We start from the raw sequence: 57,671 nt of genomic DNA on the forward strand, positions 1-57,671 counted from the left end.
GCCCTGGGTACGCTGACGAACTCGTCGGCTGGTGCAAGCACGCTGGTTCTGGCCAACAACGGCACCAGCTCCGGCCTGTACCAGGTGGTCGACACCAACGGCGACGGCCAGGTGGCCGCCACCGAGGTCCGGCTGCTCGGCGTGTACAACGGCACGGTCCTCTCGCTCTCCGACATCAACCTCGGTTGATGACGGGGGCGCAAGCCCAAGCACGGTAAAGGGAGGGGGCGTCCGCAAGGGCGCCCCTTTCTCTTTGTGCGGTCCTATTCCGGTAAGCGGTGTTTTGGCTCCCGATGGCCTCGATCCAAGATGTCTTTACCCATGCCCAGCAGCGTCATGCCGCCGGGCATTTCGCCGAGGCGGCGGCGCTCGCGCGGGAGGTGCTGCGGCTGGCGCCCGATCATGCCGTCACCCGGCACATGCTCGGCACCGCCTTGTGCGCATCCGGCCATGGCGGGGAGGGGCTGGCCCATATTGGCACGGCCATGCTTCTTGATCCGGGCCAGCCGGTCTATGCGGTGAACCTGGCCATCCTGCTCCATTCCTTTGGTCTCAAAGCCGATGCGGCCTTCCATCGCGCCTTGCGGCTGCGGCCGGGCGATGCCCGGTTGCTCGACGGGTTGGGAAGCTCCATGAGCGAGCAGGGCGATAACCCGCAAGCGCTCATTCCCTTGAGGCATCGGCTGGCGCTGGAACCCAACGTGGCAGAGGCCTACCGCAAGGTTGCCATCGTTGCCCAGCGTGCCGGCCAACTGGAGGAGGCGCGGCGGGCTTACCGCCGGGCTTGGCGGCTTGGCGGAGGAGACGGGCTTTTGGTGCGCGAGGCGCTGACCTTGCCGGCCATTCCCTGCTCAGCGACCGAGATCGAGGAAAGCCGCGCCCATTGCGCCGCGGTGCTGCGACAGGCGCGCGAGCACGGCCTGCGCATCGACGACCCGCTGCGCGAGGTCGGCGTCACGTCCTTTTTCCTGTCCTATCATGGGCTCGACAATCGTGCCTTGAACGGCGAGCTGGCTGCCTTGTACCAGGAGGCTTGCCCCTCCTTGCTCTACACCGCTGCGCATTGCCGGGAGTCCGGATCGCCCGGCGCGGCGGAGGACAGGGCCGGTCGGCGGCTCCGTGTCGGCTTCATCTCCGACTATTTCCACAACCACACCATCGGCATGCTGAACGAGGGGCTGATCGAGCGGCTGTCGCGCGAACGCTTCGAGGTGGTGCTGTTCCTCACGCCAGGGCCGGACGACGACCTGCGGCGCCACCTGCGCACTGTGGCGGACTGCGCGGTCGACATTCCGCGCGATCTCGATGCCGCACGGCATATCATCGCCGAGGAGCGCCTGGATGTCCTGTACTATACCGACATCGGCATGTCGCCCTTCACCTACTTCCTCGCCTTTGCCCGGCTGGCGCCGCGGCAATGCCTGAGCTGGGGGCATCCGGACACCACCGGCATTCCCACCCTGGACGTCTTCTTGAGCTGCGATGTGATGGAGCCGGAGGATGGCGAGGCTCATTACAGCGAACGCCTGATCCGCTTGCCCGGCCCGACCGTCTGCTACCGGCGCCCGCGGCTGGCCGAACCGCGCAAGACCCGCATCGACTTCGGTTTGGCCGCCGAAAGCCGGCTCTACGTCTGCCCGCAGAGCTTGTTCAAGATTCATCCCGTCTATGACGACGCCCTGATCGCCATTCTGCGACGGGACCGTGACGGCATTCTCGTCTTTGTCGATCCGCGCGGCCAAGGCGCCGCCCTGACGCGGCGGCTGGGCGCCAAGGGACCCGATGTGGCCGGCCGTATCCACCTGCTGCCGGGGCTGGGGACCGCGGATTTCATCGCACTGACCGCCGACGCCGATGTCATGCTCGACCCGTTCCATTACAGCGGTGGCAAGACAAGCTTGGAGGCTCTGGCCTTCGGCACGCCGGTGGTGACCTGGCCCGGCGCCTTCATGCGCGGACGCCATACCCTGGGTTTCTACACGCTGATGGGGCTTGACGACTGCGTGGCGAGCGATCCGGCCGATTATGTTGACCGGGCGGTCCGGCTCGGCACCGATCAGCGGCTGCGCGCCCAAGTCCGGCAGCGCATTCTTGAGCGAAGCGCCGTCCTGTTCGACGACGGGGCGTCGATCCGGGCGATCGAACGCTTTCTTCAGGAGACGTCCTGACTGGAGCGCGGCCAAGCCGTTTGAAGGGGATCAGTGCGCGGGCAAGGCCGACAGGCGGTCGGCCATCCGTAGGACGCCCTGGGCCAGCCGGACGATGGCGGGGGAGCCGATGAACAGCTCGCGCAGGGCCGCCCCTTCGCCGAAACGCAGGACAAAGCCGTTCGGGTTGAAGACCACAGCGACCTTGGCCGTCTCCGACAGGACATGCTGGGTGCGGCCCTGGAACACGGCGTCCAGGATCGACCGGGCCAGTTCGCGGGCGTCCTCGACGTCCAGGGAGGCTATCTCCGGCCCCAGCCGGCTCTCGTTGAACAGGAAGACGCCCTCCAACCGCAAGGCGCCTTCGTCGCCGTCCGCCGCTTCGCCTTCATGCAAGGCGATGTGGGACAGGAACTTGCCGTCCGGGAACAGGACGGTGCGGTCGTCCACCTCGATGTTGATGACGAGCTTGCTCCTGGCCGACATGGGACGGGCTTTCCTCGGAAGGCTGTTCCGGACGGGTGAGGGTCCCGGAAAGCGAATTGGGACGGGGGCTCAGGCGACCGACCGGCGTGCCATTTCGGCATCCGCCAGTCCGGTGACCACCTGGGCCATGCGGCGTTCGGCACGCCATCCCAGCATCCGTTCCGCCTTGGCGGAGTTGCCCACGCTGAAGGCGATGTCCGAGGGGCGGAGCAGGTCCGGATTGCCGCCGACATGACGGCGCCAGTCCAGGCCGAAATAGGAGAAGGCCTGGGCGACGAACTCCTCCAGCCGGTTCGCCTCGCCGGTGGCGATCACGAAATCATGGGGGTCGTCCAGAGCCAGCATGCGGGCCATGGCGTCGACATATTCAGGGGCCCAGCCCCAGTCGCGGGCGATCGACAGCGTTCCCAGTTCCAGGACGTCGGTCTTTCCCTCGGCGATGTCGGCAGCCCCGCGGATGATCTTCTGCGTGACGTAACGGGTGGGCCGCAACGGCGATTCATGATTGAACAGGATGCCGGAGCAGGCGAACAGGCCGTAGGCCTCGCGGTAGTTGGCGACCGCCCAGAAGGCGGCGGCCTTGCCGACGCCGTAGGGACTGCGCGGATGGAAGGGGGTGGATTCGTCCGCCGGCGCCTCGGTGTTGCCGAAACATTCGCTGGAGCAGGCGCTGTAGAAGCGGGTGTCCAGCTTGAGGAAGCGGATCGCTTCCAGAATGTTGATGGTGCTGGAGATGGTGCTGTTCAGCGTCTCGACCGGCTGGTCGAAGGACAGCCCAACCGAAGCCTGGCTGGCGAGATTGTAGATCTCGGCCGGCCGGACACGGGCGATGACCTCGACCACGCTGCGGAAGTCGGTCAGCACGGAGGAGTGGAGGATCACCCGGCCGAAGATGCCGAGCCGCCGCAGGTTGGCGAAGCCCGCCATCTCCCGGTCGCGCGAGGTGCCGTGGACCGCATAGCCCTTGTCCAGCAGAAGCTGGGAGAGATAGGCGCCATCCTGGCCCGAAACGCCGAAGATCAGTGCGGTCTTCGACTCGCTTCGGGTCACTCCACCAATGGTCATGGGGCGGCGCCTACATCGGTTGCTGGGCGGTCACTGAGCGGTCGCGGGTGGCTTGTGTCAGCGGTGATCGTCGCCGCCGGCGAGAAGACGCATGTCGGACTCGACCATCTCCCGGACCAGATCGCGGAAGGCGGTGGTGTGGGTCCAGCCCAGCTTCTCGCGCGCCTTGCTGGGGTCGCCCAGCAGCAGGTCGACCTCGGTCGGGCGGAAATAGCGCGGGTCGATGCGGACTACCACCTTGCCGGTCTTCTGGCAGATGCCTTCCTCGTCCACGCCTTCGCCGCGCCATTCGATCCCGCGGCCGATGTGGCCGAAGGCCAGCTCGACGAACTCGCGCACGCTGTGGGTCTCGCCGGTGGCCAGCACGTAGTCGTCGGCCTCGTCCTGCTGCAGGATGCGCCACATGCCCTCGACATAGTCGCGTGCATGGCCCCAGTCGCGCTTGGCGTCCAGGTTGCCGAGATACAGGCAGTCCTGGCGGCCCTGCTCGATGCTGGCCACCGCGCGGGTGATCTTGCGGGTGACAAAGGTCTCGCCGCGGGTCGGGCCTTCATGGTTGAACAGGATGCCGTTGCTGGCGTGCATCCCATAGGCCTCGCGGTAGTTCACCGTGATCCAGTAGGCGTACAGCTTGGCCGCGGCATAGGGGCTACGCGGGTAGAAGGGCGTGGTCTCCCGCTGCGGCGTCTCCTGCACCTTGCCGTACAGCTCCGAGGTGGAAGCCTGGTAGAAGCGCGCGGTCTTCTCCAGGCCCAGGATGCGGATCGCCTCCAGAAGACGCAGCGTGCCGATGCCGTCGGCGTTGGCGGTATATTCCGGCGTCTCGAAGCTCACATGCACGTGGCTCTGGGCCGCCAGATTGTAAATCTCGGTCGGCTGCACCTGCTGGACCAGGCGGATCAGGTTGGTGCTGTCCGTCAGGTCGCCGTAATGCATGAAGAAGCTGACGTCCTCCTCATGCGGATCCCGGTAGAGATGCTCCACCCGCCCCGTGTTGAAGGACGACGACCGGCGCTTGATGCCGTGGACGATATAGCCCTTCCCCAGCAGAAGCTCGGCAAGATACGCGCCATCCTGGCCGGTGGCGCCGGTGATGAGGGCAACTTTGCGCAAAGGACCGACCCTTGATCTGTACGGCGTTAATGATCGGGCACTATCCTCAAAGGATCCTGGCAAGGCAAGGGGCGTTGCGCCCGATCCCAGATAAGGCACGGGCATTGTGCCGCATTATCGGCTTTCCGGCAGGGCGGTGGAGAAGCCGGGGGCGGCACGAACGGAGTTGAAGCGCCTACCGCGGAACGATAGGGTGCGCGCCGAACGGGCCGGCCATCCCCGGCGGCCCCGGTCGGGTACAGCCGTGGAGCCGGGGCCGGAGGCCGCACAGAACGGGTTGTCATGGCTACCGTCGCCGAAGCATTGCAGATCGCCGTGGGACTTCAGCGTGCCGACCGCCTGGACGAGGCGCGCGCGGTCTATCTGCGCATTCTGGAGGTCGATCCACGCAATGCCCATGCCCTGCATCTGCTGGGGCTGATCGAGCGGCGCCAGAACCGCCGGGACAAGGCGCTGGAGTTGATTCGCGCCGCTCTCGGCATCGCGCCGGAGATGGCGGACGCCGCCTGCAACCTTGGCAGCACCCTGTCCGAACTTGGCCAGATCGATGCCGCCGCTGCGGCGTATCGCCGGGCGATCCAGTTGGATCCGTCGCTGGAAGGGGCGCATCAGGCGCTTGCCTCGCTGCTGGGCGGGCGCGGCGGGCCGCGTGACTGGGCGACGGCCGCTGTGGCCTATCGCCGCGCATTGCGGCTGAACCCCTACCGTTCCGAAAGTTATCACGACCTCGGCATCGCGCTGCGGCAGGACGGGGCGGTGGAGGAGGCGCAGGCAAGCCAGCGAAACGCGCTCGTCCTGCATCCGGGATTTGCCGGCGCCCACATGAACCTGGGCAACCTGCTGGTCGAGGTCGGTGGTCTCAACGAGGCGCTGACCTGTTTCCGCCGCGCGCTGCTGATTCAGCCGGGGCATGGCAGCGTGCTCTACAACCAGGGCAATGCCCAGCATGCCGCCGGACTGGCCGATGCGGCGGTCGACAGCTATGCCGGTGCGGCACGTGCCGGCCTCAATATGGCGCTGACCCGGCTGGCGGACGTGCTGACCGGCCTTGACCGGCTGGCCGAGGCGGAGCAGGTGCTGCGGCTGGCGCTGACCCAGCCGGGCAGCGACGTGCCCGGCGCCATCGACATGCTGTCGGCCCTGCTGGCGCGCCAGGGGCGGCATGAGGAAGCCCGGCGCTTCTTCGCCGACTACCGCTATCCGCATGCCGCCGATCCCGCCATGTTCCGCATCGAATGCCTGACCGCGGTCGCCGAGAACTGGCTGGCTGCCGGCGAGACCGACCGTGCGGTGGAGGTGCTGGCCGGGGTTCATGGCCATGGCAGCCGCTTCTTCACCGTCAAGTCGATCGCCGGGCTGCAGCAGTCCCTGGCCCGGCAGGGCCGTCGGCTGGAGCGTCCGGCCAACCCCGACCCGTCCCTGCCGCGCATCTGTTCGTCCACGCTGGCGACCCATGGCCGTTTCGCCCACAACGTCCTGGAATATGTGCTGCTGCGGCTCTACGCCGAGAAATTCGGCTACCGGCTGGAGACGCCGGACTGGGTCGGCGGCCATTACTTCGACCTCGACGATCCCAGGCCCGGCGGCGGGCTGAAGCCGATGCATTTCGGCCGGCGCATCCTGAACGATCTGGTGACCGGGCGGTGCTGCGACCCGCGCCCCGGCGTCGACATCCTCTCGCCGCTGTTCCTGTTCGACTACCGCGATGAGTGGCGCGAGCGGGTGCAGTCCTGGCTGCGGCCGCGGCCCGACTGGCTGCCTTATGTCGATCCGGTGATGCAGGCGTTGAAGGCGCGCGGCAACACGGTGGTGGCCCTGCACATCCGCCGCGGCGACTTCGTCTGGTTCCGCTACACCATCACCGAGACCTCCTGGTACGTCGACTGGCTGAAGGCGCTGTGGCCGACTTTGGACCGGCCGGTGCTGTACATCGCCACCGACGACCCGGCGACCATCGGCGACTTCGCGGAGTTCGCGCCGGTTTCGCTCGACGATCTGGCGAAGGACGGGGCGGTGGAGCCGTGGAAGGGGCTGGAGTTCCTGCAGGATTTCCACGTGCTGATGAACGCCGACGTGCTGGGCGTCAGCGCCCAGAGCGGCTACAGCCAGCTGGCGGCCCTGCTGAACCGCAACGCCCGCCTGTTCGTCGAACCGGATGCGGCGGCGCAGCGGATCAGGCCCTATTCCCCCTGGACGAGTTCGTCCGGCACCCCTTAAGACCACCACCATCACGATCAACGCGACGCCCTCACAAGGGCGGGAGGGCAGCCCCATGGATCTCGCGACCAAGGAATTCTACGACGACTTCTGGCCCCGTTTCGTGCCCATCTACGACGAGACCAAGAAGTACATGCTGGAGACGCTGACCGAGCGGCAGATCGGCCGGGCGCTGGATGCCGGCTGCGGTCACGGCATCTGCTCGGTCATCCTGTCGGAAATGGCGGAGCAGGTGGTGTCGGTCGACGTCTCGTCGGACAGCCTCGCCACCGCCCGCCAGCAGGCCCAGCGCTTCGGCCGCGACAACATCGACTTCCACCACCAGGACCTTCAGGAACTTGACACCGACCTCGGTCCGTTCGATCTGGTCTGGTGCTGGGGCGTGGCGATGATGGCGCCCGACCCGATGAAGGTCATGCGCAACCTGATGGCCGTCACCAAGCCGGGCGGCACCGTCTATCTCGGCCTCTACCTGAAGACCTGGCTGTCGCCGGTGCATGAGGGCGTGCGCCATTTCTGCCGCGCCTACATGGACACGCCGGCCCGGCGCAAGCTGGTCGGCGGCTTCTTCACCGGCCTGACCAAGGTCGCCTGCGCGCTGAAGGGGCAGGAGATCAACCGCCGCGCCGACAACGTGTCGATCCAGGCCCAGGTCGAGGACTGGTACTATCCGCCTTACAAGACCTTCTATTCGATCGAGGAGATCGTGGCGCTGTTCGAGCGCAACGGTTTCAAGGCCGAATGCATCCAGGACCGTCTGGGCCGGATGAAGAGCGCCACGATCTTCGTGATCCGGGCGACGAAGAATGGCTGAGACGGCGGCGGGTCGGCAGGACCGGACGGCTCCCCCCGACTGGGAGGAACTGGGCCGGCTGCTGTCCCGCGGCTACATCGACAGCGGTTTCATCGGCGGCGTCACCCGCGTGCCGGTGAAGGACGTCGTGCGCGACATGCTGTCGGAGAGGCGTGCCGACGAACAGGTGGCGGAACTGCGGCGCACGGCCGCGGCCGCCGGCGTCGATGCCGACAAGGCCCGCATCCTGGAGGTCGGGTCCGGCTGCGGCATGACCGTGGTGCGCGGGCGCACGGCGCACGGGCTGGACATCCACGGCATCGAGCCCAGCATGGGCGAATACAGCTCCACGCTCGACGTCTGCCGCCGGCTGATCGACCATTACGGCCTGCCGGCCGACGCGGTGCGCGACGCCACCGGCGAGGCGATCCCCTTTCCGGACGCCAGCTTCGACATCGTCTATTCCTCCAACGTGCTGGAGCATGTCGGCGATCCGGCGGCGGTGCTCGACGAGGCGCTGCGCGTGCTGAAGCCGGGCGGGCTGCTGCTGATCGTCGTGCCGAATTACGGCTCCTGGTGGGAGGGGCATTACGGCATCCTGTGGCTGCCGCGGATGCCGGCCGGGCTGGCGAAGCTCTATGTCCGGCTCTTCGGCCGCGACCCATCCTATGTCGATACCCTCAACCTGATCGACCGTCCGTGGTTCGACCGCTGGCTCGGCCGCCATCCCGGCAGGCTGGAGGTGCTGGACTGGGGCTGGAGCGTCTTCGAGCAGCGCCTGCGCACGCTGGGCTTCGGCGACTGGGCGGCGCTGTCGGTCGCCAAGCGCATCGTCACCTTCGTCCACCGCTCTGGCCTGCTGGAGCCGGCGATCTGGCTCGCCCGGCGCCTGCATTGGGAAACGCCGATCATATTCGTGGCGCGCAAGAGGTAAGAACCACGCAGGCATCTGCCCATGATGCCGTTTGCCTTGTGACTGATCCGAAACCTTCACTTCTTCTGAAATTCTCGGATATTCAAATCATGTACATGAAGTTTAACCATAAATGTACAGATCAGGATAGCGGCTACGGTTTCAACGTGAATGGGAGCCATTGCATGGTTTCTGTTGGGTCGTTCACGTACTTTTCCGATCCCCTTGAACTCGTTACGTATGGAGAGCCGGGAAAGATCGAGATCGGGAGATTTTGCTCGATCGCAGATGGCGTGCGTATTTATTTTGGCGGCATGCATGCCATGGATGGTGTCTCGACCTATCCGGCAGAAATGCTGGCGGAGTGGATGCCCGAACTTGCCGGCCCGAACAGCACGTCGAGCAAAGGTCCCGTCGTCATCGGCAACGACGTATGGATCGGAGAAGGAGCATCCATACTCTCTGGCGTCACGGTGGGCGATGGAGCCATCATCGGTGCGCGCGCCGTCGTGTCCCGGAACGTCCCGCCTTACGGCGTGGCGGTCGGGAACCCGGCAAGGGTCGTCCGCAAACGGTTGCCGGACGCCGATGCCGACTTCCTCCTGTCGATACGCTGGTGGTCCTGGCCCAGCGACAAAATCCGCAGATTCGCCCGCCATATATTCAGCGGCGATGTGGAGGCATTTCGCCTTGCCTTAAGCCACGAACCCGATGCCCTTCGGGACTGACCAAGGTCCCCCGTTCCGTCGACCCGAACGCGGCCCGGTCAGAACCCCGTCCGGTACAGGGCGATCAGCGACTTCCATTCCAGGGCCCGGTTCTCCCAGCGGTAATTGGCGCCGATTGCCTGCCGCTGGTGCCGGAGCGACGCCTGGAGGTCCGTTCCGTCGCCATCGCCCCACTGCCCGATCTTGGCGGCCAGGGCGTCGGTGAAGGCCTTTTCGAAGTCTTCCCCGCCCTCTGCATAGGGGACCATGGTGGCGAAACCGGCCGCGCTTTCCGGCAGCGCGCCGCGGTCCGTGCAGACGAGGCTGCAGCCGGCGGCGAGCGCCTCGATGGGGGCGATGCCGGAGGTCTCCTCGAAGGCGGTGGGGTAGGCGACGACGGCGGTGTCCAGCAGCCGCTCGGTCAGGCGGGCATGGGAAAGCGGGCCGCGATAGTCGACGCCTTCCATCGTCATGCCGCTGAGCAGGCGGTGGATCGGGTCGTCGGCCTGCGCGACGCCGTAGATCGACTGCCCGGAATAGACGGCCAGCGTTGCGGCCGGGCATTCCGCCCGCACCGCCGGCCACAGCTTCAGCAGGGTTTCCAGACCGCGCGTCGGCGCCGAGACATAGGCCACCTCCAGCGCCGCCCGCTTGGCCGCGAACAGCCCCGCCTCGTCGTCACGCCGCCGCAGGACGAAGGGGTTGCAGGCGTTGCGGATCACATGGCACCGCTCCGCCGGAATGGTGTCCTTGAACTTCTCCAGGAAGACCCGCTTCTGCCATTCGCTGACGAACACGATGCCGTCGGCCGAGCGCGCGTGGTCGGTGTCCAGATAGTGGGCCAGGCATTTCAGGTCGTGGAACCACACGTCGTGCTGGATGTGGACCCACAGGAAGACGGGCACGGAGGGGAGAAAGCGCTTCACCGCCGTCACGTTGTCGGCGTTGTTGCTGACGATGACCGCGTCGGTCCCGGTCAGGTCCCCGGCGGTGATCTTGGTGCAGTCGACGATCCTGACCCCGCTGCGGCGCGCATCCTGGCCGCCGCCAATGGCAAGCACGACCTCATGCCCCTCGGCGGCGAGGCAGTCGGACAGGTAGATCAGCGACGAGGCGATCCCACCCATTCCTTCCGTTTCGCTGTAGGCATCGCTCGCCTTCGTCAGGCGGGAGTCGATGAGGAGGAGCTTCATGGGTCGAAAAGCCTTTTTCGGAAGGGCGACAGGCTGCACGGGGCCGATGGGGCGGGGCCGGTGGGCGATACCGGAGTTATAGGCCGCCTGCCCGCCGGTTTCATAGCGTCTGCATCCGCCGGACGGCGGGTGCCGGACGATAAGCGCTTCATGTTGAAAAGGCGGACGGACTGTCCGAGATTGGCCGCCTCTCAGCCTCATCCTCCGCCGTGACGGGCGGGGGAGACAACCTTCGAATGGTCAGCCGATCGATGCGTCAGCGCCTTCAGTTCACCGCCCCGGGCCAGTTCGAGACCCTGCTGCGGCAATGCGTCCACCGCCTGTCCGTCGATCCGGCCGATGCCAACCAGTGGTTCGTCCTGGCCCAGGGGCTGGAGGGCGTCAGGCGGGACGGGCAGGCGCTTCGCCTTGCGCGCCGGGCGATGGCCCTGCTTCCCGGCCAGCCCGTGCTGCTGCGTTTCGTCGGGGCGCTGTCCAAGCGCCTGAACCGGCTGGACGAGGCGAAGGACTGCTATGGCGAGATTTCCCGTCTTCTGCCCGGCGACGAGGAGGCCCTGGCCGAACTGGCCGACATCGACAGCCGTCAGCGCATCCTGAGCGCCCCCCTGCGCGTCCGGGCGGAGCCGAAGGGGGCGCCGTCCGCTCCGATCGGCGTCAACCTGCTGTACAAATGGTGGGACCAGCCCTGGCTGCGGCAAACCCCCGGCGGCACCGGGCGCTGGGGAAACCACCAGTTCGTCGCCAACCAGCAGGGCGGGCAGTCGGACTGGGTTGTGGTCTACGAGGATCTGGACGTGCCCAGGACGGTCACCTGCCGGCAGGGGAACCTCGTCCTGGCGACCGGGGAGCCGCCGTCCCTGTCCCGCTACAGCCGCGGATACCTGGACCAGTTCGATCTGGTCGTCACCTCCCACGAGGATCTGGAGCATCCCCGCGTCCTGCTCTCGCAGGTTCCGCTGCCCTGGCACATCGGGCTGTCCGGTGTGGAAGCGTGGCCCGGCTCCGGACCCATCGGCTACGATCTGCTGTCCGGCGTGACGGGTCTGGACAAGGCCTTCGCCGTCTCCGCCATCGTGTCCGACAAGGTGCTCACCGAGGGGCATGTCGTCCGCGGGGAGTTCCTGCGGCGGCTGAAGGCCCTCATGGGTGACAAGTTTCACCTGTACGGCCGGGGATATTGCGAGGTCGCCAACAAATGGGCGGCGATCGCTCCGTACAAATTCCATCTGTGCATCGAGAATTACCAGAGCAGCCATTACTGGACGGAGAAGCTTTCCGACGCCTATCTCGGCTGGTCGATCCCGATCTATCATGGCTTCACCAAGGTCAGGGAGGCGTTCGACCCCTCGACCTTCTGCGAGATCGACATCCGCGATCCGGAAGCGACATACCGGCGGATCATGGATTTCATGGAACGGCACAGGGACACCGACGTGTCCGCCCTGCTGGCCCGGCAGCGTGCCGCCGTCCTGAACGGCCACAACATGTTCAACCGTCTGGCCGAAATCTGCGCCGATGCCTCGGGGACCGCGTGGCGTCAGGTGACCATTCATCCCGAGGTCTCCTTCCAGAAAGGCCGCTGACGGTCCACCCTCCGGGGATGGGGCCGCCGGGTTCATTTGACCGGCCAAATTGGCCTGTGCTATGCCGCCGGAAGGGCCGGGGATCGGGCGGGGTGCCGTTTTCCTCGCCCAGGTTCCTCACCCGAGTTCTGCGCCCAAGCGTCTGCTTTCCCCTGTTCTTCCCCGGTCAAGGCCACGCCATGGGACATGTCACCGATCGCGCCATCGAACTCTATAAGGCCGGGCGCCGGGACGAGGCGCTGTCCCTGGTCGAGCAGGTGCTGCGCGAGGATCCCGTCGACCGTGACGCCTTGAGCCTGGCGGGCGTCATCCTCTACCAGTCGGACCGGCTGGACGAGGCGGAGCGGATGCTGCATCGGCTGATTGCCGGCCATCCGCTGTTCGCGCAGGGGCGCATCAATCTGGCGACGGCGATGCTGGCGCGCGGAGCCAAGCGGGAGGCCCTTGGCCATCTGCGCGTCGCCTGCCTGCTGACGCCCGGCGATCCCGATGCGCACGGCCGTCTCGGCAACCTGCTGCACGGGGCCGGCGATTACGTGGCGGCCACGCGCCACATGACCCATGCCGCCCGGCTGTGCCCCACCGATCCCGACCGGCAGGTCCTGCTGGCGGTGGCCCTGCTGTCGCATTGCGACCATGCCGGGGCGGTGGAGGTGCTGACCCCCGTCCTGGCCCGGCATCCCGGCCATACCGATGCCCGCACCCATCTGGCCGCGGCCTGGCTGTCGCTCGGCCGTCCGGATCTGGCGGAAGAAACCCTGCTGGCTGCGGGAGGCGCCCCGTCCGGCGACACCCCCCCATCGGGTGGCAAACCGCCGACCGCCCAGGGCGATCCCATACTGTCGCGCGCCCGACTCTACCGCCAAATCGCCGCCGACGCCCAGCGGCCCCACACGCCGGAGGGGCTGCTGGTCCGCGCCCCCTTCTCCGTGCTGTCCGGCTATGGCGACTTCGCCCAGCATTTCGTGCGCAGCCTGATGGAATGCGGGACGACCCTGCGGCTGGCCGGGCTGATGGGGGAGGAAAGCTGGCGCCCGGCCTTCACCGACCCGATCCTGCAGGCGGCCGCCCGGCGCCTCGGCGATCCGGTGCGGGCGCGGCTGGCGCTCAGCGTGCTGACCCCGCCATTGGTGGAGCCGGTCCCCGGCCTGCCGACGGTCAACTACACCATGTTCGAGGGGCCGCGCATCCCGGACTCCTGGGCCGTCTGCAACCGGGCCCACGAGATGGTCGTCGTGCCGACCGACTCCTCGCGCCTGGCCTGGATCGCCGCCGGCCATCCCGAAGACCGCATCCGCGTCTGCCCGCCCGGCATCGCCCCCCATCCGGCCGATGCGGCGGCGCAGCCGCTGCCCATCGTCGGTCCGGGCGGACGCAGCGTGATGGATTACCGGGTACGGGTTCTCAACATCTCCGACTTCGTCGCGCGCAAGAATCTCGCCGGGCTGCTGCGGGTCTGGCTGCGCGGCACCCGTGCCGACGACGATGCGATCCTGATCCTGAAGGTGGGAAAGGGCGGGTCGTCCCTCATGGGCGAGATGCGCCGTCTGGTCGAGGAGGGCATGCGTGCCACCGGCCGGCGGCTGGATGAGGCGGCTCCCGTCGCCCTGCTGACCGACCGCTACGACGATGCGGGAATTGCCGGCCTCTATGCCGTGGCCACCCACTATCTCAGCCTGTCGCATGGCGAGGGCTGGGACCTGCCGATCACCCGCGCCGGCTGCCTGGGGGCCGGGCTGATTGCGCCCCGGCACAGCGCCTACACCGCCTATCTGAACGACCGGGTCGCCCACCTGATCCCCTGCACCACCGGGCCAGCGCTGATGCCGTACAGCAGCGCCTATTATCAGCCCTTCCATGGGCTGGACTGGTGGCATCCGGACGAGGATGCCGCGGCCGACATCCTGTCCCGCGTCATCCGCGACCCCGAGGGGGGGCGCCGCGACGCCGCCCGTCATCTGATGGACAATTTCACCTGGGACGCCGCCGCCCGCCGTCTGCTCGACGCCCTCGACGGGGTGTAGAGTGCGATCGGTTCAAGCGGAATCGCTTGAAGCGTGAATCACACGGAAAACCAAAAGCTTAGAGTTTGTCTGGTGCTTCAATAAGCATCAGACAAACTCTAATCCTCCAGCACGAAGCGGCGGCCATGCAGGGCGATGCGGGGGCGGAGCCCCTCCTGCTCGACGCTGCGCAAGGCCCGGATGCGGCGTTCCATCTCTTCCGCACCGATGTCGGAGGGCAGGGTGCGGAGGTCGTCCAGCGCCTTGGCCGTGCAGCGGCGGCTGTGGTCCCAGGCAAGCTCGGTGCGGGGCAGAGGCCGGTCGGTCGCCGCCAGCTGGGGTGCCAGTATCACGAACAGATGGACCAGCGCGGTATGGGCCTGGTCGATCAGCCAGACCGGGTCGGGATCGGCGGGCAGGGCGAAGTTGAGCGCGCCGACGATCGGGCCGGCATCCACCCGTTCCACCATTTCGTGGGCGGTGACCCCATACTGCGCCACCCCGTCATAGAGTGCGAAGGCGAAGGGGTAGCGGCCGGGATAGGCGGGCGGGGCCGGGTGGAAATTGTAGGAGGGGCCCGAAACCCGCCGCAGCAGTTCCGCCGGCACCACGCAGTTGGTCCGGAAGGCGACGAGGCGGTCGATTTGCCCACGATCTGCCATCGCGGCTTCCAGCTGGGGGCGGTCGGCGACCGTCACGACGGTCAGGTCGTGGTTGGCTCCGGCGAGGATGGCGGCAAGATGGCGCGCATCCCCCGGTTGGGCCAACAGGACCAGGGTGGCGGGCATGACCGGACCTCCTCCCTCGAAAAGGCTGGCGAAAGCCCCGGCTTCACTGCGTGGCGTCGACGAACGCCTCGGCGAAGGCGCGCCAGCTGCGCTCGGTGCGGATGAAGGCCTTGGCGCGCGCGGCGCGCGCCTTGGCTGCGGCACGGTCGGCGTAGAGCCGCTCCAGCGCCTCCACTAGCTCATCGACCGAGGATTCGCCCCAGCCGAAACGGCTGCCGTCGCGGTCGGCGACCGGAACCTGACGGTCCAGCGTCAGGCACAGGTCGTCGCCCTGGGTCGGGCTCTTCAGCAGGTCGCGGTGGCCGGTGTTGTTGGACAGAACCACCGGAACGCCGCAGGCCATCGCCTCCATGGCGACGAGGTTGGTCGCCCCCTCGCAGCGGTTGGGGAAGACGGCGGCGTGGCAGTCGGCGAGGATCCCGGCGATCTGGTGGCGGCCGAGGAAGCCCAGATCGACGAAGCCCTCCTCGTCGGCGCCGTTCTCCATCGCCCAGCTCTTCACGTCGATCATGTTGTTGGGCAGGACCCGCGGCGGCTTCGGCGCCAGCGGCGATTCCGCCATCGTCATGCCGACCTCCGGCCAGGCGTTCTGCCAGGCGGTGACCAGCAGCGCGTCGGGATGGCGCTGACGGAAGGCGCGGAAGGCGGCCAGCACGATGTCCTGGCCCTTGCGGAACTCCAGCTTGCCGCCGGAAAAGACGACGAAGCGGTCGCCGAAGCGGCCGCTTGGGTGAGCCTCCACCATCTCGGTCGGGTCGATGCCCTGAAAGGCGAGGCCGACATTGTCGAAGCCCCAGATCTCCAGAAGCTGCTTGTTGTAGGTGGAATGCACGACGATGCGGTCGTACTGGCGGGCGCGGGCCATCACCTCGGGCGTGAAGCGGGTCTCCTCATAGGCGATGACGCCGATGTTGCGCCGGCCGCGGAAGCGCGTCGACGGACCGCCTGCGGTGAAGCCGTTGCCCAGCGCGTGCAGGACGTCGAACTCCTTCAGCAGCAGCATGTGGCCCTTGGCGTTGTCGGCCATGGCGGCGATCTGCTGGTAGGGGGCTTCCAGCGGCTGCAGCTTTTCGCGGTTTTCCGGGCGCAGGGTGCCCATCAGCGGCTTTTCCAGCAGCAGCGGCGGCCGCCCGGCGTCGGCGAGGTAGAGGGCGGTGTGGACACCCACCAGTCCCCAACCGTGGACCTCCGTGAGCTGCCAGGTGAAAGCCAAGTTCGGAATCATGATGGAAACCCCAATTCTGGGTGCAGGTCCGCCAGCCCAGGCGGGCGCCGGGTGGGCGCCGGGCGGCGGGAAGATCCCGCGCCGGGGCGGCGCTTGTCAAGCCGAGCGGAGCGGACTGGATTCCCTGCCTGCCCGATGCTACGACAGCGGCGGCTTTCCATAGCGGGATGGTGCTCAAGGTGCGGACGGAATCGCTTTTCTCCCTGGAGGGCAAACGGGTCTGGGTGGCCGGGCATCGCGGCATGGCGGGCGCCGCCGTCGTCCGCCGGCTGGAGCGCGAACCCTGCGACCTGCTCACCGTCGGGCGCGACCGCGTCGACCTGCGCCGCCAGGAGCAAGTCGAGGACTGGATGGCCGAAGCGAAGCCGGACGTGGTCTTCGTCGCCGCCGCCACCGTCGGCGGCATCCTCGCCAACTCCACCCGGCCGGCCGAGTTCCTCTACGACAATCTGGCGATCGAGACCAACATCATCCACGGCGCCTACCGGACGGCCGTGAAGAAGCTGGTCTTCCTGGGTTCCTCCTGCATCTACCCGCGGCTGGCCGAGCAGCCGATGCGCGAGGACGCCCTGCTGACCGGCCCGCTGGAGCCGACCAACGAGTGGTATGCCATCGCCAAGATCGCCGGCATCAAGATGTGTCAGGCCTACCGGCGCCAGTATGGCTGCGACTTCATCTCGGCGATGCCGACCAACCTCTACGGCCTGAACGACAATTTCGACCTGCAGGGGGGGCATGTCGCCGCAGCATTGCTGGCCAAGATCCACCGGGCCAAGGTGGAGGGGCTGCCCTTCGTCGAGCTGTGGGGCACCGGGGCGCCCAGGCGCGAATTCCTGTTTGCCGACGATCTGGCCGATGGCTTGGTCTTCCTGGCCCGGCATTATTCGGGCGAGCCGCACGTCAATGTCGGCACCGGAAGCGAGGTATCGATCCGCGAGCTGGCCGAGCTGATCCGCGACGTCGTCGGCTATGAGGGCGAGTTCCGCTACGACACTTCCAAGCCGGACGGCAGCCCGCGCAAGCTGATGGACGTCAGCCGGATGAGCGGGATGGGCTGGACCGCGCCCACGTCCTTGCGCGACGGCTTCGCCACCACCTACCGCTGGTTCCTGGAGACTGTCGACCGCGGCGGCCTGCGGGGGATATGACCCCCGGGCGGTGAAGCCTGCCGGGAGCGGGCGCGGCGCCGACGGAGCCGCGCCGTCCCCTCCTTCATACCCTCGGGCGGCGTTCCCTCAGGCGGCGCTGCGGGCCACCCAGTCGCGCCACATGGCGCGGTAGGCCGCCTCGACCCCGCGGGCGAAGCCCTTGTAGTCGGTCAGCGGGGCGGCGTTCAGCCGGCTGCGCATCGTCCGGCGCAACCGGTCCAGCCGGCCCGGGTCGCCGGCGAGCGCCACTGCGGTGGCGATGTAGCCCTCCATGTCGGAGGCCACCAGCTCCGTCAGGCCGCAATGGGTCAGCAGGCTGGCGCCGACGCGGGCGACATGGTTGGCGCCCGTCAGCGTCACCACCGGCACACCCATCCACAAGGCCTCGCAGGTGGTGGTGGTGCCGTTGTAGGGGAAGGGGTCGAGCCCGATGTCGATGCGGTCGTAGGCGCGCAGGTGCCCGTTGGCCGCGTCGATGCGGGCCAGAAGCTCGATCCGGCCGGCGTCGATCCCGCACTGGACGAAGGTGTTCAGATAGCGCCGGCGCGTCTCCTCGTCGCCCATCTGGGCGCTCTTGACGATCAGGCGCGAGCCCGGCACCCGCTTCAGGATCTCCGACCAGACACGCACCACCTCCCCCGTCACCTTGGAGGTGTTGTTGAAGGAGCCGAAGGTGACGTGGCCGTTGGCGTGGAACGGCGGTTCGGCCGGCGGGGCGACGTCCAACGGCGGGCGGTAGCTGTGGAAACCCTGCGGCAGCCTGACGATGCGTTCCGCGCTCAGCCGGTCGGCCTCGCCCGGCGGCTCGGCGATGGCGTCGCTGAAGCGCCAGTCGATGGCGCGCATGCCGGTGGTGTCGGGATAGCCCAGCCACGTCGCCTGCACCGGCGCCGGCTTGCGGGCGAACAGGGTCAGCCGGTTGTTGGCGGTGTGGCCGGTCAGGTCGACCAGGATGTCGATGCCGTCCTGCTCGATCAGCGCCGCGGCGCGGGCATCGTCCACCCCCACCAGCGACCGCCAGCCGTCGGACAGCCCCTTCAGCCGTTCGGTGACCACGTCGGAGCGTGCGGACGCGGGGTAGCAGAAGACCTCGAAGTGCCCGCGGTCATGCTCGCGGATCAGCGGCTCCGCGAAGAAGGCGACCGAATGGGCGCAGAAGTCGGGCGAGACGTAGCCGATGCGCAGCCGGCGATCGGGATCGCGCGGGTTGGCATGGCGGCTGCCGGCGGGCAGCAGCGGGTCGGCATGGCGCTGTGCCCATGCCATATGGGCCCTGAAGATGGTCTCGGGCGGAACGGCCGGGGTGTAGTGCAGGGCGAGCAGCAGGTTGGAGTGCATCAGGGCGTGGCTGGGGTGCGCCTCCAGACCCTTCTGGAAGACGCCGATGGCCTCCTCGATGCGGCCCATCTCCTTCAGCGTCTCGCCCAGATTGTTCCAGGCCTCGGCCGATTTCGGATCGGCCTTCAGCGCTGCGACGAAGCACTCCACGGCACGCGCCAGCTCGACCGCCCCCTTGTGCAGGTCGCCCAGGTTGCACAGCGCCGCCGCCATGTCCGGCTTCAGGCGCAGCGCCTCGCCATAGGCGGCCTTGGCCGCCTCGCGGTCGCCGCGGTTGCGCAGGATGTTGGCGAGGTTGAAGTGGGCCTCGGCATACTCGGGCTTCAACCGGATGGCGGTGCGCAGCGCCTCCTCCGCCTCGGCGCTTCGGCCCATGTCCTGCAGCAGGCAGCCATGGTTGCTGTGGACGAAGGGATCGGCCGCGTTGCGGGCAAGCGCCCGGCGGTAGCAGCCCAGCGCCTCCTCCCAGTCGCCGCGGGCGCGCAGGATGATGGCGAGGTTGTTGTTGGCGTTGGTGTGGCCCGCATCGGCAGCCAGCACGGTGCGGTATCCGGCCTCCGCCTCGGCCGTCCGGCCTTCCCGGTGCAGGCTCAGCGCCCGGCCGAAGCCGGCGTCCCCTGCCGAAGCCGCCGGAGCCGTGCTCTGCGGAGAGGGGGCCGGAATGGCCGGGCGCTTGGCCCTGGCCTGCTTGTGTGAAGGCTTTTTCATCGGGCTGACCGCTTGGCGTTAAGTCTTCGTCGGCAGAAAAGCCGTCCTGCCGGTCGATAGCAATGACCATGCGCTGCCGCAAGCGGCATCTCGTCTCCGGATGGATGTGCCGCAACGGCCACATGGGGTGGAGACATATGATGGATGGCGGATGGGCCCTGGGACAGATGGCTTGCCGCTGTTGGGCCAATTCTGCTATCTCAACGGAATCGCGTGGCTATGCATCGTTCGCAAGTGGCGGACTCTACGCGCTTCGTCGCGCCCTGGGCCCCAAGGAGCGCATGGTCGATCGAAACCGGGTGACCGAACGGTATGAAGACCTTGCCTTCGCGACGCATTCCACATTTTTCACGGCGGTTCCCATGACCTTAGCTGCGGAAGTCCCCTGCGCCCACACCGGGCTGCATTCCCTGGCTGTCGTCGCGCGCCAGCGTGGCCTCGACGTTTCGGCCGAGCGGCTTCAGCACAGCAACGTCATCGGAAACGAGGAGCTGGACACCGCGCGCCTGCTGCGTGTCGCCAAGTCGATCGGCCTGAAGGCCGAGGCGACGACGCTGGACTGGGACGATCTGGGCAAGCTCCAGGATGCCTTCCCCGCCATTCTGCGTCTGCGCAACGGCAACTCGATGGTGGTGGTCGGCTTCGGCAAGCAGGGCGACACCGACGTCGCCATTTTGCAGGATCCGCTGGCCGGGCAGGAGCTGATCCTGCCGGTCGACCGAATCCGCCTCAGCCAGGCCTGGGCCGGCGAGGTGGTGCTGCTGAAGCGCGACTATGGCCTGACCGACGCCGAGCAGCCTTTCGGCCTGAAATGGTTCCTGGTGGAGATCCTCCGCCACAAGCGCATCTTCCGCGACATCGGCATCGCGGCGATCCTGATGAGCCTGTTCGCGCTCGCCGTGCCGATCTTCTTCCAGCTGGTGGTCGACCGCGTGCTGGTCCACCGCAGCATGGGCACGCTCGGCGTGCTGATGATCGGCATGATCGGCGTCATCCTGTTCGAGGCGGCCTTCTCGTACCTGCGCCAGTACCTGATGCTCTACGCGACGAAGAAGATCGACGCGAAGATGAACGTTCAGGTCTTCAACAAGCTCGTCGGCCTGCCGATGCATTACTTCGAGCGGGTATCGTCGGGCGAGATCGTCAAGAACGCCCAGCAGGCCGAGCGCATCCGCAATTTTCTCACCGGCCAGCTCTTCATGACGCTGCTGGACACGGTCTCGCTGGTCGTCTTCCTGCCGATCATGTTCATGTACAGCGTGCCGCTGACCTTCCTGGTCCTGGCATTCTCGATTTTGATGGCGATCAACATCGGCATCATGATCCCGCTGATCAAAGGCCGGATGAAGGACCTCTATCAGGCCGAGGTCCGCCAGCAATCCTTCCTGATCGAGAACATCCACGGCATGCGCACGGTGAAGTCGCTGGCGCTCGATGGCCGTCAGAAGCTGGAATGGGACCACCGCGTCGCCCGTGCCGCCGAACAGCGTTTCGACGTCGGCCGCATCATGATCATCGGCCAGACGATCGCTCAGCCGCTGAACCAGCTGATGATGGCCTGCCTGCTGGGCCTGGGCACCTATCTGGCGCTGAACGGCGACATGATGATGGGAGCCTTGATCGCCTTCTACATCCTGGCCGGCCGCGTCACCCAGCCGCTTCTGCAGATGGCCCAGCTGGTGCAGCAGTTCCAGGAGGTGTCGATCTCGGTCCAGATGCTGGGCACGATCATGAACCACGCGCCGGAAGAGGGGCGCACCGGCCGCGGCCTGCGCACGCCGCTGCGCGGCACGGTGGAGTTCCAGGAGGTGCGCTTCCGCTATGCGCCCTCCTCGCCGCCGGCGCTCGACGGGGTGTCCTTCACCGCGTCCGAAGGCACCATCCTTGGCGTCATGGGCCGCTCCGGTTCGGGCAAGACCACCGTGACCAGGCTGTTGCAGGGCCTGCACCGGGCGCAGGAAGGCCTGATCCGCATCGATGGCCGGGATCTGCGCGAATACGACCTGGATCACCTGCGCGCCTCGATCGGCGTCGTGTTGCAGGACAATTTCCTGTTCACCGGCACCATCCGCGAGAACGTCTCCGCCGCCAAGCCGGGTGCGACGACCGATGAGATCCTGAGGGTGATCCATCTGGCCGGCGCCGACGAGTTCGTGGAGCGGCTGCCCAAGGGCCTCGACACCATGCTGGAGGAAGGCTCGTCCAACCTGTCCGGTGGTCAGCGCCAGCGTCTGGCCATCGCCCGCGCGCTCCTGACCAACCCGAAGATCCTGATCATGGACGAGGCGACCTCGGCGCTGGACGCCGAGAGCGAGGCGATCGTCCAGGCCAACCTGATGAACATCGCCCGCGGCCGCACCATGATCATCATTTCTCACCGCCTGTCGTCGCTGGTGCCGTCCGACACCATCCTGGTGATGGACCGCGGCAAGGTGGTGGACAGCGGCAAGCATGACGAACTGCTGGTGCGCTGCGACATCTACCAGCATCTCTGGCACCAGCAGAACCGGCACATCTAGGAGCGCGTCCCCTTGACCGCACAAAAGCTTGCGAAAATTGAGACGGCCCGCGTTCCCGCCAACGACGTGGCGTCCCGCGCACCGGCCTCTCCGCTCGACAAGCGGGCCAAGGCACGCGGGAAGGCGGCCGTCGGCGCTTTCCAGAAGGACACGGAGGCGATTCAGAACGCCCCCGATCCGTTCCTGGCGCGTGTCACGCTGCATCTGCTCGGGTTGTTTGTCATCGGGGTGATCACCTGGGCGTCGATGTCCTACCTGGACAAGATCGTCGCCTCCCAGGGCAAGATCATCTCGACCGAGCCCAACGTGATGGTCCAGCCGCTGGAGATGGCGGCGATCAAGCAGGTCCTCGTCCGTGCCGGCGACGTCGTGCATCAGGGGCAGGTGCTGGCGACGCTGGACCCGACCTTCACCCAGGCCGACGTCCTGCAGCTGGAATCCCGCCTCGCCAATGCCGATGCGCAGATCGCCCGGCTGGAGGCCGAGCATGACGGCAAGCCCCTCGTGCCGGTCACGGATCGCTATGGCTACGGCACGCTGCAGCAGGCGCTGTGGCGTGAGCGCCAGGCGCAGTACCAGTCGCAGATGCAGAATTACGAGGAGAAGCTCGCCCGCCTGCAGTCCAACGTCTCCAAGTACGAGATGGACCGCCTGCACCTGAACGAGCGGCTGAAGGTGGTGCGCGAGATCGAGAACATGCGCTCCTCGCTGCTGGCCACCCAGGTCGGCAGCAAGCTGAACCTGCTGCAGGCGGTCAGCGACCGCATCGACATCGAGCGCAATCTGGTGCTGAACCAGAACGAGCTGCAGGGCAACCGCCACGACCTGCAGGCCCAGCTGGCAGAGCGCGACGTTTTCATCCAGCAGTGGAACGGCAAGATCATCGAGGAGCTGGCCACCCAGAGCAACGAGCGCGAGGCGCTGCGCGAGCAGCTGACCAAGGCGCGCAAGCGTCAGGCGCTGGTCCAACTGGACGCGCCGGTCGACGCCATCGTGCTGGAGGTCTCACCCAAGGCCACCCCCGGTTCCATCGCCAAGGAAGCCGAACCGCTCTTCACCCTGGTGCCGGTCGGAGCTCCGCTGGAGGTCGAAGCCAACATCGATGCCCGCGACCTCGCCTTCGTCCAGATCGGCGACAAGGTGCGCGTCAAGCTGGATGCCTATCCCTACATGCAGCACGGCTCGCTGGAGGGCGAGGTGGCGACGATCAGCGAGGATTCCTTCTCCAACAAGGACAATGCTGGCGGGATGCTCTTCTACCGGGCGCGCATCAGGCTGCTGACCACCACGCTGGACAATGTCCCCTCCAACTTCCGCCTGATCCCCGGCATGCCGTTGGTGGCCGACATCAAGGTCGGCGAACGCCGCATCATCACCTATTTCCTGCGCCCTATCCTGCGCGGGTTCGACGAAAGCCTGCGGGAGCCTTGATCGTGTTCGGCAAGCGGAAACGCACCACCTCCACCGTGTTCAAAAAGCCGGATTTCCAGCGCGGTCTCGCTGCCTTCGAGGCGGAGGACTATGCCGGCGCCGTGGCCAACTGGCTGCCGCTGGCCGAGCATGGCGATGCCGAGGCGCAATTCCGCCTGGGCCAGCTCTATACCCGCGGCCAGGGGCTGGTGCGCGACTTCGGCGATGCCGCCCATTGGTTTCGCAAGGCGGCCGAGCAGGGACATCGGGAGGCTCAGTTCTCCCTCGCCCTGTGCTACGCCAACGGCGAAGGGGCGGCGCAGGACAGTGCCCTGCCGGTGCGCTGGTACAAGACGGTGTCCAAGGCCAGCCCGCCGACGGCCGAGGCCAACCTCGCGCTGCTTTATCCCAACGGGCTGGGCATCACGCCGGACATCGCCCAGGCCCTGCACTGGTATAGGCTGGCGGCCGAGGCCGGCCATGCCGAGGCGCAGCACCACATGGGCCTGCTGCATGCCTTCGGGCAGGGAGTGCCGCAGGATCTTGGCGCCGCCGCCGACTGGTACCGGCGCTCGGCCGAAAGCGGCTATGCGGTGGCCCAGCATGCGCTTGCCTCCTTCTACGCCAATGGCCAGGGGGTGGAGCGCGACATCGGTCAGGCCATCGCCTGGTACGGGCGTGCAGCCGACCAGGGCTTTGCCAACGCGCAGCTGGCGCTCGCCATCATCTACGAGCACGGCACCGGGGTGGAGGCCGATCCGGCCCGCGCGGCGGAGTTCTATCGTCAGGCGGCCGAGCAGGGCCATCCGGTGGCGCAGGTCAATCTGGGCCTGCTCTATGCCCGTGGCCAGGGCGTGCCCAAGGATTACCGCGAAACCCTGAAATGGTGCCGCCTGTCGGCCGAGAAGGGCAACGTCAACGCCCAGTTCAACCTGGGCCTGATCCATTCCAACGGACTGGCCGGCCAGCCCGATTATGCCGAGGCGGCTCTCTGGTACCGCAAGGCGGCCAACCAGGGCAATGTCGGCGCCCAGGTCAATCTGGGGCTGATGCTGATCCATGGCTGGGGCGGGCGACCCGAGCTGGGCGAAGGGGTGGACTGGCTGCGCAAGGCCGCAGCGCAGGGCCACACCGGCGCCATGAGCAACCTCGGCGCTCTCTATGCCGATCAGGGCAGCAAGGCTTACAACCCTGTCCAGGCCTATGTCTGGACCATCATGGCCGCCGCGGCTACCCAACCCGGCTCGGAGCGCGACGGGCTGGAAGCCAAGGCTCATGAGTTGGGCAACCAGCTGACCAGCGAGGACCGCCAAAAGGCGCAGGTCATCATGGAAAATTGGAAGAAAAACCCGAAGCTGATGGTGACGGGCTGAGTCCGAACAGAGGCCGCCGTGGCAGTCCAGGGCAAAGTCGAGGCGGTTGAGCGGCTTCCCGGGATCGGCTGGGTTGCCAGGGGCTGGGCTGTCGACCTCGAGGCACCGAACGAGCCTGTGCGCCTTGCCCTTGCCTTTGAGAAGGGCATGCTGGGCGAGTTCAAGGCCGACCTGCTCCATTCCGGGTTAGCGGTCGCGGAGGATGGCCGGCACGGCTTTGCCGTCAAGCTGCCAGGGGAACTGCTGGATGGCCGTCCCCACCTGATCCGGATCCTGGTCAGAAAGGACGGAACGGCGCTCGCCCACGATGGCGAAGAGATTTTCTTCCCGCAGCAGCTGCATGGCCAAATCGAGAGCCTTGAGCATGCGGCGCTGCGCGGCTGGGCGTTCAACGAGCTTGCGCCCGACCGCTCCTGTCTTCTCGATATTGAGATCGATGGCCGTCACGTGGCCATGGTGCCATGCGACCAGCCACGGTCCGACCTGGCTGGGTTCCTGGCAAGCGACGGCCGCCATGGTTTCCGGTTTCCCCTGCCGGCTTCCGTGTTCGACGACCGCCCGCATCGGGTCGTCATCCGCTTTGCCAACACGGACCGGCAGCTTATCGGCAGTCCGTTGGAGGTGCGGTTTCCAAGGGGGGTGCTGACCGCGCGGCGGCGCCGGCTCGACCAGCTGGCGGTGGAGCGGGGTATTGCCCTGGAAGAGGGATTGAACGCTCTGGCCGTCGAGCCGCTGCGGCTCATCGCCGATCCGGCGACGTACTCGGCGTGGCTCGAGCATCATGAGGAGGCAATCGAAACTGCGCTTGCCTCCGTGGGTGCGCAATCCGGTGGCCGAGGCGGTGGGCATCTGGGAAGGCCGACGGTGGAGGTTGTTCCTCTGCCTGGACCAGGGGCGGAGGTGAAGGAGTTTGCGGCGTCGATGGCCGGCATCCCGGCCGACGCGGTGGTTCTGCTCGAGCCTGGCGCCCGATTGCACCCGGCCTTCCTGCCCCTGGTCCAGGCCGCCTTGGCCGAAGACGGCATCGGCTTGGTCTACAGCGACGAGGACAGCCAAGGCGCCGACGGCGGGCGGGTCCAGCCGCATTTCAAGCCCGGCTGGGATCCCGACCGCTATCAGGCTTTTCCTTATGTCGGCTTTGCCTGTGCGATTGCCCGCGACTGCCTGCGCCGGGCGATTGCCCTGGTGACCGAGGCGGAAAGGCCAGTCGATGCCCGGGCCTGGGCGCAAGCCGTGGTCGATACCGCGCTGCTCTCGGCGGCGCCTGAGCGGGTCCGGCAATTGCCCTTCGTGCTCTATCACCGCGGGCCTGGGTCTGTGGAGCACCTGTCAAGGGCGGTGCCGGAGCGGGCAACCCGGGTCCAGGCTCATCTGGATCGGATCGGCGCCCCGGCCGATGCCGAGCTGGACGGACCCGAGCGGGTGCGGGTGCGGTGGCGGCTGCCAGCTTCCCCTCCCCCGGTGACCCTCATCGTCCCGACACGCGATCGGGTCGACCTGCTCAAGGCCTGTCTGGAGAGTGTGCTGTCCAAGACGACCTACCCGCGCTACGACATCGTCATTATCGACAATGACAGCAGGGAACCGGAGACGCTGTCCTATCTGGAGAGCTTGGCCCGGCGGCCGGGCGTTTGGGTCCGACGCTGGCCGCAGCCTTTCAATTATGCAGCCATGCACAACGCAGTGATCGAGGAAATCTCCAGCCCCTATGTGGCGCTGCTCAACAACGACGTCGAGGTGATCGCGCCGGAGTGGCTGGAGGAGATGATGGGGCATGCCGTTCGCCCGGAGGTTGGGGCGGTCGGCGCCAAGCTGCTCTACCCGGACGGCATGATCCAGCATGGTGGGGTTCTCGTTGGTCAGCATGGGGCAGCCGATGCCGCTCAGCGGGCCTTTTCCGGGGATGAAGAGGGGTATTTCCACTCGGCGATGCTGGTCCAGACTGTCTCGGCGGTGACCGCGGCCTGTCTGGTGTGCCGGCGGGATGATTATCTGGCGATTGGCGGCATGGATGCCGAATGCTTCTCCGTCGCCTTCAATGATGTCGACCTGTGCCTGAAACTGCAGGCGCGTGGCCGGCGCATCCTATGGACGCCGCATGCGCTGCTTTACCATCGCGAGTCGGCAACCCGACAGACCGGCCGCTCGCCTGAGGCCCTGGCGCATGAGCAGCGCGAGGTGGCCCATCTTCGCTCGAAATGGGGGACGGAAACCTTCGCCGATCCCTTCTACAGCCTCAACCTGACCCGGGGGCTGCAGACGCATGTCGATTTCAACTGGCCGCAGCCTTCCTCCGCTTCGGACCAGGGATGAGCAAAGCGGAGTCGGTCAGAGTTCAGGGCGGCCGTCATTACTGTCGTTTGTCCACCCATTTATCGTTGGGGCATGCCAGTTGGACGCCTCGAAAAACGGTGGCGAAGCCAGTCTGAGGCCTGAACCGGGGGATCAGGAGAGGGGCCGCAAGTGACTGCCAAGTCCCCTTTCGACACCCCCGTCCCGGCGATCGTCAAGGAAGGCGTGGCGCGTGCCCGCTGCCGGCAAGCAGATCAGCCACCCCCCATTCCGACGGAGATGCTGCAGATAATAGTGTTCCGCTGCTTCGCGGCTCTCGAACGATTTCAGTGGATGGTCGTTGAACTCGGACGTCATCCACCATGCTCCATTGTCATACCCGAGCGTGTAGCGGCGACTTTGCAGCATGAGCACCGTCCATTTGTTTACCGGTTCAAGGATATGGCAGAAGATGGCTGCCGACAGTGACACGCTGGACGTAGCCCGGTCGGAGGAAGGGGCGCGCGGCACAATTTCCCATGGCGTAAGCTGGGAGAAGCGTCAGTGCTCACGTCATGGGACGGTAACCATGCATTCAGGGGCGGCGCGCCTGGCCAAACATCATTGTCACTACCATACGCTCGGACAAAATTTGTAATCTGCATGGTCGCATGCGATAATCCGCACCATTGCGTATTCAACGTTAGCTAAAAGAACGGATTGGAGCGATGGTTGAGGGGCTGCCCTTTGTATTAGAGGGGTATGTTGAAGGATTGTCCGGCCAGAATTTCCGTGGATGGATATGGTGTGTTGGCCGTCCCGATATAAAGCCTTCAATCTATATTAATATAGATGGAATTTTCCTACATAGAAGCGTCGCTGATATTTTCCGTGAAGATCTTCTTGGCGATCAAAAGTCGGATGGGCGGGCCGGGTACCAGTTCTCCCTGCCGGCGGAGATTTTCGATGGCCGCAACCATAAGCTCGAGCTGCGATGGGAACTGCTTTTTGACGGAGAAACTTATTCAGGCGTAATCGACAGCGTGGAACTGGCCTGTCCTGCCACGCTGCCGGATCCGGCGGATGCCCCTCCGCCCTCCCATCCGTCTGTGCTCATGGAAAGCTATTTCGAAGGGGTTCGGGAGCGCACGCTCAACGGCTGGGCCTGGTGTGTCGACCATCCATCGGTCAAGCCGACCATCGATGTCATCGTCGATGGCGAACGGATCGGCAGCACCGTTGCGTCTGACTACCGGGCGGACCTGCAGGATGCCGGCAAGTCCGATGGGAGCGTCGCCTATTCCTTCACGTTGCCCACCCATCTGCTCGATGGGCAATACCATGACATCATGCTGACTTGGAGCGTTCCGCTGGACGGCGAGGTCCATCGAGGCCCCCTTCTCGGCGAGCCGATCCGGATTCAGGTTCCAAAAGCCAACCGGCTTCTTGAGCAGTGGCTGTTGCACCGGACCTTGCCGGCGGCAGGAGACGGGGGCCAGGACCTTGCGCGGGGGAGCGAGGCTGCGTCCATTCCACAGACGGCCAGCACGCTCACCCTTTTATCCCGGCAGCAGCCGGTCACGGTGATCGTCCATCTCGATGAGCAGGCGGAACTGGCCCAAACCTGCCTGGATGCGCTGGTTGCCCACACATCCTATCCCTGCAAGGTCGTCATCGTCGACGATGGCACGTCCAATGCGCGGATCGCCGATCTGATCGGCTTCCTTCAGGCGCGATCCGGCATGGTCGAGGTTCGGCGCAACCTCCGCCCCGTCGGTTTTGCGGTCAGCGTCAGGCAAGCCATGGCGGATACGCCGGGCGACGTGGTTCTTCTCAGCAGCAGGGTCCGGGTCACGCCCCATTGGCTGGAGGGGCTGGTGCGCGCCGCTGCCCATGCCGCCGACATCGGCATCGTGGCCCCGCTGTCCAACCGGCTGGCTTGGCTTGGCCTGGACGACGCTGTCATCGACGACGCATTGGCGCGTCAACTTGCCCGCTCCAGCGAGCGGCTCTTGCCGGCGGGCCACGGCTTTCCCCTGGACTGCGTGTTTCTCCGCCGGGCCCTGATCGACGAGGCTGACCCGTCCGGTGCGGCCGATGAGCCCGACGCCGAACAGGCCGCGAGGAGCTTCTTCGCCCGCCTGACCGGGCTGCAATGGAGCAGCGTGCTGGCCGACGATGTGCTCGTCCATGTGGCCGGCACGCCGGCCATGGTGGGTGGGGCGGAGGAGCCGGCCCATCACCTGCTGGTCAAGCGCCTGGCCGGATCGGATGCCGGCAGCCAGATCGCCCATGCGGTGGCGCAGGCGACGAAGCAATGCGATGCGGCGATCCGTCCCCGCCTGCTGTACGTGCTCAGCCCCCCCGACAATTCGGGAACGCCGTTGATTTCCCTGTCGCTGGCGCGGTGGATCCGCGATGCCTATGAGCCCTGGTTCGTCTGGGGCGACGGGGACCGCATCAGCCTCGCGGTCATGAACGATGCGGGCGATGTCGAACCGGTCGCCACCTGGAAGGTCAACGCGACGCTGACCCCGTGGGATTTGAAGCGTGGCGACATCGATACAGTCCTGTTCAAGATCCTGCGGGATTTCGACATCGCGCTCGTCCATTGCCGTCAGGTGATCCAGCTCGGGCTGTCGGTGACCAGGGTGGCGCAGGCTCTGGGCGTTCCCGTCATCCTCTCGTTCCACGACTTCTATCTCGCCTGTCCGACGGTGACGCTGCTGGACGGGGAAGGGCGGTTCTGCGCCGGCCACTGCGACAAGGGGAGCGGCGACTGCCGGTCCTACTTCATCCCCGAGCACAGCCTGACGCTGCGCGACGGCTGGACGCCGGCTTGGCAACGCTTCGTCGCGTCCATGTTCCGGTTCGTCGATGTGTTCGTCACCACGACGCCGTCCGCTTATGACGTGCTGACCGGCGTTTATCCGGAGTTGCGGCAGCGCGAATTCCGCATCATCGAACATGGACGGACCTTCCCCGAACGCTACGGCACCCTGGCCGCGCCTTCGCCCGACCGGCCGGTGAAGGTACTGGCCCTCGGCAACTACAACACGGCCAAAGGCCTGCGCACGGTGCGGGCCTTGGCCGAACTGGACCAGCAGGCTCCGGATGGCGCGCGCATCGAGCTTCACTGGCTGGGCGAGGTTCCCGGCGGCATCGCCGCCGTGCCGGTCGGGATCCATCACGGTTCCTACCAACAGGACGAGGTGCTGTCCAAGATCGGGGAGATCGGCCCCGATTTCGTCCTGCTGCTGTCGACCTGGGCAGAGACCTATTGCCACACCCTGAGCGAGGCCTGGGCGGCCGGCATTCCCGTCATCGGGTCGCGGCTGGGCGCCATCGGTGCGCGGATCGAGGAGCATGGCGGCGGCTGGACGGTCGACCCCCACGATGCCGCCGCCATCCGCGACCTGATCCTCCGCCTGTCGGCCAACCAGAAGGAATATCGGGCCGTCAGCGGGCGCATCCCGTGGATCCCGATCCGTCCCAGCGAAGACATGGCGGCCGATTATCTGTCGCTGTACGCCGACACCGTCAGCCGCCGTTTCCCGCTTGCGGAAGCCGGCCAGTCCGGCAGCCCCAGTTTTTAAGAATATTTTCTTGAGCGTGATGCGCAGCCTCGGATAGGCTTTCCGCAGTCAAGGGACACATGTGTCATCGAACAGCCCGCCCGGCATCGCCGCGGCGGGCTTTTTCGTCCCTGCGCAACGGCAATCCGGGAGAAGGCGATGCAAGGATTTAGAACCTATAAGGACGATATGGGGGAGAGGACCGCGATCGTCCAGCCATCCAACTGCCGCTATGCCGTGGCGTTGACGGCGGGGGTGGGCGAAACGGTCACCGTTCCGGCGGACGCGACCGGCGTGGTGTTCAATGCCAGCGGCCCGTTCTGGGTACAGTATGGCGCTCCCGCCACCCTCCCGACCGGCAGCATCCTGGACGGCAGCGCTCCCGAACTGGCGCCGCAGGCCCGTCGGGTCAAGGCCGGCAGCATCCTGGGGCTGGTCGCCCCGGCCGCTTGCCTTGTCTCCCTTTCGTTTTTCGGAGGGCGCTGATGACCGGCTCCTATCACCACTCGATGCTCGTTCCTCAGCCGCTTTCCAGCATGCAGGTGGCGGCTGGAACGGCGGCGGCGCCGTCGGTCAACTTTGCCAACGACGCGGACACCGGCGTCTTCTCCCCGGCCGCCAACACCCTGGCGCTCTCCACCGGCGGCAGCGAGCGGGTGCGGGTGGACAGCAGCGGTCGTGTGGGGATCGGGTGCAGCCCCTCGGTTCCCCTGGAGATTCGTCAAGCTGCCCCGCAGATCCGTCTCTACGATGGCAGCATCATCGATGCCCGGTGGTATACAGTGTCTGGCAGCGGGGCGACCATCTTCGGGAATCTCAGCGGCCATACGCTTGCCTTTTATGCTGCCAATGCTGAGTTCATGCGCGGCCAGCCTGACGGTAAGGTCGGGATCGGTGCGGTTTTCCCCAGCGCCCGGCTGCATGTGAACGGCAGCGGGCCGGCTTTGTGGGCGGTGACCAGCGATTCCGCATCGCCTGCCCTCCGCGGCTACGCCACCCACGCCAGCTATGCCAGCCAAACGCTTCTGCTGGATGCGGATCGTCCCGCTGCCAGCGGGTTCGTTTTCCTGCAGGCGCGATCCGGTGTCGCATCGTCCCCCGATACCAAGTTCAAGCTTCTGGGCGATGGCAATGCCTATGCCGACGGCGCCTGGACGGGCGGAGGCGCCGATTACGCCGAGTTTTTCGAATGGGCGGACGGCAATCCGGACGGTGAGGACCGGCGCGGGCTTACCGTGGTTCTGGAGGGTGAGCGGATCCGTCCGGCGACCGAGGCCGACGCGCCCGAGCGGATCATCGGCGTGGTCAGCGCCACCCCCACCGTGATCGGCGACGCCGCCTGGAATTACTGGTCCGGCAAGTATCTGCGCGACGAGTATGGCGGCCTTATCACCGAGGAGTACGAGGTCGTCAGTTGGGAGGACGAGGAACCGTCAGAGCTGGGTGGGGAACCGGTGCGTCACCAGCGCAGTTTCCCTGCCGATACGGTTCCCGAGGGCGTCGTCGTTCCCGCCGATGTTCACCGGGAAATCCAGCATCGGCCCATCCTCGATCCGGCTTTCGATCCGAACCGCCCATATGTTCCTCGGGCCGGGCGCCGCGAATGGGCGACCATCGGCCTGATGGGCAAACTGCGCATTCGCCATGGGCAGCCGACAGGGGAACGGTGGATCAAACTGCGGACGCTCACCCCACTCGTCGGTGAATGGCTGGTTCGCTAAAGCATTTGCCCAGCCTGCCTTCTGGCAGGCTGGGCAAGCATCACTCGCCAGAGAAAACGTATAATATTTATCATGCGCTCAATAATTAAAATTTGAGAATTTACTCATATATCCAAGTGATTATCTCGATGAATGGACCTTTCTGGCTGGATGATTTAGAGGGGTGTTCAATAGCTCATGGAGCGCCAGAAATAGACCATGTGCCGCCAATATATTATTTCCTAAGCGCCAGTCGGTTGATGTCATTTCCAATCGTGATTGTGAGGTCCTGCTTCCTCAATTCGGGATTTTGTGGGGGCAGATTAATGATGAAGCCATGGCATCCATCGCCCTTGCCGGCGCGTTCCAGATCACCCCGGCTGCGGTTAGCAATGTCTTCGGCAATCGGCACTCCATTGTGCCACACCCGAATCGGAAGCCGTAGGTCTGGAAAAGCTGGAGACCAGACCCATCCTTCGACCTTATTGCCTGATGAACGCTCGAACCAGCCTTCCAGCAGCCCATTCACGCTGGTGTCCACCAGCGGTATTTTATGGCCTGCGGCAAAAATTATCTGAAGAGATTTGATTTGGTCTTTGTAAATTTCATTAGACTCATTTTCCTTGCTTCTTTCAGTAACAATCATCTTTTGCTCTGGGCGAATCAACATAACGTCATCGCCGCTTAATTCATTATCTTCAAGTATCCTGAGAAAATCTTCGAAATCTGGATGTCCAGTCCGATAAATATTTGCCAGTTCGTACTGACCTTCAACAAAGGCGCCCATTTGATTATGGACGGGATCGAAACGAACAGAGGCGCCCAGTTGTCGAGCCATCTTGACGAATGCAGGCATTTCACGGTAGTTCGCCTGCTGAACGACAAAGTTCAACCGAAATTCCGGGAACAGACCCGCCTTGTGCCTTTTCGAAATTCCCTCCAAATTACTTTGTAGTGTCTTCCAATTACCACCGCGCCTTACCAAGCGATAAGTCTCCTCGGTAGCCGCGTCAACGGATACTTCCAGACAATCGATCATATCAGCTAAATCAGGAAAACGATCCCACTCCCGTTCCGTCAGGAGCGTGCCGTTGGTGATCAGTCTGAACTTCAGAGACGGATATGTTTCGCGGGTCAGTTGTTTGACAATTTGCCTGTAATGTTTACTTGCGAACAGCTCGCCACCGGCGATTCTGAGTTCTTTTGCATTCTTAAGTAAAGGAAAGATCACCCGATCAAGCACGACATCCAGCTTCTGGCGCTCGGATTCGTCGATGGCAATCACATGATCCCGGCAGGATGAACACCAAAGGTTACAGGTGATGTCATGCTTCAGATTGATAAATTCCGGGCCAATTTGCATCGGATGTTGGTAGAATGTAGGAAGATCCGCCGCATCCGGCAGTGCATCGCCCATCATCATGCCGCAGCTTCGACTGCAATATGTGAACGACCCATCGGTGCATGATCGGCGGAATGCTTCGGCTGTGGAGGAGTTCCAGATCTCCTCGTAGCTTTGATGGTGAACATTGCCGATGGCTGCGCCACCGACCAGCCCGCCACAGCAGATGTGAGCGTCTCCCTTTTCGTCTACTTCAAAATTTCTGAAGGGACGCTCGCAATACCGTCCATGAAAGTCTCGCAGTAACGTGCGTTCCACCACACTTGGGTTCAAGGCCTCCACGTCCCCGCCCACTGTGCGATAGGCGCGCAATGTGTCTCCCAGAACGGCTTCGCCGAAATGGCAGTTTGGAGACAACTGGTGAGCCTTTCTTGCAGCGAGAACTGCCTCATTGAAGCGGCCAGCAGAAAGGAGCGAGCGGGCTAGGAGAAGAAGCCCGTGTCGCCAGGAGGGATCCATCTCCACCATGGACTTCAGCAGCATGGTGGTGGGCTCGTCTAGTAGCACGTCTGGAGCCGGCAGTGTCGGCTCGATCCCTTTGGCAAGGACCTTGAAGACATAGGCGAGGAATGCCGTATGGTCTGCGTCGATACGGAAGTAGGGGCGGATATCAGTGCTTGGTGCTTCGAGTAGGTGAGAAAATCCAGTATCTTTTCTGTAAAATCGGCCTATTTCTTTGATAGCGGCGACGGCCTCAACCTCATTGCTTAGTTTTGACTTCGCCTTCTTGTAGTATTCTTGCAGAAAACTATCTACGGCAAAAGCTGAATTCTTGGCAGTATGTTTGTTCCCACTAGTTTCCATTTCGGCTTAACCTCGCAGGGTCATACAGTTTGGTTCATTGCCGATGGTGATGGAAACTTGTTCCTTTCGCCATCCACCCTCCCGCCAGGGCAGATTGATAATGAAGCCGTGGCATCCGTCGCCCTTGCCAGCACGCTCCAGATCACCTCGGCTGCGGTTGGCAATACCTTCGGCTATCAGGACTCCATCGTGCCAGACTCGGATCGGAATCCGCACGTCCGGGAAAGCCGGGGACCAGACCCATCCTTCGACCTTGCTGCCTGACACACGCTCGAACCAACCTTCCAAAAGTCCTTTTACGTTGGCCTCCACGATGGGGATCTGAGTGCCAGCAGCCAAGATAATCTCCAGCTGCATTTTTGCGTCTTGCGCCACGCGCGGGGGCGCTTCCTCTCCCTTGAAACGCTTGATGATGGATTTGCTGGGGCTTTGCTGCATCAGTCGGATTACATCCGGCGCTTCTTCTTCGAGAGTACCGGAGAGATCCGACCGGAAACGGTCAACATACCAATCCAAGTAATCTTGAACGATGTTGAAGGCAAAATGATCGGTTGGGCCGATCTTGTCTTTCAGACAACGCGTGCACATGTTCGTGGGATACTTCCCTTCGAGCACGCCTTTCTGAAGAGCCTGAAATCCGGCGCCACGCCAGGACTGAATGCCATCCTCGATTTTGACCGAGCCCAGGAACGGATGGTCGGACCCCGAGAAGCAGCAGGGTCTTAGGCCGCCGTTGTTGCTCACATAGGCGGTCTTGAACGGCTCCATGCAATAGAATTTGTCGTTGCCGGTGCCGGCCTCTTTCAATTCGGCGATGTTGAGCATCTGGCTCGCCTGATCGAGGGAATCTTCGGCGTGGATAATCGGCCGCAGCTTTTTGGCGGCGCTTCCTTCGGCCTTGGGCGCGCGGGAGATTTGCGCGAAGGTATCGATTGTGTTCTCACCAAACTTTGCGAAGGAGAGTTTGCCATCGACTTCGGTTTCAAGATGCTTGATAAGCTCCTGATACTCTTCCTCGGTCTCAACGGCATTGTGGAGATACTGATTCACGCCGACGACTACACCACGGCGCGCGCCGATCTCAAGAGCACGCTGAATCACAACGCCCTCAACCCAAGGCCGCATGTATGAAACATGCTCGTAAAGCTCCGGGATGCGGTCGTATGGCTGCAATTTCTTCAGGTGAATGATATCTGCACCGCAGTCTGCCATCAGATCGACGAACTTATCGAAATTAGCGACATGATGGTGGAAGCCAAGCGAGTTGATCTCGACAAGTGGATATCGCGTGCCTTTGGCTTGCTTAGCTTCTTTTAGGCGCTTCAAGCCATCTACCAGGGTGTCGTAATTGCCGCCGATATAAACCTTTTCGTAGTCTTCCTTGGTCGTGCCACTGCAGCTGACCATGATCTTATGAACGCCCTGCTCGACCAAGAACTCGGCAAGGTCGCTATTCAATTCTTGTCCATTAGTGATGAAGTGGATCATCACGTCGTAGCTGGAAACCAGCTTGATGATCTCACGGAACTGAGGATGGATGGTCGATTCTCCAAAGCCTGAGCAATGGACAAACAGCGCGCTCTTCAGTAGAGAAAGGAAATTATTGTCAAATTCGTCAGGCTTAATAAGACCGCGATCTTTTCCTTTAATAATTTGCAGACGATAAGGATTGATAGCCGAAAATTCGGCACACATAGCGCATTTTAAGTTGCAAACGTTGCTGACTTCGAAAAATAGCTCAAGCGGAAATCTTGGCAGCTCGGTTCCGCGGCAGAAATTCGCAAAAGACTTTATGGCTGCTATCTTATCAGCCTCGTATCTAGAACGCGCAGCCATTACATGCTCCCTGCTCTGAAAATTTTTGGCAAACACACATGTGCGCAAGAATACTCCGAAACGGTTAAAATAAAATTAACCTCTCGGAAAATTCATATAGCGCCACTGTGTTAACTATCTCTGTTATTTGCTCGGCAAAGATGCTTTCTTAATGAAATATTGCTGAAGTCCAGTCTCGATCAACTCCGGTGCCAATCCCACCACCCGGGCAATCGTATCGGAGGCAGCGACATATACTGTCCATCGGCTACGCCACTCCTCGATGGAGGTGACATCGGTGGTTGTTTCTCTGCCGTTGTCCAGCATACGCAGGCAGGCGTTGCAAATTTCGGCTGCTGGTAGGCCGCAAGGTTCACCACGATAGTTGCGTAGAGTTCGGCCTGGACAAAGTAGGGCATAGTCGCTCAGAACAATGTGAAGTGTGATCTTTAATTGTTTTTTTTGTTCCGTCAGAAGCTTTATTGCGGCGGCGATAACAACGTTTTCCGGCAGATCATACAAAGTCACGTCTGTGACGTTGAGGAGGTGCAGCAGCTTGATTAAAGCCGCCGGGGACGAGGCGTGGAAGGTGGTGGCGATTTCTTGGATGAATACCGAGACCTGGACATTGGCACCGCTGGCCGCGCCGATCCAGACGCAGACGCCGCCCTGTTCGCATGTCTCGACCTTCCGGCGGAGTGCCGCAGCCGGCGCATGGCCGGTGTTTGCGACGATGGCCCGGCCCGGTGCCTTCAGTTCCCCGGTGACGAGCCGGGCGGCGACCAGCGTGCGCAATCCCGCCATGGGGTCGGCGGCGAAATACGACATCACCATCCCGTGATATTCGGGGAAGCGCGAATGGATGGTCTTCAGGTTGCGGGCGATGAGCTGGCGCTTCTCCTCCGCCATATAGACGCCGCCATGCTTGTGCCAGACATACATGTTCGGCAGCAGGATGTTGCGGTAGCCCAGGCGATGCGCCTTCAGGCACCAGTCATTCTCCTCGCCATAGCCGAAGCCGTAGGTGTCCGCGTCGTAATAGCCGATGCGCTCGAGGACGGCCTTGTTGTGCGCCATGCAGAACCCGACGCCCGACGGCAGGGTGACGCCGCCGTCGGGCCAGGCGATGCCCTGGAATGCCCGGTCGACCACTTCCACCGGCTGGTCGCGGAACCGCAGATTGTCCTCGCCGACGATCGGGAAGCTGCACACTGTGCCGGCGTTGGTGAAGGGGGTCACCGTCGCGATGTCGTCGTTGTCCAGAATCGGCTGGATCAGGCGCTTGAGCCAACCCGGCGGCAGCACCAGGTCGGTGTTGAGGACGACGACATGGCGGCCGCGCGGGGCGGCTTCGTACGCGGCGCAGATCCCGCGGATGTAGCCTTCGTTCTCCTCGACGCGGATCAGGCGCATCCGCGGCTTGTAGCGCTGGTGCGCCTTCTCCAGGAAGGCCACGACCTCGGGATCGGCGTTGCCGTTGTCGACGACCGTCACCTCCATCGGATGGCCGGGGGCGGCGAACACGGATTCGAAGAAGGGATCGAGGAAGTGCAGCCCCTTGTAGACGGACACCAGGACGTTGACCGGTTCCTGTTCCGCCTGCGGCCGGCGTTGGGAGGATTGTGCCGGGGGGCGCGCCTGGAGGCGCTCGATCTCCACCGCCAGATCGCGCCGGGTGGTGCCGGAGGCGACAAGGTCGATGTGCGGGGAAACAAACGGCGACAGCGGCTGGATGCGCGGCTGTCGCCGGCCGCCCTCGTCCTCGCTGACATAGAACAGCGCCAGCGGCACTTCCACGGCGGAGCCGTCCTCGTAATGCAGGCACAGGTCGATCTGCGCCTGCGGCTCCACCATCAGTCCATACACGCGGAAGCAGGACTTCAGCGAGGCGTCGGAGCGATGCGCTTCATAGACGTCGTTCCGGACGAAGCCCCAGTTGGCCACGCGCACATCGGTTCCGGATGCGGTCGTCGCACGCACTTCGAGCCGCGTGATGACCTTGTCCGCATCGAAAAGCCAGCCCTGCAGGTGCAGCAGCCCGTCGTACCGGATGTTCTCGACATAGAATTTCATCTGGCTTCGGTCCTGACTCAAAGGCTGCCGGAAACGCCGATACGGCGGAGATAGTCGTCCCGATACTCATCGCGCGAGACGCCGATGTGCACCGGAACCGCCTTGCTCAACGAGGACCGCTGGCGGTAGGCCTCCAGCAGGGCATCCCCCAGATGCTCGGGCGAGGACGGGTATGGAACGGCGATGCCGCCCTCCATGGCACGGATGCGGTCGCCGATCGCCCCCATGTCGTAGCCCACCGGAGTGAGCCCTGCCGCCAGGGCCTCGGACAGCGTGTAGCAATAGGTTTCCGGCCAGATGCTGAGGAACAGGGCAATCTGGCAGTCGGCCGCGGCCAGGATGCCGGGCAGCCGGTCTCGGGCATAGCTCCCGTGGAAGGCCACATTGCCCAGGCCGTTGAACCGTCTGGGATCCGGGACCGATCCGATCACATGGAACTGCAGGGGCATGTTCCGCTTGTCGGCCCACCGCGCCAGCCGGATCAGCTCTTCGAAGCCCTTGTGGACCCCGATGCCGCCGATCACCGCCACGCCGATCCGGTCCGCATTGGCGATCCTGCGGGTATGGACGGTGGAGGGAACCGGCTCTGCATGCCCCAGGATCTGGAGGTTCGCCGACGGGTAGTACCGCTTCATCCGGGCCAGCACGTCCGCCGCCGGCACGAAGACCGACCTTGCGGACTCCAGCCGCAGGGCGTGGTGCCGGCGCCAGGCCGATACCGTTCCGCCCAACTCCTTGTAGCGTTCATCCTCGCCCGGATAGACGCCGGCGAAGGAAACGCATTTCTCGCAGGCGCTCAGCGCCGGCTCGCCGCAATAGCGCTCGGTCTCGTCCATCAGCGTGACGCGCGGGCAGATCCAGTAATAATCATGAACCGTGATGTCGAGAGGAACGCCCAGGCGCTCGTTGAGCGTCCAAAGCTCGTCGGAATGTCCGAGGATGTGGTGGAGATGGACCGAGCGTACGTTCAGCGCCCTGGCGGCCTCGACCAGCCCATCGATGCCATCGGCCACGTCGATGCGGCGGGCGATGTTGCCGACAGGGTCCATCAGCAGCACCGACTGCCTGTTGTCGCAGCGGACGAACAGCGAGCGCACCCCGGCTTCCGCCGTTATGGCGGCGACATCCTCGCAGTGGGTCACGATGCCGCCGCCCAGCCCGTGCAGGATGTGCAGGATGGTGGGGCGCTGGTCGGCGCACATCTGCCGCTCCGCGATTCTGTCGGTCATGGCGAGATACGCGGCATGATCCTCGGAGGACAGGAAATCCGCGGGCTGCAACATGCTGGCGACAGGCAGGCAAGCCAGATCGGACAAGCCGTGCAGGGACCCCTTGGCGGACTGCGCGTCCGCCCAGCGGACCAGGGCATCCGCCAGCGTGGTCTCCGGCGGCAGGTCCAAGGCGGCGCTGCCGCCCTTCAAACACACCGCCTCCAGGCGGGGACGCTTGAGGAAAGCGATTCTCGGCCGTTCGGAGTCCAGGACCGTCTTCCCGGATCCGGCAGGCTCCGATCCCGATGCATCGGTTCGCTGCGGCAGGATGGCCTGCGCATCCGCCCACCCCATCATCGACAGCGATGCCAGCAGGGGGTTGGTCGCGAGCTGCCGTTGCCACGCCAGAACGATGGTGGGCAGAGGGACGCAATCCGCCTGGACGATCAGAAGGTTGACCGGGGACTCGGCAGGACCGGCCAGATGCCGCCGGATGAAGTCCCCTTCCGTCAGGCAGGCCAATCCGGCCGCTTCCAAGGAGGCGCGCAGATCGTCCGTTGCCAGGCCATGCATCCCGGTCATGACCACCTGCGGAGCGTTCTGGAGGCTGCCCACCTCCTTCAGCGCCGTGACGAGCGTGTCCGGGTTCAGGCGGTCCGCCGTGCCGCCATCGACCACCACGGCCATGAGCAGTTCCGGCTTGTAGTTTTTCCGGGGTGCCAGGCGCAGTGCGCATCCGGGTTGGAGGCGGAATATATCCTGCCCCTCGACCAGCGACGAGGCCCGGCCCACCATGGAGAACAGCTCGGACATGTTGACCTTGACGCCCACGGTCGTGGTCTGCAGTGCATCCAGGACAGCGCACGCCATGCGGGCCTTGAGGCTGCTATAGCCACGCTCCGTGTAAAGCAGCAGCGGCTGTTCCGTGAGGTGCATGTCGGTTCCATGCACCTTGATGGTCACGCTCAGCGCATCCTGCTCCCGAAGAGACTTCGGGAGGTTCAGAAGAAAGCCATGGAAGACCGTCTCAAAGCGTGAGGCAAGGTCGCCGCGTTCCCGATTGGCCTCGACCATGAAGGTCTGGCCTCCGAGCTTGACGTCGAGCTTGACGGGAGTGTTCGGCGCTGTCTTTTCGATCACCCAGCCGGAGATCCGGTCGGTGGTCAGGACCTCGACGAATCCTTCGTAATCCGCCTGATAAACCTTGGGAGACCCGCCGAGCGCCAGCCCTTGGCAGCGCACCTCGACCGTATGTGGCAGGCCATCGCTGCATATCCTGGGAAGTGGAATGGAAAAGGCGGAACGGCCGATGTGGATGCCGAGCAGGGCGATGTCGGCGCGCGGCTGGTTCGCCGTCGCTTGCCCGTGCAGCACGCCGTCCACGTACAGCTCCACGGTCTGAGGCTTTGCCGTCAGGGACCGGGAACAGCACCATCCCTTGGCGGCTCCCTCGGAGATCAGGTCGAAGCAGCCGTCTATCTGACCAGGCCCCAGTTTCTGCAGGCTTCCATGCAGGGGGGCATACCGGTTCCCGCCCATCACGGCAAAGGCGCTGACCTCATGCTCCTGGCCACTGAAAAAACGGGCGGGAAGCGGAATTTGGAAGCGGACATGCGTATGGCCCTCTTCCAGTTGCGGCCCGGGGCGGTCGGCGGTGCCCTGGGCAACGATCGTTCCGTCCACGCTTATCGCGATGTCGACCGGCTGCGATGTGCTGCCGAATGCCCATCCTACTGCATAAACACCCTCGAATCCATTGAAGCAACCTTTGATGTTTAAAGATTGCGAGGCGACCGCCTTGGTTTTCATTTGAACTTCCCTAAGGGTGCTATGCTTATGCTTAGATGGATCTAGTCTTGCTTTGATAATATTGTGCTAGATTGTCCCAGGATTTGCTCTCGCTCCAGCCGAGTTTGCCGATGTCGGGCAATTCGGTATTGATCCGGACCATCGGCTCGCTGAAATCGGCCTGCTCGGCAAGCTCGACCGGGGTGTCGATGCCAAGCCGCGACCCGATCTCCCTCGCGAAGCGCAAGGCAAAGGCGCCTTGCGTCTCCACATAGCCACTTGGATTGTGCCGTGCGGCACCATGGCCGGCGGCAACATCGGCGGCGAAGGCGGCATAGCTCCGGGCCAGCAGATCCACATGGATGTTGTCACGCACGTAGCGGGGCGTGAGCACGGACGCGGTCTTCCCCGCGACCCAGCACCGGATCAGGTGGGCGCAGAAGCGCGGCTCCTCGAAGGGGCCGAACGGATTGGGGATGACGAACTTGCCCAGCCCGACGCCGAGCACGCCCGCCCAATACTCGAACATCTGGCCCGTCAGCCCCTTGGAAAGCCCATAGGGGGAGAAGGCCCGCAGGGGCTGGGTGCCCGCGCCTTCTCCCTGCTCGAACACGCTGCCGGTCAGCACGACGCTCCGGCCGCCATGCTCCGTGAAACGGCGGAGGACGGCCGGCAGATTGCGCGTGTTGTCGGCAAGCGCCGCCGCCACGTCGAAGTCCATGCTCCGGTAGTTGGTGACATTGGCCCCGTGGTGGCACAGCAGATCCCATTGGCCGTCGCCGAGCAGATCGAGGAAACGCTCCGTGCCGAAGGCGGCGTCCGGAACCAGTTCGACCTCGTCCCGCAGCCCGTCCACGCGTTCGGCACGGATCCCGTCATAGCCTTCCGGTGTGCCGCGAAGCGGCGCCACCACGTGGTGGCCGGCGGAGGCCAGCGTCCGGGCAAACCAATAGCCGGTGAAGGAACTGACTCCCGTCAGCAGGATCCTCACAGCAGCCCCCGCATCGTGTCGACACCATGCCAGGCCGGATCGAAATCAGGCCAGTTCCTGTCCTTTTCGGAAACCTCGCTGGGGACGATCGGCCATTCGACGGCGAAGGAGGGGTCGTCGTACCGCACGCCGCGCTCGCTGTCCGGCCCGTAATAGGCGTCCACAAGGTAGAGCGCTTCGGTATTGTCCTGCAGCGTGATGAAGCCGTGCGCGCAGCCTTTCGGCACGAACATCATCAGGCGGTTGTCTTCGTTCAGCTCCGCGCCGAACCATTTGCCGAAGGTCGGCGAATCCGGACGCAGGTCCAGGACCACGTCGTACAGCCCCCCCTTCAGGCAGCGCACCAGCTTGGACTCCGCATCCGGCGGAAGCTGGTAATGCAGGCCGCGCAGGGTGCCGGCCGAAACGCTCAGCGAATTGTTGATCTGCAGGAAGCGCGACGGCAGGCCGGCCTCCGCGAACTCCCGCTCGCAAAAGAAGCGGGCGAAGAAGCCGCGGTCGTCGCCGCGCTTCTCAAGTTCGATCAGTCGGACACCGGCGACCGGCGTGGTGTGGAACTTCATCGGAAAACACCCTCGTCCGGTCAGCTGGCGATCCAGTTCAAGTCATCGCCCAGGCGGCCTTCCGCCATGTGGCGCTCCAGCACCTTGAGGCGCATGAACTGCGAATTGCGGAATGCCGCGTCGCGGAAGTTCATGCCTTCCAGCCCGTCGCGCAGCCCGGCGATGGCCTTGGCGAGCGTGACCTGCGGCTGATGGTCGGCGGCCAGCTGACGGAACAGCGAAAAATCGACCTGATAGGACCGCTTGTCCGGCGGAGCGTCGGTGTTGATGCTGACCCGGGTCCCCGGAATGGCTTCGGCGACCGCGTTGGCGAGGTCGCGCACCTGATAATTCCACTGGTCGCTGCCGGTGTTGACGGCAAGCAGGCCGCCGCCCTGATCGGCGGTGCGATGCAGAGCCCAATCGATGGCGCGCGCCATGTCCACGACATGGATCAGCGGACGCCAGGGGGAACCGTCGCTCAGCACCGTGATTTCGCCGGTCGCCAACGCACAGGCGACGAAGTCGTTGAGAACCAGGTCGAGACGCAGGCGGTCCGACATGCCGCAGGCGGTGGCGAAGCGCAATGCCGTCACCACCATGTCGCCACGGTCCATCGCCTGCAGCCCCCGTTCGGTCGCCACTTTGGAGCGGGCATAGGCGGTCAGCGGATTGAGGGCGTCGGCCTCCTTGCGCGGCCCTCCCTCGGCGGCGCCATACATGCTGCAGCTCGACGCGAAGACGTAGCGCTTCACGCCGCAGTCACGGGCAAGTTCGGCCACGCGTACCGCGGCACGGTGGTTGATGTCGTCGGTGATGGCCTCGAAGCGGTTGCCCATCGGGTCGTTCGACACTGCGGCCAGCTGGACGACGGCATCGACGCCCTGCAGAAGCTCCTTCGGAAGAGTGCGGACATCGCCGAAATACTGGGCATCGAGCCGTGCCTCCGGCAGCAGCTCCGAACCGGTCAGGCAATGCCCGAAGAAGCCGCTGTCGAAGCCGATGATGTTGGCGTCGGGGTGTCGGGCGCGGAGATGTCGAACGAGCACCGGACCGACATAGCCCATGTTGCCAGTGACGAGGATCTTCATGTGCTTTTCTTCCGTCAGGAATTTCAGTCGGGCCGGTTACCAGACCTTCCAGGGGGCCTTGCCGGTATCCCAGAGCTCTTCGAGGTATCGCTTGTCGCGCAGCGTATCCATCGGCTGCCAGAAGCCGCGGTGGAAATGGACGCTCAGCTGATTGTCCTGCGCCAGCCTCTCCAGCGGCTCGCGTTCCCACACGCTGGAGTCGCCTTCGATGTAGCTTCCGACATTCGGGGAGAGCACGAAGAAGCCGCCATTGATCCAGCCGCCATCGCCGAGTGGCTTTTCCTCGAAAGCCACCACCCGCGCTCCGTCGTAGCGGATCGAACCGAAGCGTCCTGGAGGCTGCATCGCCGTGACGGTCGCCAAGCGGCCTTCGCGCTTGTGGAGGTCGATGACCTGGCGGATGTCGACGTTGCCGACACCGTCGCCGTAGGTGACGCAGAACGCCTCATCGTCCCGGACATAGGGCAGGATACGCTTGATGCGTCCGCCGATCATCGTGTCTTCGCCCGTATCGATCAGGGTGACGCGCCACGGTTCGGCGTTGTTCTGGTGGATTTCCATCCCGTTGTTACGCATGTCGAAGGTGACGTCCGACATGTGCAGGAAGTAATTCGCAAAGTATTCTTTAATGAAATACCCTTTGTACCCCAGGCAAACAATGAAATCATTGATGCCATTGGCGGAGTAGATTTTCATGATATGCCAGAGAATCGGCCGGCCGCCGATTTCGATCATGGGCTTGGGCCGGGACGTCGTCTCTTCCGAAATCCGAGTTCCAAGACCGCCCGCTAAGATGACTGCCTTCATAATAGGTCAGATCCTCGAAATCATTGTCCAGGGGCCGTCGATCGACAGGGCTGGCCCCGGTTCGCTTTTTGAAAGCTCTGACACACCGTGCCCGTTCGACCGGCGCACGAAACCGTCAGGTATCTGCAGATCACGACGGATCGCGATGGCCAGGAGTTGCTTCTGCACCTCATAGCCTCAGCCTGAGGGAAGATAGCGTTAGCCGGTTGAAGGCTTGGTTGAGGAACGGGTCCGTAACGTATTCCCCCCACTCGGATCGCAGTCTTCGCAGATCAGTCTGGTGAACGTCATGTGCCGCCTGTCCAAGCGCATAGCCGCGCGTTTTGGATTCATGGTGGTACAGGCAAGTCTTCGGATCGTAGACCACCCGCCAGCCGGCCTTGCGCGCCGCCAGGCAGTAGGTGATGTCGTTCCAGTTGACGGGCCAGCTGGCATCGAAGCCGCCGACCGCTTCGAAAACCACTCGGGGCGTGATCAGGCAGGCCCCGGTCACGGCAGCGGCAGAGCGCAGCACGTGAGTGCGGCCCAGATAGCCGCCCTCATGTCCGGGCATGCCGATCCCTTCGTGCACCGCCCCATGCTCGAAGCTGGTGACCACGCCGGCATGCTGGATGCTGCCGTCGCCATAGAGCAGGCGCGCGCCCACCACGCCGACATTGGGCAGGCCAAGCGTTGCCACTGCACGGGTGAGCCAGCCGGGATCGGCGGCCAGGGTGTCGTCGTTGAGGAAGACCAGAACGTCGCCGCTGGCTTGCTCAGCGGCCAAGTTGTTCATCATCGCCCAGTTGAAGGGCCCCTTGTACGGCATCATGTCGACGCCGCGCTGTGCCTGCATGGCGGCGATCAGGGCGACGCTGTCGGGGTCCTCGTTCTGATGGTCGATCACCAGGATCTGCAGTGGCCCCGGATAGGCCTGACGGGTGCGCAGGAGCGAATCCAGGCAGTTGCGCAGCAGGACCGGCGAATTGCGGGTCGGCACGATGACGCTGACCGCCGGAAAGCTCGCCGGACGACATTCGAACTCACACGGTTCGACCAGCGTCTGGATACCGTCCTCGTCTTCGCTGGCCACCAGCGTCTGCCGCACCTCGGCCACCATCCCCCGGCGCTCGGCCCAGCCCGTCACCGCCTCGGGCTCGCCCACCAGCAGCCGCGGCAGATTATCGGGGCTGCGCAGGCCGATGGGCTGCTCCAGGCTGTAGAGCACTGATGGGATGTGACGGATGGCGCTCACCGGCACACAGTCGCTCACGCGCAGCATCAGATCATGCAGGCTCGACGGTGGCATCCCGTCGGCGAGGACGCACGCCTTCAGCAGGACCTCCGGCGTCACCAGAACCATCGGTCCGGCATAGTCGTAAGCCAGCAGCATCACCGGGTCGAAGTCCGGCTTGAGAATTGGACGAAGTTGCGCCGGCTTGCCGTTGTGGGCACCGAACAGAGTGTCATGGTCGCTGTAGGCGACAGAGGCCGGAGTGCTTGACGCCGGCGCCAGGGCTGCCAGGAAGGCCGCCAGCGCGTCCGGCCGCAGGCTTCCGGCTTGGCCGACCACCAGATGGGCGCCGGCGGCGCCGACGGGAGCGTGGGTGGCCAGCAGGCGCGGCAGGGCTGCCGGTGTTGCCACCACCGCCCGGCCCGCGGCGGTCAGCGGCCGGATCAGCGCGCCGACCTCGGTGCCGAGCGTCTCGGCATTGGTCAGAACGGTCAACGTCCAGCGCTCCTGCGTCTGGCCGTCCAGGGAGGCGAGCAGGCGGCGCAGGGAAGCCGGCTCGAGGGCGGATTCCAGCAGGATCACATTGACGGCGAGGCCGGCCACCGCCGCGGCGGCCTGTCCGTCCAGCGGGCGGTGGCAGGCGAGCAGCCCTTGGGCTTTCAGGCTGCCATAGGCCGAGAGCGGGGGGCTGATCTGCTGGAGTGTGTGCGGGAACTGCTGCTCGATGCTGGCGAGCATCGCCTTCATCGATTGGATGGCGTCGAGCATGCGGCCGAGATCATCGAGGGCGGCCGGCAGGTTGGTCTTGAGGTAGATGTCCGCACCGAAGGGCGCCTTGGATTGGGCGTCACGGATGCGCAGCATCGCTCCGCGGGCAACCAGATCGGCATGGGCGGCGGGGATGTCGAAAGCGAAGCCATGGTCGCCGCAGCTGCCGATGCGCTCGGCCAAGCCGGGAACGAAGCGCTCGCAGCGCACAGCCCCGATAAAGCGGTCGCCCAGATGCAGTTCGAGCACCACGCGCTCGGACAGGTCGCTGGCATTGGCGCACCAGCCCATGACGGTGCCGGCCCCGTTGTGCGAGGCTTCGCCGATCAGGCGGCGGGTGGGGGCGAGTTCAAGCGCCGCCAATCTGCCCTGCAGGCCGGATGCCGCCAGCCACTCCGCCACTGCGGCGGGCAATCCAGCGCGGAAATCCTCATTGCACAGGATGGTCAGCAGCCAGAAGCGCCAGGAGCGGCTGGAGGCAAGACGGTCGCGCGCGGCAGCCGACAAGGGCAGGCGCTCCAACGCCCAGTGCCTCAAGCCCTCGTCCGGAGCCGGAGCCAGTGCGATGTGCGGCAGCACGGCCGTGCCGGTGAGGCTGGCGACGACACCGGTCAGGAACTCGCCTCGCATCAGGTAATGGCCGAGGAATTCGCCGAGCGTGCAGTTGGTGGCGGCCGTGATCTCCTCGACGCTGGCCGGGTGGCGGCCAAGGAAGAGGCGATAGCCGTTGAACGCGTCCTCAAGGTTGGTGTGCACCAGGGCATTCCGGCCTTGCGCCGGCACCGCCGTGTCCCCACCCAAGCTCAGACCGCCATCCATTTTCGCCTTCCCCACCCCCGCCGGCCTGCACCATCTCAGCGGAGACATACCATAGGATGCAGATCCTGGCCTCCAATGCCTATTTCCGAGGGATGGATGCCGCTCTGCTGATTTTGTTGCGAGCCCTTCACCCTAGGCTGAATCGCTAATCGGAATGTTCGGGAAACCCCTAATCGGTCTATACCCAAAGCACGCAAACAAAATCAACTTTGTTATGCAGTTGCAGAAGTTATGTAACAATACACGCGTTTATAATGCGGAAAATTCAATCTTAGGTTAAAGTCTACGTCGTCTTGAGTTTGGCGAATGATCAAAGAAGCGCTGCGAATTGAAGGCAGTACAAAGAGGCGTACTGGTAAAATCCTGAAGATCTTTATTTCAAATTGGATGGTGCGGTGAAACGGGTGGACTGGCGCGCGGCATGCTGTCGCATGCGCCCATCGGCCGCTCAGGCCTCCACCATGGCGGGGGCGGCGCTTTCCAACACGGCATGAAGCCGGGTGGCATAAAGTTCCTGCAGCACCGGACGGGCAAAGCGGCCGCGAACCAGGGCGGTGCCAGACTCTGCCCGCCTTGCGGTCTCGCCCCGGTCCTCCCACACCCGCCGCATCGCCTCGGCGGCCGCACCGACATCGGGCTCGTACCAGCGGGCGCCGGGGGTGACGCCGAGATACTCGTCGCTCTCCAGATAGCGTTCCCGGCCACCGACCAGGAAGGCGGTCTCCTCCGTCATATAGTCGAGGTTGGCAGAATAGCGGGACGCGATCACCGGCTTGCCCATCATCATCGCCTCCACCATGGTGTAGCCGAAGCCCTCCGCCCGGTGCAGCGAGACATAGGCATCGCAAGAGCGCATCTCGGCCAGCGAGTCGGCGTAGGACAGCTCGCGATCGCGCACGACGATGCGGGTATCGCTGCCGACCAAACGGTCGAGCTCCAGCTTATGGGCGAGGTCGGCGACGCTCCGGCTGCTCTGGCGATGGCGGATGCGCAGAACGAGCCGTACCCTGCTTTCGGCAGGAAAGGCTTTCCGGAAGGCGCGGACCACCGCGAGCGGGTTCTTGCGCGTATACCAGCTGCGGGCATCGAAGCAGAAATAGAAGGTGAAGGGCTCGGCCTTCGGCCGCTCTTTGGTGCCGGCGTTCAGCACGCGCTCGTCGATGCAGTTGGGCACGACATGGATGGGACCGGTGAAATGCTGAGCCAGGGCGTCGGCGCAGAAGCTCGACATCGTCCACAGCTCGTCCATCATCTCGAGCGCCAGATGGGCCGAGCGGGGCAGAGCGCTGGTTTCCCACAGGAAGAAGCCGATGTTGTAAGCCCCGGTGAAGCGCTCCAGCCCATGGTTGATCATGTCGCTCGGTGCGCCCAGCAGACCGAAGTGGATCAGATTGACCGGATAGAGTTCCTCGCCGGCATGGCGGCCGGGCATCGCCATCATCGGCATCGTCACGCCGAAGCCGGCATCCTGCAGGATGTCGCGGGAGAACAGGGCGTTGCGGCTGATCCCGGTGCTGCCGTCGAAATAGCCGAACAGGTTGACGCCCTTGGCCTGGGCCGTCCGCGGCAGGTGGCGCACCAGGGGGGCGCGTTGGCGCTGGCAAAGCGTCGAGAGGCTCAATGCCTGCGCGTCCGGCACGCCAAGGCGGGTGTAGAAATAGGCCAGCCCATTCAGAACCTTGCCTTGATGATGAACCGGGGCATCGAGCAGGGCCCGCACCTGCGGGGTCAGGAACAGGTCGTCGAGGTTCCAACGGATCAGCCACAGCGAAATCGCCAGCAGCAGGGGGAACAGCGCTTTCTCGTCAGAGGCGTTGAAGGCGGTGGCAAGGGCGCTGTCCCGGGCATGCATTCCGGCATAAAAACACGAGATCAGCCCGTGGGTATCGATCCCCGCCGCAGCGTTCAACGCCTCCACATGGCGGGTTGCCAATGCCTCCTTGGGCAGGCGGGCCTTGCCGAACATCCAGTGGGTCAATTGGCACAGCGCGTCCGCTCCGCTGCCGGCCGTCTCACCGGCTCCCGTCTGATAGGCTGACAGCAGGCGGGAGCGGAACTGGCCTGCGGCATCTTCTTCGCCCGAGGCGAGATAAGCCGTCACATCGGCCGGCAGCGGGCACCAGGCATGGTCGGCAAGATTGAAACGGTCTGCGCAGCGCACCAGGAAGCGGGTCAGGTCGACGGCGCTGCGCAAATGAAAATTCTGCGCCTCCTGCAATCGATGGAGTTGATGCGCCAGGAAGCTGCCGACCGTCAGCTCTGCCTCTTCGAAGCCGTCGGCGAGGCAGAGAAGCCGCGCATCCCCCATGCGCTCCCGGCCGCGCTTGGTCTGGTTCACCGTTTCGCCGAGCGCACTCACGCACAGGGCCTGACGCTCCAGCGTTATGCCGGAAAGCGCGGTGTCGATCACCGCGCGGTGGAGGCTGGTGACGATGGGGGCCCCTGGAATGGATATCCTTGTGCCGTGGATTTTGACATCCACGCAGCAGCGATCGACCGAGAGAAGTCCAATGGGCAGGGGAATGTTGAACGCAAGAAAGCCGTTGCGGCCCGGCAGATCGGTCAGCGCCTTGTGATGCTCGTTGCAGGCATGGGTTCCGAGGAAGCGTCCGTCGACATAGAGGTCGACCAGACATTCCTCCGCAGGATTGCTCTGGTTGTGCAGCCAGCCGTAGATTTTGTTGGTGGTGACGAATTCCAACCCGCCCCGGTAGGTGGCGCTTGTGCCGATTTCGGGCTTGATCGGGCTGATCGCATTCATTGTGCGTCCTCCGACACGGCTGTCCTGTCCCCTTCAAGAGGATGGACAGACGAAGCGGACGAACAGACGATCACCCCAGACGGAACCGGAGAGTTGTCAACGATCCAGAGAAACTTAGGACTCGAAGCAATGACCGCCATCTGGTCCGCCATACCAATAAAGCAATACCTGCCAAAAGGTATGGTATCAAAAGTACCCACAATTGGGTTAGCCCTTTCACTCCTTATTGCAATTATGAAATACGGGAGCGTTCATTTCGGCATACCGGGAGATGCAGTGCGCTTTTCCCTGTGAGGCTCAGCCGGCCGGCAGGATGAAGCCCTGCGGCGGCTTGCCGGCCTTGTGCAACGCCCACATGACCTGATAGGCGCGCTCCAGGTTGCGGGTGAAGCGGTGGCTGTCGAACAGCGGCACCGTCATCCGCCCACCCTCCAGCCGCTTGCGGAAACTTGCGCGCCGTTCGGGATCGCCGGCGAGCGCCACCGCCAGCTCCTCGTACCCGGCCAGCGAGCGGGTGATGGTGTCGGGCAGGCCGGCCGCGTTCAGCAGGCTCGCCGCCACCCTGGACGCGAAGCTCCCGCCCAGGCAGGTCACCACCGGGCAGCCGGCCCACAGCGCGTCGCTGGTGGTGGTGTGGCCGGTGTAGGGCAGGGTGTCGAGCGCCAGATCGGCGACACGGTAGCGGGCGATGTGGTCGGCCAGCGGACGGGGCGGGGCGAAGACCAGCCGGTCGCCGGCGACGCCCTGGGCCTCGGCCGTGGCTTTCAGATTGGCTGCGGCCTGCGGATTGGCTTCGAACAGCCACAGCACCGATCCGGGCACGCGTTTCAGAATGCGCATCCACAGGGCGAACATGGTCGGGCTGATCTTGTAGGCGGTGTTGAAGGCGGCGAAGACGACGCCGTCCTCCGGCAGGCCGCACTGGCCGCGCGACGGCACCTGCTCGGGCAGCGGCCGGCGGCGGTCGTTGATCTGATAGGCATCGGGCAGGATCGCCAGCCGCTCGGCATAGAAGGGCTGGTGCTCGGGCGGGGTGACGAAGCGGTCGCCGATCACATAATCCATGTACGGGCAGCCGATGGTGCCGGGATAGCCCAGGTAACTGACCTCGACCGGCGCCAGCCGGCGCGACAGCAGGTCGAGCCGGGTCTGCTTCGTGTAGCCCTTCAGGTCGATCATGATGTCGACGCCATCGTCGGCCATGCAGCGGGCGACGGCATCCAGCGGCACGCTGCGGATGTCGCGGAAGCGGTCGAAGGACTTCACCAGCCGCTGGCGCATGGCGCTGCCATCGTCGGGACCGTAGGAATAGGCCAGTACCTCGAAGCGCTCGCGGTCGTGCAGCTCGAACAGCTCGGCCGCCAGATAGGCGGTGGCGTGCTCGTGGAAATCGGCCGAGACATAGGCGATCCGCAAGCGGCTGTCGGGCCGGCTTTCCGGCCGCGCCGGCATCGGCGGGGCCGAGGGGCGCTTGACCAGCCGGTCGTAGAACAGCCGGGCGGACCGGTCCTGCTGGGCCGGCGTGGTGTCGATCGACAGGGTGGCCAGCGGGATGACGACGCCGGCATCGTGGTCGATGGTCTCCGTCACCCGGGCGCACAGCCGGTCGTAATCGCCCCAGGCGCACAGCGTCTGCTTGAGGTAGAGGTGGTAGCACAGGGCTTCGGTCTTGGCCGGCGTCAGCGTCACCGCGCGGGCATAGGCGGTCTCCGCCTCGCCCAGGCGGCTCAGTTCGCGCAGGGCGTGGGCATAGCCGAGCATCGCCTCGCCATTGCCGGGCTCGATGACCAGCGCCCGCGTCAGGGCGCGGATCGCCTCGGCCATCCGCTGCCCCTCGCGCAGCGCCACGCCGAGATTGGCGGCGGCGAGCGCGTCGATCGGCCGCAGCCGGAGCGCGCGGGCGAAATCGGTCGCCGCCCCGTTGCGGTCGCCGAGCGCCAGCCGGGTCGATCCGCGGTTGACGTAGCCCTCCGGCGTGCCGGGGGTCAGCTGGACGCAGCGGTCGTGGGCGGCCAGGGACTCGCCCATGCGGCCCAGCGACTGCAGCACGGTGCCGAGATTGCTGTGGCTGTCGGACAGATCGGGACGGATCGCGATCGACTGGCGCAGGATGGTCTCCGCCTCCTGCGGGCGGTTCTGCATCATCACCACCGTGCCCAGCAGCTGGGTGACCTCGCCCTGGCCGGGAACGGCGTTCAGGATCGCCCGGCACACCTGCTCCGCCTCGGCCGCACGGCCGGTCCGGAAATGGTCCAGCGCCAGCCGGAGCGCTTCGTTCAGCGTCATCGTCCCGCCTCCCCGGCAAGAACGCCGGTCCGGTTTCCGGCCTCGGCCGCCACGGCCGCCGTCACCCTGGCCATCACCTCGGCCCAGTCGTTGGACCTCGCCTGCCGGAACAGGCGCATGGTCGGATACCAGGGGCTGTCGAGGCGGTCGCGCATCCAGCGCCAGTCGGCGAACCATTTCAGCACCACCCAGGTCGGCCGCCCCATGGCGCCGGCCAGATGGCAGACCGAGGTGTCGCAGGTGACGATCAGGTCCATGTTGGCCATCGCCGCGGCGGTGTCGAGGAAGGCGTCCGGTCCGGCGTCGAAATCCGCCCCCAGCTCGGTCACCGACACCCGGTCGCGCAGCCGCTCCAGATGGTCGAGGCCCGACACCTTCTGCAGGCTGTAGAGCCGGACGCCGGCGAGTTTCCCCATCGCCTCGAAGCACTCCAGCGGGATCGACTTGCCGGTCTCGTTGCCGTGCCAGTTGATGCCGATGCGCAAGGCCGGGCGATTGCCGCCCTCCAGCCGGTCCAGCCGGTCCGCCCAACCGGCCTGCAACTGCGGCTCGGCCCGCAGATAGGGCACGCCGCCGGGGACGCTGTCCGGCGTGGTGCCGAGCCGGTTCATCAGGCTCATCAGCGAGATGTGGTAATCGTAGGCCGGCAGCGGTTCGCCGAAGGCGAACAGCCCGTCCAGGTCGGGGGCGGTCGACAGCACGCGCTTCAGCGCCGGCTGGCATTCGTAGAGCACCCGTGCGCCCATCCGCTTCAGCACGCCGGCATAGCGGATGTACTGGAAGGAATCGCCCAGCCCCTGCTCGAAATGGACCAGCAGGGTCTTGCCCGCCAGCGGCTGGCCCTGCCACAGGACGCCCGGCATGTTGCGCTTGCGCCAGACCCCCTGCTCCAGCCGGCCCTCATAGGCGACGGTGCCGTTGGCGTAGTCGCCGGCCATCAGCAGGCAGGTACCGAGGTTCTTGCGGTATTCCGGCCTGCCGACGTCGATGGCGAGCGCCCGGCGGTAGGCCAGCGCCGCGTCCGCCAGATGGCCGAGGCTGAGGCTGACGGCGCCCAGGTTGTTGTGGTTGACGGCCACGTCCGGCTCGACGGCCAGCGCCAGCCGGTAGACGGCGCGCGCCCGCTCGCCGTCGCCGCTGAACATGAACAGGTTGCCCAGCGTCAGCAGCGCCCCCGGATAGTCGGGCTTCAGCCTCGCCAGTTCGCGGAAGGCGATCAGCGCATGCTCGATGTGGCGCTGGTCGAGCAGGATGCTGCCCAGCGCGTTCAGCGCGTCCAGATGGTCGGGCTTCAGCCGCAGCGCCTGGCGCAGCGGTTCCATCGCCTCGGCCGGCCGGCCGGAGGCACGCAGGCACAGGCCGAGGGCCCCATGCAGGGTGGCGCCACGCGGTGCCGCGATGTCCGGGTTTTCGTCGATCAGGCGGCGGTAGACGGTGGCCGCCTCGTCGAAGCGGCCGGCCTGGAACAGCGCCGCACCGGTGTTGTAGGCCTGGACGAAGGCCGGCGAGAACTCGGAAATGGCAACCCCCACAACGCTTGGCCGCGCAAATGACCGGCGGCGGCGGAACCGGGGCTTCTTAACCCAAGACCCCGGCCGTCAGCAATAAAGGGCTGACTTCTTCATTTCTTTGATCTTACCCCTGTGGCCTCCGGAACCTATTCCTGCGGCCTCCGGAACCTTATCCCCGCGGCCTCCGGCCGATGGCCGCCCAGGAGATCTCGTTGACCCAGGCGAGCTGCACGTCCTCCAGCCCGGCGCCCTTCATCAGCGCCTCAACCTCGTCACGGCGCCAGTAGTTGGCGATCTTCGGCAGCATCTGGTCGAAGACGATGGAGCGCAGATGCGCGAAGTCGAAGCGGCGGATCAGGCGGAAATACTCCAGCCGGTCCAGCCCCAGCCGCAAGGCCAGCCACAGCAGGGCGGTCGGCGGCAGGGACAGCGCATGCACCAGCCCGATCGGCAGGCGGCTGAACAGCGCCTTGCGCAGCGGGTCGGCGAAGTGGACGATCCAGCCGTTGTTCTCGCGGCCATAGACCCAGACCATCACCCGTCCGCCGGGTTTCACCGCACGCGCCATGTTGGCGAGCGCCGTTTCCGGATGGGCCAGATGGTGGATGACCCCGATGGAGAAGGCGAGGTCGAAGCGCTCAACCTCGTTCAGCTCATAGGCGCTCTGGCGCCGCACCTCCATCGCCGGATGCGGCGCCAGCGTGGTGCGGGCCGAGGCAAGGCTGCGCTCGTCGATGTCGATGGCCAGCCCGCCGGCGGCACCGTAGCTCATCGGCCAATGGCTGTTGCGCCCCATGCCGCAGCCGACGTCGACGAAGGTCAGGCCGCGCCAGTCCTCCGGCTTGAGGAAAGGTGTCCAGCGGCGGAACTGCTCTTCGTAGATACCTTTCAGCTCGGCATAGCGGCCCCACTCATAGCCGAAGCGGTCGGCCGACCCGCTGTGCACCGCGGACGCGGTGTCGGGGGCGGGGGAAGAAGACGGCGCTTCGCTCATCGCGGCGGTCCGGTGTGGTGGAAGGGCAAGACGGCGCTATCGGTAGAAGCCGGAGGGCGGGCTTGTCAAGCAAGGGGCAGGCAGGGCGGCCCAGGCAGGGCAGGGGGCAGGGCAGGTGCGGACAGGCCGGTTCCTCCCGCCGCCGCGGACGGCTACCGTGCCGCCCCTTGCCGTGGAACGAAGCCTCCCTTCCGGCGCTGGGCCTCCTCTGCGACCGCTTCGTGGAGATCTTCGCCGACAAGCCGAGGCTGCACGCCCTGGGCGACCGTTTCCGCATCGGCGGCCAGCCGCCTGTAAATCGGCAGCCTGTGGATCAGCCGCCTGTGGACCGACTGTCCGACCGGCGCCGATCGCACCAGCGCTGCCATATCAGCCGGTAGGCGGTTTCCAGATTGCGCATGAAGCGCCCCTCGTCGCACAGCGCCGATGCCCGCAGCCGCTCGCGCATGCCCATGCGCAGCCGCATCAGCCGGGTCAGGTCGCCGGCCAGACCGGCGGCGATGGCCGCGTATTGCTCGGGGGTGCCGGCGACCAGTTCGGGCAGGCCGACGGCGGCCATCAGGCTGGCGCCGACGCGGGCAGCATGCCGGCTGCCCGCCAGCGTTACCAGCGGCGCCCCCATCCACAGCGTGTCGCAGGTGGTGATGGTGCCGTTGTAGGGATGCGGGTCCAGCGCGATGTCGATGCGGTTGTAGGCGGCCAGATGGCCGGCGGCATCCTTGATGAAGCCGACAAGGTCGAGCCGGGCCGGGTCGATGCCGGCAGCGGCGAAGCGCGCGCGCATTGCCGCCGCGGTGCCGGGGTCGGACAGCGGCCGGTCCTTCAGCAGCAGGCGGGAGTCCGGCACCCGCCGCAGAACCTCGGCCCACAGCGCGACGGTGCCGTCGGTGATCTTCGACAGCTTGTTGAAGGACCCGAACGTGACGGTTCCGCTGGCGCCTGCCGGCAGCGGAACCACCGGCGGGGCGGAGGCCGGCGGGCGGAAGCACAGGAAGGGGGCGGGCAGCCGGACCAGCATTTCCGCCGCATGGGTGTCGGTCGGGCCGACCGGGTCGCTGATCGGATCGACGATGCGGTAGTCGACCGAATCCATGCCGGTGCCGTTGGGATAGCCCAGCCAGGTCACCTGCACCGGCGCCGGGCGCCGGGCCAGCATCGGCAGCCGGTTCAGCCCCGAATGGCCGGCGAGGTCGACCAGGATGTCGATGCCGTCGGCACGGATCTGCGCCGCCAGCGCCTCGTCGTCCAGATGGCCCACGGTGCGCCAGCCGTCGGCCTGCGCCTTGAAGCGGGCGGTGTGGGCGTCGGCATGGGTGTCCGGCAGGATCGAATAGCAGACGATCTCGAAGCGGCCGCGGTCGGCCGCCTCGAACAGGGGCGTCAGGAAATAGGCTCCCAGATGCTCGCGGAACTCGACCGACAGATAGCCGATGCGCAGCCGCTTCTCCGGATCGGGCCGGTTGGCGTGCGGGGCCGCCGCCGGCAGCCGGCCGTCCTGCCGGCCGAACCGCTCGTCGAAGCGCCGGTGTTCGGCCAACAGGCGCTCGCCGGACAGATCCAGGTAGTTCAGGCACAGCAGCCGCTGGCTGGCGATCAGCGGGTCGGCGGGAGACAGCCGTTCGGCCTGGTCGAAGCACAGGGCCGCCGCATCGGCATTGCCGCGCATCTGGTGGGTGACGCCCAGATTGAACCAGACGCCGGTGTCCTGCCGCGGATTGGCGGCAATCGCCCGGGTCCAGCGCCGGACCGCCTCGTCCAGCCGGTTGGCACCGTAGGCGCTGCTGCCCAGCCCGACCCAGGGCTTGTCGTACTCCGGCCGCAGGACCAGGGACTTGCGCAGCGCCGCCGCCGCCCCGTCGGGCTGGTTCAGGTCGGACAGGATGACGCCCAGGTTGTTCCAGACGTCGGCGGCCGTGCCGTCCTGCGCCAGCAGAGCGCGGCAATGCGCCGCCGCTTCCTCCAGGCGCCCGGCGTTGAAAGCCTCCAGCGCCTGCCGCTTGAGTGTTTCCTGAACGGGGGCGGTCATGAACGCGCTCAGGCGAGCCGGGCTTCGACCTGTTCGCACAGGTAATGGTACAGGCAGATGTGGACCTGCTGGATCAGCGGGGTGGAGCGCGACGGCACGTCCAGCAGGATGTCGCTCAAGGCAGCCATCTTGCCGCCGCCCTCGCCGGTCATGGCGATGGTGGTCATGCCCAGCCGCTTCGCCACCTCGAAGGCGGCGATCACGTTGCGCGAGTTGCCGCTGGTGGAGATGCCCAGCAGGACGCCGCCCGGTTCGCCATAGGCCTCGGTCTGGCGGGCGAAGACGCTGTCGTAGGAATAGTCGTTGCTCCAGGCGGTCAGGACGGCCGCGTTGGAGCTGAGGCAGATCGCCTTCAGCCCGCGGCGCTCCTTCAGGAAGCGGCCGACCAGTTCGCCGGTGATGTGCTGGGCATCCGACGCCGAGCCGCCGTTGCCGCAGACCAGCAGCGCCCGGTTGGCGCCCAGCGCGGTGGCGACCGCATCGACCGCCGCCTC

The 57,671-nt window shown here is 65.3% G+C and carries 38 protein-coding genes (1 of these 38 running past the window's edge); 16 read left to right on the forward strand and 22 right to left on the reverse strand.

Going from position 1 to position 57,671, the window contains the following annotated elements; all coding sequences use genetic code 11:
- A partial coding sequence (locus VH569_RS27085) for a hypothetical protein (protein WP_423319416.1) occupies positions 1 to 189 on the forward strand: 189 nt, incomplete at its 5' end.
- 104 nt (positions 190 to 293) lie between these two features.
- On the forward strand, positions 294 to 2,168 hold the full coding sequence (locus VH569_RS27090) for a hypothetical protein (RefSeq protein WP_423319417.1): 1,875 nt from the start codon (positions 294 to 296) through the stop codon (positions 2,166 to 2,168).
- 30 nt (positions 2,169 to 2,198) lie between these two features.
- Here the strand turns inward: VH569_RS27090 and VH569_RS27095 are convergent, their stop codons facing one another.
- The 3 genes from VH569_RS27095 to gmd all read right to left on the reverse strand — a co-directional run bounded on the left by VH569_RS27095 (position 2,199) and on the right by gmd (position 4,811).
- Complete coding sequence (locus VH569_RS27095; protein ID WP_423319419.1) at positions 2,199 to 2,633, reverse strand: hypothetical protein; 435 nt, start codon at positions 2,631 to 2,633, stop codon at positions 2,199 to 2,201.
- Positions 2,634 to 2,702: 69 nt separating this feature from the next.
- Positions 2,703 to 3,698 carry a GDP-mannose 4,6-dehydratase gene (locus VH569_RS27100; RefSeq protein WP_423319421.1) on the reverse strand — a complete coding sequence of 332 codons (996 nt, stop codon included), beginning with the start codon at positions 3,696 to 3,698 and terminating at the stop codon, positions 2,703 to 2,705.
- Positions 3,699 to 3,755: 57 nt separating this feature from the next.
- A complete protein-coding gene (gmd, locus tag VH569_RS27105; RefSeq protein ID WP_247879457.1) occupies positions 3,756 to 4,811 on the reverse strand; it encodes a GDP-mannose 4,6-dehydratase in 1,056 nt (351 codons plus the stop codon).
- Between the two features lie 282 nt (positions 4,812 to 5,093).
- Here gmd and VH569_RS27110 point away from each other — a divergent pair, with 282 nt between their 5' ends.
- The 4 genes from VH569_RS27110 to VH569_RS27125 all read left to right on the forward strand — a co-directional run bounded on the left by VH569_RS27110 (position 5,094) and on the right by VH569_RS27125 (position 9,462).
- Positions 5,094 to 7,028 carry a tetratricopeptide repeat protein gene (locus VH569_RS27110; RefSeq protein ID WP_423319423.1) on the forward strand — a complete coding sequence of 645 codons (1,935 nt, stop codon included), beginning with the start codon at positions 5,094 to 5,096 and terminating at the stop codon, positions 7,026 to 7,028.
- Between the two features lie 55 nt (positions 7,029 to 7,083).
- Complete coding sequence (locus VH569_RS27115) at positions 7,084 to 7,842, forward strand: class I SAM-dependent methyltransferase (protein ID WP_423319425.1); 759 nt, start codon at positions 7,084 to 7,086, stop codon at positions 7,840 to 7,842.
- On the forward strand, positions 7,835 to 8,755 hold the full coding sequence (locus VH569_RS27120) for a class I SAM-dependent methyltransferase (protein WP_423319427.1): 921 nt from the start codon (positions 7,835 to 7,837) through the stop codon (positions 8,753 to 8,755). Before VH569_RS27115 ends, VH569_RS27120 begins: the two co-directional genes overlap by 8 nt.
- Positions 8,756 to 8,844: 89 nt before the next feature.
- A complete protein-coding gene (locus tag VH569_RS27125) occupies positions 8,845 to 9,462 on the forward strand; it encodes a CatB-related O-acetyltransferase (protein ID WP_423319428.1) in 618 nt (205 codons plus the stop codon).
- A 38-nt stretch (positions 9,463 to 9,500) separates the two neighbouring features.
- On the opposite strand, the gene VH569_RS27130 is transcribed toward VH569_RS27125, so the two are convergent.
- A complete protein-coding gene (locus tag VH569_RS27130; protein WP_423319430.1) occupies positions 9,501 to 10,634 on the reverse strand; it encodes a glycosyltransferase family 4 protein in 1,134 nt (377 codons plus the stop codon).
- A gap of 251 nt (positions 10,635 to 10,885) precedes the next feature.
- On the opposite strand from VH569_RS27130, the gene VH569_RS27135 reads away from it, so the two are divergent.
- Together VH569_RS27135 and VH569_RS27140 are read left to right on the forward strand one after the other, a co-directional pair.
- On the forward strand, positions 10,886 to 12,217 hold the full coding sequence (locus VH569_RS27135; protein WP_423319431.1) for a glycosyltransferase family 10 domain-containing protein: 1,332 nt from the start codon (positions 10,886 to 10,888) through the stop codon (positions 12,215 to 12,217).
- A gap of 179 nt (positions 12,218 to 12,396) precedes the next feature.
- On the forward strand, positions 12,397 to 14,241 hold the full coding sequence (locus tag VH569_RS27140; RefSeq protein WP_423319433.1) for a tetratricopeptide repeat protein: 1,845 nt from the start codon (positions 12,397 to 12,399) through the stop codon (positions 14,239 to 14,241).
- Positions 14,242 to 14,339: 98 nt separating this feature from the next.
- Here VH569_RS27140 and VH569_RS27145 read toward each other — a convergent pair whose 3' ends face one another.
- Both VH569_RS27145 and VH569_RS27150 read right to left on the reverse strand, forming a co-directional pair.
- The gene (locus VH569_RS27145) at positions 14,340 to 15,008 is read right to left on the reverse strand and encodes a formyltransferase family protein (RefSeq protein ID WP_423319435.1); all 669 of its coding nucleotides are present in this window, start codon (positions 15,006 to 15,008) and stop codon (positions 14,340 to 14,342) included.
- Between the two features lie 43 nt (positions 15,009 to 15,051).
- On the reverse strand, positions 15,052 to 16,233 hold the full coding sequence (locus VH569_RS27150) for a glycosyltransferase family 4 protein (RefSeq protein WP_423319437.1): 1,182 nt from the start codon (positions 16,231 to 16,233) through the stop codon (positions 15,052 to 15,054).
- A gap of 179 nt (positions 16,234 to 16,412) precedes the next feature.
- On the opposite strand from VH569_RS27150, the gene fcl reads away from it, so the two are divergent.
- The gene (gene fcl / locus VH569_RS27155) at positions 16,413 to 17,381 is read left to right on the forward strand and encodes a GDP-L-fucose synthase (RefSeq protein ID WP_423319439.1); all 969 of its coding nucleotides are present in this window, start codon (positions 16,413 to 16,415) and stop codon (positions 17,379 to 17,381) included.
- Positions 17,382 to 17,468: 87 nt separating this feature from the next.
- Here fcl and VH569_RS27160 read toward each other — a convergent pair whose 3' ends face one another.
- Positions 17,469 to 19,427: a tetratricopeptide repeat protein gene (locus VH569_RS27160; protein ID WP_423319441.1), complete on the reverse strand. Its 1,959-nt coding sequence runs from the start codon at positions 19,425 to 19,427 to the stop codon at positions 17,469 to 17,471.
- A 362-nt stretch (positions 19,428 to 19,789) separates the two neighbouring features.
- On the opposite strand from VH569_RS27160, the gene VH569_RS27165 reads away from it, so the two are divergent.
- From VH569_RS27165 to VH569_RS27195, 7 genes are all read left to right on the forward strand, one after another.
- Positions 19,790 to 21,946, forward strand: a complete 2,157-nt coding sequence (locus VH569_RS27165; RefSeq protein WP_423319443.1) for a peptidase domain-containing ABC transporter — start codon at positions 19,790 to 19,792, stop codon at positions 21,944 to 21,946.
- A gap of 12 nt (positions 21,947 to 21,958) precedes the next feature.
- Entirely contained in the window at positions 21,959 to 23,377 is a 1,419-nt protein-coding gene (locus VH569_RS27170; RefSeq protein WP_423319444.1) for an HlyD family type I secretion periplasmic adaptor subunit, read from the forward strand.
- A 2-nt stretch (positions 23,378 to 23,379) separates the two neighbouring features.
- The gene (locus VH569_RS27175; RefSeq protein WP_423319446.1) at positions 23,380 to 24,729 is read left to right on the forward strand and encodes an SEL1-like repeat protein; all 1,350 of its coding nucleotides are present in this window, start codon (positions 23,380 to 23,382) and stop codon (positions 24,727 to 24,729) included.
- Between the two features lie 18 nt (positions 24,730 to 24,747).
- Positions 24,748 to 27,042 (forward strand): glycosyltransferase family 2 protein, encoded by a 2,295-nt coding sequence (locus VH569_RS27180; RefSeq protein ID WP_423319448.1) that lies wholly within the window; start codon positions 24,748 to 24,750, stop codon positions 27,040 to 27,042.
- 686 nt (positions 27,043 to 27,728) lie between these two features.
- Positions 27,729 to 30,596: a glycosyltransferase gene (locus tag VH569_RS27185; protein WP_423319450.1), complete on the forward strand. Its 2,868-nt coding sequence runs from the start codon at positions 27,729 to 27,731 to the stop codon at positions 30,594 to 30,596.
- Between the two features lie 138 nt (positions 30,597 to 30,734).
- The gene (locus tag VH569_RS27190; protein WP_423319452.1) at positions 30,735 to 31,061 is read left to right on the forward strand and encodes an NAD/NADP transhydrogenase alpha subunit-like protein; all 327 of its coding nucleotides are present in this window, start codon (positions 30,735 to 30,737) and stop codon (positions 31,059 to 31,061) included.
- On the forward strand, positions 31,061 to 32,296 hold the full coding sequence (locus tag VH569_RS27195) for a peptidase G2 autoproteolytic cleavage domain-containing protein (protein WP_423319454.1): 1,236 nt from the start codon (positions 31,061 to 31,063) through the stop codon (positions 32,294 to 32,296). The genes VH569_RS27190 and VH569_RS27195 overlap by 1 nt, the downstream gene beginning before the upstream one ends.
- Before the next feature lie 214 nt (positions 32,297 to 32,510).
- On the opposite strand, the gene VH569_RS27200 is transcribed toward VH569_RS27195, so the two are convergent.
- The 15 genes from VH569_RS27200 to VH569_RS27270 form a co-directional block, all read right to left on the reverse strand.
- Positions 32,511 to 34,481 (reverse strand): SPASM domain-containing protein, encoded by a 1,971-nt coding sequence (locus VH569_RS27200; protein ID WP_423319455.1) that lies wholly within the window; start codon positions 34,479 to 34,481, stop codon positions 32,511 to 32,513.
- Between the two features lie 6 nt (positions 34,482 to 34,487).
- On the reverse strand, positions 34,488 to 36,317 hold the full coding sequence (locus VH569_RS27205; RefSeq protein ID WP_423319456.1) for a radical SAM/SPASM domain-containing protein: 1,830 nt from the start codon (positions 36,315 to 36,317) through the stop codon (positions 34,488 to 34,490).
- Between the two features lie 123 nt (positions 36,318 to 36,440).
- Complete coding sequence (locus VH569_RS27210) at positions 36,441 to 38,369, reverse strand: glycosyltransferase family 2 protein (protein WP_423319458.1); 1,929 nt, start codon at positions 38,367 to 38,369, stop codon at positions 36,441 to 36,443.
- A gap of 17 nt (positions 38,370 to 38,386) precedes the next feature.
- Entirely contained in the window at positions 38,387 to 41,389 is a 3,003-nt protein-coding gene (locus VH569_RS27215) for a glycosyltransferase (protein ID WP_423319459.1), read from the reverse strand.
- 31 nt (positions 41,390 to 41,420) lie between these two features.
- The gene (locus VH569_RS27220) at positions 41,421 to 42,359 is read right to left on the reverse strand and encodes an NAD-dependent epimerase/dehydratase family protein (RefSeq protein WP_423319460.1); all 939 of its coding nucleotides are present in this window, start codon (positions 42,357 to 42,359) and stop codon (positions 41,421 to 41,423) included.
- A complete protein-coding gene (gene rfbC, locus VH569_RS27225; RefSeq protein WP_423319462.1) occupies positions 42,356 to 42,922 on the reverse strand; it encodes a dTDP-4-dehydrorhamnose 3,5-epimerase in 567 nt (188 codons plus the stop codon). Before rfbC ends, VH569_RS27220 begins: the two co-directional genes overlap by 4 nt.
- A gap of 20 nt (positions 42,923 to 42,942) precedes the next feature.
- Positions 42,943 to 43,992 (reverse strand): NAD-dependent epimerase/dehydratase family protein, encoded by a 1,050-nt coding sequence (locus tag VH569_RS27230; RefSeq protein WP_423319464.1) that lies wholly within the window; start codon positions 43,990 to 43,992, stop codon positions 42,943 to 42,945.
- Between the two features lie 36 nt (positions 43,993 to 44,028).
- On the reverse strand, positions 44,029 to 44,799 hold the full coding sequence (gene rfbF, locus VH569_RS27235; RefSeq protein ID WP_423319466.1) for a glucose-1-phosphate cytidylyltransferase: 771 nt from the start codon (positions 44,797 to 44,799) through the stop codon (positions 44,029 to 44,031).
- 169 nt (positions 44,800 to 44,968) lie between these two features.
- Positions 44,969 to 47,599, reverse strand: a complete 2,631-nt coding sequence (locus tag VH569_RS27240) for a glycosyltransferase family 2 protein (protein WP_423319468.1) — start codon at positions 47,597 to 47,599, stop codon at positions 44,969 to 44,971.
- 448 nt (positions 47,600 to 48,047) lie between these two features.
- Positions 48,048 to 50,360, reverse strand: a complete 2,313-nt coding sequence (locus VH569_RS27245; RefSeq protein WP_423319469.1) for a glycosyltransferase family 4 protein — start codon at positions 50,358 to 50,360, stop codon at positions 48,048 to 48,050.
- Between the two features lie 297 nt (positions 50,361 to 50,657).
- Entirely contained in the window at positions 50,658 to 52,646 is a 1,989-nt protein-coding gene (locus VH569_RS27250) for a tetratricopeptide repeat protein (protein WP_423319471.1), read from the reverse strand.
- Positions 52,643 to 54,178 (reverse strand): tetratricopeptide repeat protein, encoded by a 1,536-nt coding sequence (locus tag VH569_RS27255; protein ID WP_423319473.1) that lies wholly within the window; start codon positions 54,176 to 54,178, stop codon positions 52,643 to 52,645. The genes VH569_RS27250 and VH569_RS27255 overlap by 4 nt, the downstream gene beginning before the upstream one ends.
- Before the next feature lie 148 nt (positions 54,179 to 54,326).
- Positions 54,327 to 55,151, reverse strand: coding sequence for a class I SAM-dependent methyltransferase (locus tag VH569_RS27260; RefSeq protein WP_423319475.1), 825 nt, complete (start codon positions 55,149 to 55,151; stop codon positions 54,327 to 54,329).
- 313 nt (positions 55,152 to 55,464) lie between these two features.
- Entirely contained in the window at positions 55,465 to 57,177 is a 1,713-nt protein-coding gene (locus tag VH569_RS27265) for a tetratricopeptide repeat protein (RefSeq protein WP_395453870.1), read from the reverse strand.
- An 8-nt stretch (positions 57,178 to 57,185) separates the two neighbouring features.
- Positions 57,186 to 57,671: the 3' portion of a D-sedoheptulose-7-phosphate isomerase gene (locus tag VH569_RS27270; RefSeq protein WP_098734555.1), read on the reverse strand. It continues 102 nt past the right edge of the window; only the last 486 of its 588 coding nucleotides appear in the window; the start codon falls outside the window, past its right edge — the gene reads right to left on this strand; its stop codon occupies positions 57,186 to 57,188.

Source organism: Azospirillum sp. 11R-A, assembly GCF_049472615.1.
Taxonomy (GTDB): domain Bacteria; phylum Pseudomonadota; class Alphaproteobacteria; order Azospirillales; family Azospirillaceae; genus Azospirillum; species Azospirillum palustre.

Coding starts and splice junctions, on each gene's coding strand:
- VH569_RS27215 (WP_423319459.1), bottom strand. CDS start 41,389: ATGAAAACCAAGGCGGTCGCCTCGCAATCTTTAAACATCAAAGGTTGC.
- VH569_RS27140 (WP_423319433.1), top strand. CDS start 12,397: ATGGGACATGTCACCGATCGCGCCATCGAACTCTATAAGGCCGGGCGC.
- rfbC (WP_423319462.1), bottom strand. CDS start 42,922: ATGAAGTTCCACACCACGCCGGTCGCCGGTGTCCGACTGATCGAACTT.
- VH569_RS27230 (WP_423319464.1), bottom strand. CDS start 43,992: ATGAAGATCCTCGTCACTGGCAACATGGGCTATGTCGGTCCGGTGCTC.
- VH569_RS27265 (WP_395453870.1), bottom strand. CDS start 57,177: ATGACCGCCCCCGTTCAGGAAACACTCAAGCGGCAGGCGCTGGAGGCT.
- VH569_RS27190 (WP_423319452.1), top strand. CDS start 30,735: ATGCAAGGATTTAGAACCTATAAGGACGATATGGGGGAGAGGACCGCG.
- VH569_RS27120 (WP_423319427.1), top strand. CDS start 7,835: ATGGCTGAGACGGCGGCGGGTCGGCAGGACCGGACGGCTCCCCCCGAC.
- VH569_RS27250 (WP_423319471.1), bottom strand. CDS start 52,646: ATGACGCTGAACGAAGCGCTCCGGCTGGCGCTGGACCATTTCCGGACC.
- VH569_RS27185 (WP_423319450.1), top strand. CDS start 27,729: ATGGTTGAGGGGCTGCCCTTTGTATTAGAGGGGTATGTTGAAGGATTG.
- VH569_RS27205 (WP_423319456.1), bottom strand. CDS start 36,317: ATGGCTGCGCGTTCTAGATACGAGGCTGATAAGATAGCAGCCATAAAG.
- VH569_RS27130 (WP_423319430.1), bottom strand. CDS start 10,634: ATGAAGCTCCTCCTCATCGACTCCCGCCTGACGAAGGCGAGCGATGCC.
- VH569_RS27110 (WP_423319423.1), top strand. CDS start 5,094: ATGGCTACCGTCGCCGAAGCATTGCAGATCGCCGTGGGACTTCAGCGT.
- VH569_RS27165 (WP_423319443.1), top strand. CDS start 19,790: ATGACCTTAGCTGCGGAAGTCCCCTGCGCCCACACCGGGCTGCATTCC.
- VH569_RS27245 (WP_423319469.1), bottom strand. CDS start 50,360: ATGAATGCGATCAGCCCGATCAAGCCCGAAATCGGCACAAGCGCCACC.
- VH569_RS27090 (WP_423319417.1), top strand. CDS start 294: ATGGCCTCGATCCAAGATGTCTTTACCCATGCCCAGCAGCGTCATGCC.
- VH569_RS27200 (WP_423319455.1), bottom strand. CDS start 34,481: ATGGAAACTAGTGGGAACAAACATACTGCCAAGAATTCAGCTTTTGCC.
- VH569_RS27160 (WP_423319441.1), bottom strand. CDS start 19,427: ATGAAAAAGCCTTCACACAAGCAGGCCAGGGCCAAGCGCCCGGCCATT.
- VH569_RS27115 (WP_423319425.1), top strand. CDS start 7,084: ATGGATCTCGCGACCAAGGAATTCTACGACGACTTCTGGCCCCGTTTC.
- VH569_RS27100 (WP_423319421.1), bottom strand. CDS start 3,698: ATGACCATTGGTGGAGTGACCCGAAGCGAGTCGAAGACCGCACTGATC.
- VH569_RS27240 (WP_423319468.1), bottom strand. CDS start 47,599: ATGGATGGCGGTCTGAGCTTGGGTGGGGACACGGCGGTGCCGGCGCAA.
- VH569_RS27150 (WP_423319437.1), bottom strand. CDS start 16,233: ATGATTCCGAACTTGGCTTTCACCTGGCAGCTCACGGAGGTCCACGGT.
- rfbF (WP_423319466.1), bottom strand. CDS start 44,799: ATGAAGGCAGTCATCTTAGCGGGCGGTCTTGGAACTCGGATTTCGGAA.
- VH569_RS27260 (WP_423319475.1), bottom strand. CDS start 55,151: ATGAGCGAAGCGCCGTCTTCTTCCCCCGCCCCCGACACCGCGTCCGCG.
- VH569_RS27095 (WP_423319419.1), bottom strand. CDS start 2,633: ATGTCGGCCAGGAGCAAGCTCGTCATCAACATCGAGGTGGACGACCGC.
- VH569_RS27210 (WP_423319458.1), bottom strand. CDS start 38,369: ATGAAATTCTATGTCGAGAACATCCGGTACGACGGGCTGCTGCACCTG.
- VH569_RS27125 (WP_423319428.1), top strand. CDS start 8,845: ATGTACATGAAGTTTAACCATAAATGTACAGATCAGGATAGCGGCTAC.
- VH569_RS27195 (WP_423319454.1), top strand. CDS start 31,061: ATGACCGGCTCCTATCACCACTCGATGCTCGTTCCTCAGCCGCTTTCC.
- VH569_RS27135 (WP_423319431.1), top strand. CDS start 10,886: ATGCGTCAGCGCCTTCAGTTCACCGCCCCGGGCCAGTTCGAGACCCTG.
- VH569_RS27145 (WP_423319435.1), bottom strand. CDS start 15,008: ATGCCCGCCACCCTGGTCCTGTTGGCCCAACCGGGGGATGCGCGCCAT.